Origin of the sequence: Roseospira goensis, assembly GCF_014197795.1 — a bacterium.
Lineage (GTDB): Bacteria > Pseudomonadota > Alphaproteobacteria > Rhodospirillales > Rhodospirillaceae > Rhodospira > Rhodospira goensis.
Map to the genome: position 1 here is coordinate 1 of NZ_JACIGI010000009.1, position 55,244 is coordinate 55,244.

Consider the following 55,244-nt stretch of genomic DNA (forward strand, 5'->3'; position numbering starts at 1 on the left):
AACGGGGCCTCCCTGGCAGTCTGTGTCGTGTCGCAACTACCAGTGTGTCAGACCGTCCCGTTGTCCGCCCCTCCCCGATTTTCCGTCATGAACCTGTTTTTCGTTGTGGGCCCCACCGTAGTGGGCTTGCTCCTGGGGTACATCTATCAGCGGCAGATCCTGACCCGGCTTGTTCAGCGCATCGGCCTCAATCTCGTCACCCCGCTTCCCAGCGCCTGGGATGCCGCGTTCGGGCGGATCCAGGACCGTCCCTGGACATGGATCGTCGTCACCACCCACGACGACCGGAAGATCTACGGCCTGTTCGGCGGCGGATCATTGGCCTCGGGCGATCCAGACAACCGCGACATTTACATCGAACACATTGCGGACGAAGCTTTCCGACTGGAGGAACGCGAGCACGGCATCTGGATCGCAGCCAGCGAGATCAAGTTCGTCGAACTCATTCCGGATTGAGGAGGCCCCATGCTGAACGATCGACCGCGCGGCCCATTTCTCCGGCGCACCGGTGTCAAGGCTCTTGGCCTGTTGGAAACCGAGGTGATCGAACGCGGCGGCTACCGTCCCCCCCCGTCGTCCGAGGGGCCGAAGAACCCGCCGATACAATACACCAACCCGATCAAGCCGCCGCCGAAGCCGGACACGCCTGAGAAGCCGTGACGGCGGCGCACCGCCGCCGCACCGGCCCTACACCACCACCTTGCCGGGGTTGAACAGGCCGTCGGGATCGAGGGCGCGCTTGACCGTGCGCATCATCTCCAGCTCGACCGGCGCCTTCAGGCGCTCCAGTTCGGCCACCTTGATACGGCCGACGCCGTGCTCGGCGGCGATGGAGCCGTCCATCTCGGTGACGATGTCGTGGACGATGCGGTTCATCTCGTCCCAGCGGGCCAGATAGGCCGCCTTGTCCATGCCCGCCGGCTGGGTCAGGTTGTAGTGCACGTTGCCGTCACCGACGTGGCCGAAGGGGCACGGCCGCAGGCCCGGCAGGGCGGCGGTCACGGCCGCGTTGGCGCGGGCGATGAAGGCCGGGATGCGCGAGACCGGCAGCGAGACGTCGTGCTTGATCGAGCCGCCCTCGAAGCCCTGGGCCTCGCTCATCGACTCGCGCAGGCGCCACAACGCGGCCTGCTGGTCGAGGCTCTCGGCCAGCACCGCGTCCTGGATCAGGTCGGCCTCCAGGGCGGCGCCCAGCAGCGCCTCCAGGTCGTCGCGCACGCCGCCCTCGGCGCCGGCGCCGGGCCGGGCGCTCGACAGTTCGATCAGCACGTACCAGGGCCACGCCGCCTCCAGCGGATCGGCGCAGCCCGGCATGTGGCGGCAGGTGATCTCGATCCCGAAGCGGGGCATGAACTCGAACGCGGTGACGGCGTCGCCGGACCAGGCGCGGGCATGGCGCAGGAGCGCGGTGACCTTGTCCAGGTCGTCCAGCCCGCACAGCGCCGTCGCGGTGGCCACCGGCTTCGGGTACAGCCGCAGGGTGGCCGCGGTCACCAGCCCCAGCGTGCCTTCCGAGCCCACAAACAGGTGACGCAGGGCATAGCCCGCGTTGTCCTTGCCCAGGCGGCGCAGGCCGTGCCAGACGCGGCCGTCGGGCAGCACCACCTCCAGCCCCAGCACCTGGTCGCGGGTGTTGCCGTAGCGCAGTACGCCGGTCCCGCCGGCGTTGGCGGCGATGATGCCGCCCACCTGGCACGAGCCCTCGGCCGCCAGACTGACCGGGAACAGGCAGTCGGCGTCGGCGGCGGCCCGTTGCAGGTCGGCCAGCACCACCCCGGCCTCGACGGTGGCGGTCAGATTGACCGGATCGAGATCCCGGACCCGGTTCAGGCGGGCGGTGGAGAGCACCACCTCGCGGCCGTGCTCGAACGGCACGTTGCCGCCCACCAAGCCCGTGTTGCCGCCCTGCGGCACCATCGGCACGCCGGCGGCGTGACAGGCGGCGACGACGGCGGCGGCCTCCTCGGTAGAGGCCGGTTTCACCACCGCCCGCGCCCGGCCCTGGAACAGGCCGCGCGGCTCGGTCAGGTGCGGCGCCATGGCCTCTGGCGTGGTCAGCACCGCCGCCGGCCCGACGAGGGCGACGAGGCGGTCAAGGAAGGCGTCGGCGGTCGGGGCGGGGGTATCCGGGCTCATGGGGCGGGGTCCTCGGGCTCGACGAAGGCGTCGCGCGCATAGCCCTGCGCGTACAGCAGCGCGGTCAGGTCGCCGTGGCGCACCGCGGCGCGGACCTCGGCGGCGACGGCGGGGCGCGGGTGAAAGGCCACCCCCAGGCCGGCGGCCTGAAGCATGGGCACATCGTTGGCGCCGTCGCCCACCGCCAGAGTCCGCGCCAGGGGCAGGCGCAGGCGCCCGGCCTCGGCCACCAGAGTCTCCAGCTTGGCGCGGCGGTCGCGCACCGGCTCGACCACGGCGCCGGTCAGGCGGCCGTCGGCGATGACCACGTCGTTGGAGACATGGGCGTCGAAACCGCACCGGTCCACCACCCGGCCAGTGAAATAGCGGAACCCGCCGGAGACCAGCAGGCAGCGCGCGCCATGCGCCTTCATGGTGGCGACCAGGGCGCGGGCGCCGGGGGTCAGGCGGGTGTCGGCCCAGGTCTCGGCCAGGGCGGCCTCCGGCAGGCCGGCCAGCCTGCGCACGCGCTCCCGCAGCGCCTCGGCGAAGTCCAGTTCGCCGTTCATGGCCCGCGTGGTGATGGCGGCGATGGCGTCGCGCAGGCCAGCGTGGGCGGCCAGATCGTCCAGCGTCTCCGACGTGACGATGGTGGAATCCATGTCGGCCACCAACAGCGCCTTGCGCCGGTCCGGCCCGGCGATTTGGGCCAGCACGTCGACCGGGGCATCCCCCAGGGCGGCGCGGGCGGCGCCCTCCGCCTGCTCCGGCGCCAGCCCAGCGAAGGCCAGGTCGCAGGCCTCGCCCGGCGCCAGCCAGCGCGGGCGGTCGCCTTCCGCGCCCAGGTGATCGAGGGCGCGACGCACGGCGTCGACCCGCTCTGCCGTCAGGGCCGCGGATCCGGGGGCGGCGACCAGGGTCAGCACCCGGTCCAGGCCGCGCGCGCCGGGCGAGGGATCATCGTCGCCGGGGGCGCTCAGCGGGCGGCGGGCGGGGGACGGGGTCTCCAGGGACACGGACACGGGGCGGGGCTCCGTCGGTGGCGGGGCGGCCCGCGGCGCGCCACCCGGGGCGCGGCCGGCTCGGGCGAGGGACCTTTAGCGCGGATCGGGGCCGCATGGCAACGCGGTGGGTCGCTGGGGCGGACCAGGCGAGACTTCCAGGTGGACTTGATTGCGCGATCAAATGTGTATAGCTTGGTTATATGGCGCAATGAGGAAGGATGATCCAATGGCGTAGACGCTATTGATGTCAGGTTATGGGTGAAAAGCCCGCTTCGAACGTGAATCGGCTTTACATTATTGATTTTACAGCCGATTGCGACAAACCGAAATCGTGCCGCGATGCCGGTTCGTCGCAATCGGCTGTATGAAATCAGAATGCATCATTACAGATAAAGCATGAGTGAGATCAAGTCATGATAAACCACGCCAACTTGTATTCGTTAAGGAGTTCTCGGAATGCGCATTCTCGCGGTCCCAGCCTTTGCCCGTTGCCTCAAGTCTTTGGATTTCTCCGCCGCCGACGTCCGCGCAGCCATTGAAGACATGAACAACGGCCTTGTTCACGCCAATCTGGGAAGCGGCCTCTTCAAGCAACGCGTCGCCCGCCCCGGCACTGGCAAACGCGGCGGGCACAGGATCGTTCTGGCGTTCCGCGCCCACGACCGGGCGATTCTCCTGTACGGGTTTCCAAAGGCGAAACGGGCCACACTGTCCAAGGATGAGACGGCCGCCCTGAAGAAACTGGCGGCGAAGCTTCTCGCGTATGACGCATCCCAGATCGCGCGGGCGCTCCAATCCGGGGCCCTGGTCAAATTGGTTGAACACGATGAGTTTGCAGACAATGACCCAGACCAAACCGAAGGCCCAATCAAGCCCGATCCTGGAGATGGTCCATGAAACGGCCACGGGCTTGCACGAGGCCGGCCTTCTCGACACCGTCACGATGCGGGAGTTTGACGCCCTCTGCCTGCCGCCGCCCCCTGTGTTTACACCAGAGCGGATCCGGGCCTTGCGGGCCCGCTGCAACGTCAGTCAACCCGTGTTCGCGGCTTTCCTGAACGTGTCCAAGACGGCGATCGCGAGTTGGGAGTCGGGCGAAAAGAAGCCCGGCCCCACGGCTCGCAAACTGCTTGATCTCGTCGACCGCAAGGGACTCGACGTGCTGGCGTGAGGATGCGCCCTACACGTTGAACAGGAAGTGCAGGACATCGCCGTCCTGCACCACGTAGTCCTTGCCCTCGGACCGCATCTTGCCGGCGTCCTTGGCTCCCTGTTCGCCGCCGCAGGCGATGAAATCGGCGTAGGCGATGGTTTCGGCGCGGATGAAGCCGCGTTCGAAGTCGGTGTGGATGACCCCGGCGGCCTCGGGCGCCTTGGCACCGCGCCGCACGGTCCAGGCGCGGGCCTCCTTCGGCCCCACGGTGAAGAAGGTGAGCAGGTCCAGCAGGTCGTAGCCGGCGCGGATCACCCGCGTGAGGCCGGTCTCCTCCAGGCCCAGCTCGGCCAGGAAGGCCGCCTTCTCCTCGGCCTCGTCGAGCTGCGCCACCTCGGCCTCGATGGCGGCGGAGATGACGACACAGGCCGCCCCCTCGGCCGCCGCCTTCTCCTGCACCCGGGCCGACAGCGCGTTGCCGCCGGCGGCGCGGCCCTCCTCGACATTGCAGACATAGAGCACCGGCTTGGACGACAGCAGATTGAGCTGATGGAATTGCTTCAGCGCATCGGGGTCGTCGGGCCGCGCCATGCGCGCCGGCTTGCCCTCACGCAGCAGCGCCAGCACCGGCTCCATGACCGCGATCTGGGCCTTGGCGAGCGCGTCGCCGCCCTTGGCCTTCTTGCCCAGGGGGACGATGCGCTTCTCCAGGCTCTCCAGGTCGGCCAGCAGAAGCTCGGTCTCGATGGTCTCGGCGTCGCGGATCGGGTCCACCGTGCCGTCGACGTGGGTGACGTTCTCGTCCTCGAAGCAGCGCAGCACCGAGACGATGGCGTCGGTCTCGCGGATGTTGGCGAGGAACTGGTTGCCCAGGCCCTCGCCCTGCGAGGCGCCCCGCACCAGCCCGGCGATGTCGACGAACTCAAGCTGGGTCGGAATCACCTTGGCCGACTTCGCCAGGGCGGCGAGGTTGTCCAGACGGTCGTCCGGCACCGCGACCCGGCCCACGTTCGGCTCGATGGTGCAGAACGGGAAGTTGGCCGCCTGCGCCGCCGCGGTCGAGGTCAGGGCGTTGAACAGGGTGGACTTGCCCACGTTGGGCAGGCCGACGATGCCGCAGTTGAATCCCATCGCACGGTCTTCCGGTTGCCGGGGCGCGGCCCGGGCGGGTGGGTCGGAAAAGCGCCGGCCCGGAACCACCGGTCCCGGGCCGTGTCGCGTCGAAAGGGGGCGGGCGCGGGGCGCGGCCCGGTCCCGGTCAGTGCAGGCGCTGGAGCTGCGTCGGCAGGTCCCGGATGGCGGCGTCGACCAGATCCGCCTGGCGGCGCTCGTCCATACGCTCGGCGATCAGGCGCTCGGCGGCGGCCACGGCCACGTCGACCATCTGGGCGCGCACCTCGCGCACGGCCTGGGCCTCGGCCTGGGCGATGCGCTCCTCGGCCTGGGTCTCGCGTCGCGCGATGGTGGCCTCCAGGTCGGCGGCCGCCTGGGTGCGCAGGCGCTCGGCTTCGACCCGGGCGTGCTCGACGATCTCGTCGGCCGTCTTCAGCGCGTCCTTGTGCTTCTGCTCGTACTCGGCCAGCAGCGCCTGGGCCTCTTCGCGCAGCGTACGGGCCTCGTCCAGCTTGCTGCGGATGCGGTCGGCCCGGCCGTCCAGCGCCCCGGTGACCTTGCCCTGGGTCTTCCACCAGACGAAGCCCACCACGATCAGGAAGGCCGCCAGAACCCAGGTCTCGGCGTGGCTGAAGAAGCCGCCGGCCACGGCGGCGTGCTCGGCGTTTTCGGCGGCGAATGCCTCGAACATCAGCGGGCCTCCCGCATCACGGCGTCCACGGACGCCCGGGCGGCCGGCAGCGCGGCCGCCTCGCCCATCAGTTTGCCGGTCAGCGCCACGGTCACGTCGGCGGCGACGTCCTTGACCCCGTCCAGCGCCTCGGCGCGGGCGGCAGCGATCCGGGCCTCGCCCTCGTCAATGCGGCGGGCCAGCACCTCGCCGACCTCGCGGTTGCGCGCCTCGCTCTCGCGGCTGATCTCCTCGGCGGTCTCGCGCAGGATGGCCTGGGCCTTGCCACGGGCCTCGGCCAGGGCCGCCTCGTAGCTCTCGATGGCGGCGTCGGTGCGCGCCTTGAGGTCGGCCGCTTTGGCCAGGTCCTCGTCGATGGTGCGCTGACGGCTTTCCATGACGCCGCCCAGGCCGGGCATCACCAGTTTGACCACCAGCCGGTACAGCAGGAAAAAGAAGATGGCCAGCCAAAACAGCTGGGAGGGAAAGCTTGCGGGGTCGAACTGCGGCATCCTGGAGGACTCCCGGTCTTGCTCACGGCGCCTCCCGCCCCGATGCGATCCGGGGCGCGGCGGCGGCGGCCCGCGTGGCGGCCGCGGCGGGCGGCGGCCGGGCCGGGCCGGCATGGCGCGGGGCACCGCCACGGGCCGCCGGCCCCCGCGCGGCGGGCACCGGCGGGGCCGGACGGCGGCGGCACTGTGGGCGGGGCGGGCCCGCCCGCACCGCGCCTTAGCTGAACAGGACGATCAGCGCGACAACCAGGGCGAAGAGCGCGATGGCCTCGGTCACGGCGAAGCCGATCCAGCCGTACAGCTCGACATTCGATTTGGCGGCCGGGTTGCGACCGACGGTGGCGATCAGGTTGGCCCAGATGTTGCCCACACCGATACCGGACCCGATCATGCCGATGGCGGCCAGACCGGCACCAATCATCTTCGCGGCTTCAGCTTCCATGTTCCCAGGTTCCCTTGGTTGAGTCGGAGGACGGAGATTCTCTCGGGGTTCTCTCGGGGTCCGGCGTCCCGCCTGTGGGGACCGTGCGCGCCGGACCGGACGGGCCGATGCCCCGCGCGGGGCGGGCGCGCCGGCCGCCGATGGCGCCTAGTGCATGTGGATGGCGTCGTTCAGGTAGATGCAGGTCAGGATGACGAACACATAGGCCTGCAAGGCGGCGATGAAGAATTCCAGCACGGTGACGCCGATGACGGCGACGAACGGCACCACGCCGCCGACCACGCCCAGCGCGACCACGAACCCGGCCAGCACCTTCAGCATGATGTGACCGACCGTCATGTTGGCGAACAGTCGGACGGACAGGCTGAAGGGCCGCGACAGGTAGGAGATGATCTCGATGGGGATCAGGATCGGCGCGGTGGCGATGGGGGCGCCGTGCGGGAAGAACATGCGCAGATAGCCGACGCCGTGACGCATGAAGCCAATGACGGTCACCGCGATGAAGATGACCAAGGCGAGCGCGCCGGTGACGACGATGTGCGAGGTGAAGGTGAAGTTGCCCGGCACCATGCCCAGCAGGTTACCGAAGAACACGAACAGGAACAGGGCGAAGATGAAGGGGAAATAGCGCATCCCCTCCTTGCCGACATTGTCCCGCACCATGTTGGCGACGAATTCGTAGAACAGCTCGGCCAGCGACTGCATGCGCCCGGGCACCAGCGACAGCCGCCGCGTGCCGGCATAGAACAGCGCCGCCGACAGGCCGACGGCAAAGGCCATCGCCAGCGACGAGTTGGTGAAGGACAGATCGATAGGGCCCACGGCGATGGGCACGATCGGCTCGATCTGGAACTGCTCGACCGGATTCGCCACGCTCTTGGTTCCTTCACGCTCTGGTTGGCCCGTTGGTCGGCCCAGTGGTCGGCCCGTTGGTCGGTCCAGTGCCGGTTCGGCGTCGGTCCGGCTTGGGGCCGGGCCGACCGGGGTCTCAGTCCCGCCGCCGGGCCTTGCCGGCTTCGGGGTCGGCGGTGTCGCCGGCTGCGCGACGCGCCGCCTCCTCGCGTTCCTTGGCCTCGATGGCCCGGCCCAGCCCGACCGCCTCGTCCAGGCCCCGCACGACCCGGTAGACGGTGCTGACACCGGCGGCCGCGCCCAGGAACAGGAACACGACCATCAGGATCGGGGCGGTGCCCAGCCAGAGGTCCAGCAGGTAGCCGATGCCGGCACCGACCAGGACGGTGACCACCATCTCCAGGCCGATCCGCAGACCCAGCCCCATGCCGGTGCCGCGGGCCGGCCCATCGTCGGCCGCGTCCTCGTCCGCCGGCGTCGCCGCACTGCGCCCGCGACCGCGGGCGGCGCGGATGCGAGCCTCCAGGGCGTCGAGCGTCGAACGCGTGTCGCGGTCGTCGGTCACCGAAACCGCCTCATGCAAAAAAAACCAACCCTCTCCGCGCCGGCCCAGGCCACGAGCGGCCGGTCCAGCGGGCGGTGGGGGCCGGAAGCGCGGGCACCATAGTGAGCGGGCATTTTCCTGTCAAGCGCGCCCTCCCCGGCCGCATCAGCCGGCGCGGGACACCGGCCCGGGGAGCGCCAGGGCCGCGTGCGCGGTTGCGAAACGCGCGCCGGAAGCGCAGGATGAGCGCGCTTGGGCGCGGATGTCACGGGGTCCGCCGCCGGTCGGGGGCGTCCGTCCGGGGCCCACAACTTTCTCGCTATCGCCGCGCGGTCTGCTCGTGGCGAGTCCGTGAACCGGGGGCGAGAGCCCGAACAGAAGCCCGAACAGAAGGAGGCTACGGCCATGACCCATGGCAAGGTGCTGGTGGCGCAGGGGGGCGGGCCGACCGCCGTCATCAACCAGTCGCTGGTCGGCGCGGTGCTGGAATCGCGCAAGTTCCGGAACGTCGAGCGGGTGTACGGCGCCTTCCACGGGGTGCGTGGCATCGTCAACGAGGACTTCCTGGACCTGACGCAGGAGACCACCCACAACCTGGAAATGGTGGCGGATACGCCGTCCTCGGCGCTCGGCTCCACGCGCGACAAGCCCGACCTGGAGTACTGCAAGGAGATCTTCCGGGTCCTCCAGGCCCATGGGGTCGGCTTCTTCTTCTATGTCGGCGGCAACGACTCCTCCGATACGGTGCGCATCGTCTCGGAAGAGGCCCGCAAGGCCGACTACGATCTGAGCTGCATCCACATCCCGAAGACCATCGACAACGATCTGGTCATCAACGACCACACGCCGGGCTTTCCGTCGGCGGCGCGTTTCGTGGCGCAGGCCTTCATGGGGGTCAACCTGGACAACTGGGCGCTGCCCGGGGTGTACATCGGCGTCGTCATGGGGCGGCACGCGGGCTTCCTGACCGCGGCCTCGGCGCTGGGCAAGAAGTTCAACGAGGACGGCCCGCACCTGATCTACCTGCCGGAGCGGGAATTCAACGTCGACCGCTTCGTGTCCGAGGTCAAGGCGGTGCACGATCGCTACGGCCGCTGCGTGGTCGCGATCAGCGAGGGCATCCACGACGGCTCGGGCAACCCGATCATCACCCAGCTCGCCAAGCAGGTGGAGCGCGACGCCCACGGCAACGTGCAGCTCTCCGGCACCGGCGCGCTGGCCGATCTGCTGGTGCAGGTCGTCAAGGACAAGGCCGGCATCAAGCGGGTGCGTGGCGACACCCTGGGCTACCTGCAACGCTCGTTCGTCGGCTGCGTCTCGGACGTCGACCAGCGCGAGGCCCGCGAGGTGGGCGAGAAGGCGGTGCAGTACGCCATGTGGGGCGCCAAGAGCGGCTCGGTGACCATCCACCGCACCGGCTTCTACTCGGTGGACTACCAGCTCTCCGACCTGACCGCGGTCGCCGGCCGCACCCGGGTGATGCCGGACGAATTCATCGCCGACAGCAACAACGACGTCACCGACGCCTTCCGGCTGTACCTGCGCCCGCTGCTGGGCCGCGGCATGCCGGACGCCTACCGGCTGCGCTCCAGCAACTTCGTCGAACGGGTGCTGCACAAGGACAAACCCTGGACCAACGCGCCCTGGTCGACCGCGCTGTAGAGGCCACGGCGCGGGCCGTCGACCCGAAGCCGGTCCGCCACCGCAACCGCAAAAGCCCCCGCCGGGTCGAACCCGGCGGGGGCTTTGTCTTCGGGGCCGATCCGCGGACGGCGCGAGCGGCGCGAGCGGCGCGGGGCCGTGCTACTGCCCGCCGCCCAGGGAGTGGACGTAGACCGCGAGCTGCTTGATCTCCTCGTCGGAGAGGCGGTTCTCCCACGGCGGCATGACGCCGTGCGTCGGGTTCCGGACCTGGGCGGCGATATCCTCCTTGTCGCCGCCATACAGGAAGATCCGGTTGTTCAGCGGCGGACCGCCCAGCATGGCGTTGCCGCCGCCGTCGGGCCCGTGGCAACTGACGCACTGCTGCATGAACAGCGCCTGGCCCGGCCCTTCCGCCGGCGCCTCGCCGTGCGACAGGGCGTAGACGTAGCCGGCGACGGCCTCGATCTGCTCGTCGGTGAACCAGTCGTCGCCGAACGCCGGCATGTAGTTGATGCGCGTGTCCGGGTTGTCCTGGTCGCGGATGCCGTAGCGGATGGTGGCGAGAATGTCCTCGGGTGCGCCGCCCCAGATCCACTCGTCGTCGGCCAGGGTGGGGTAGCCGAAGGCGCCGGCGCCGCCGGTCTGGTGGCACGGCGCGCAGTTCTCCTTGAACAGCACCTCGCCGCCGCGCATGGCATAGCTGCGCAGGGTGTTGTCCTCCAGGATCGCCGGAACGTCCTTGGCGGCGATCTGGGTCAGCCACTCGGAGCGGGCGTCGCGCGCCTCGGCCAGGTCCTCGGTCAGCGCGGAGCGGGCGTTCCAGCCGGTCAGGCCCCCGAAGTAGCCCGCCATGGCCGGCCACGACGGATAGGCGACCGAATAGACGACCGACCAGGCAATGGTGGCATAGAACACCCACACCCACCACTTGGGCAGCGGCGTGTTCAGCTCCTTGATGCCGTCCCACTCGTGACCCGTGGTGTAGCGGCCGGTGATTTCGTCGCGCTCAGGATGATCGGCCATCGTCCTTGGTCTCCTCGCCCGTCTCGTCGTCCCGGAACGGGATCATGGCGTCGTCCTGGAAGCGGCCCTTGTTGCGCGGCCGGTAGGCCCACCAGACGATGCCGAGAAACAGCAGCATCAGCCACAGGCCCCAGAACTGCCGGAGGAAGTCCGAGATCTGGTCCAGCGACTCCATCATGGTCCTCCCCATGCCCGCGGCGGCCCCGGAGGGCGCGGCCGGCCCGGATCCTCAGCGGATCCACTCGGCCTTGCGGGTCTCGTCATAGTCGGTGAAGTCGACCATCGTGCCGAGCACCTGAAGGTAGGCGACCAGGGCGTCCATCTCGGTGATGACGTCCGGATTGCCGTCCAGGTCGCCCAGCGCCATGGTCGTGGTCTCGTCCTCGGCCCGGTCGGGACCGTAGGCGAAGTCGGAATAGCGGGCCACCAGGGCGTCGGTGTCGGCGCCCGGCGTGGCCTGCGCCTCCAGGTCGGCGATTGCGTTCTCGTAAGCCCCCTCGACCGGCCCGTACATCTCGCCGCGGCCCACCACGTCCAGCGTCTTCATGTGCGCGGCGATGGACCCGTACTCCAGCGGCGTCGTGGCGAGGTGCGGGTAGCCGGGCATGATCGACTCCGGCACCACCGAACGCGGGTCGATGAGGTGGCGGGTGTGCCACTCGTTCGAGTACTTGCCGCCCACCCGCGCCAGGTCCGGCCCGGTCCGCTTGGAGCCCCACTGGAACGGATGGTCGAACTTGCTTTCGGCGGCCAGGGAGTAGTGGCCGTAGCGCTCGATCTCGTCGCGGAACGGCCGCACCATCTGGCTGTGGCAGTTGTAGCAGCCCTCGCTGATGTAGATGTCGCGCCCGGCCAGCTCCAGCGGGGTGTAGGGGCGGATGCCGCGCACGTTCTCGATCGTCGACTTGATCGAGAACAGCGGCACGATCTCCACCAGCCCGCCGACGGCGACCGTGACGAAAATGCCCAGAACCAGCAGGAAGACGTTGGTCTCGAGCAGCTTGTGGTGCTTGATCAGGCTCACCGTCCCGCTCCCTTACTGCCGCACGCCGACGGCGGCCCCGGCCGGGACGCTGTCCTGCGCGCCTTCGGCCACGTCGCCCTTGATGGTGCGATAAAGGTTGTAGGCCATGATCAGCGCGCCGGCGACGAACAGGACGCCACCGGTGGCGCGGATGATGTAGTACGGATGCATGGCCTCGACCGACTCGATGAACGAGTACTGCAGAAAGCCCAGCTCGTCATAGGCGCGCCACATCAGGCCCTGCATGATGCCCGACACCCACATCGAGGTGATGTAAAGCACGATGCCCAGGGTGGCGATCCAGAAGTGCAGCGAGACCAGCCGCAGCGAATACAGGGAACGGCGCTTCCACAGGGCGGGAACCATGAAGTACAGGGCGCCGAAGGAGATGAAGGCGACCCAGCCGAGCGCGCCGGAGTGCACGTGACCCACCGTCCAGTCCGTGTAGTGCGACAGCGAGTTCACGGCCTTCACCGACATCATCGGCCCCTCGAAGGTCGACATGCCATAGAAGCCCACCGAGACCACCAGGAAGCGCAGCACCGGATCCGTGCGCAGCTTGTCCCAGGCCCCCGACAGCGTCATCAGGCCGTTGATCATGCCGCCCCAGGACGGCATCCACAGCATCACCGAGAACACCATGCCCAGCGTCTGCGCCCAGTCCGGCAGCGCGGTGTAGTGCAGGTGGTGCGGCCCGGCCCAGATGTAGAGGAAGATCAGCGCCCAGAAGTGCACGATCGACAGCCGGTAGGAATAGATCGGACGGTTGGCCTGCTTCGGCACGAAGTAGTACATGATGGCGAGGAAGCCGGCCGTCAGGAAGAAGCCGACCGCGTTGTGCCCATACCACCACTGTGTCATCGCGTCCTGCACGCCCGAGAACAGGCTGTAGGACTTCCACCACGTGTCGCCGCCCAGCAGCGCCACCGGCACCGCCATGTTGTTGCCCAGGTGCAGCAGCGCGATGGTGATGATGAACGCCAGGTAGAACCAGTTGGCGACGTAGATGTGGGGCTCGCGGCGCTTGAGGATGGTGCCGACGAAGGCCGCCAGGTACAGCACCCAGACCACCGTCAGGAACAGGTCGACGTACCATTCCGGCTCGGCGTACTCGCGGCTCTGGGTCACGCCGAACAGGTAGCCCACCGCCGCCAGGACGATGAAGATCTGATAGCCCCAGAACAGGATGTGCCCCATCACGTCGCCGCCGTACAGCCGCGCCCGACAGGTGCGCTGCACCACGTAGAGCGAGGTCGCCAGCAGCACGTTGCCGCCGAAGGCGAAGATCACCGCGGACGTGTGCAGCGGCCGCAGGCGGCCGAAGGTGGTCCACGGCAGATCGAAGTTGAGCGCCGGGAAGGCGAGCTGCCAGGCGATGAAGTCGCCCACCAGGAAGCCCACGATGCCCCAGAACACCGAGGCCAGCACGAACAGCCGCACCGGCCCCTCGACGTAGGATGTGCCGTCCGCACGGGCGCCGGAGACTGCGCCTTGTGCCGTGGTCGCCTGCGTCACTGCCACCTCCCGTCTCGCCCCGCCCGGCGGCGCCGGGCCATGGTCGGTGCCCGGCAGCGCCGGGCCATGCTCAACGCCCGGCCAAGCGCCGGGCCATGCTCAACGCCCGGCAGCGCCGGGCCATGCTCAACGCCCGGCAGCGCCGGGGTATCCGCCAGGCCCGGCGCGCTTGGCCGGGTCTGCTTGGCGTCCGGTCCCGGTCAGGGACCGCGCCGCGCCCGCGGTGGACCACCGTCGACCACCGCCGGGGCGCATGCGGTTCCGGATCCTTGCCGACCAAGGCCCCGGCGCCGCGAACCGATGCGCGGGCAACCGACCCACCCGTTTGACCAGGGCGACTATCCCGCCGCGACCGGACCCGGCCATTGATCTGAATCAAAACTCCGACGAATTGGAGGACTCTCTGCCCTTTGATTGAACCCTCGCCCTCTGCGGTCGCCTATCGCGAGTGGCGCCGCGGCGCCCTTGCGCCCGCCGCCACCCCGTCTATGGTGACGCCCCGCTGCGAAAGGATGCCCCGATGACCGCACCCGAGACTCCGTCCGACCCGGCCGCGCCCACGCCGCCCCATCCGCGCGTGCGCCTTCTGCCCGGGCGCTCGACCCGGCTGCGCCGGGGCCACCCCTGGGTCTACTCCAACGAGGTCGCCATGACCGCGGAGGCCAAGGCGCTGCCGCCCGGCACGGTGGTCACGGTGCAGGACGCCGGGGACGAGGCGCTGGCGACCGCGCTGTTCAACCCGCATTCCCTCATCGCGCTCCGGGTCATCGTAGACCGCCCGGACGCCGCGGTCGATACGGACCTGATCGCGGCGCGCCTGCATCGGGCGCTGACCCTGCGCGCGACCCTGGTGGACGGCCCCTGCTACCGGCTGGTGCATGCCGAGGCCGACGGCCTGCCGGGCCTGATCGTCGACCGCTTCGGCGACTGGCTGGCGGTGCAGGCCAACAGCGCCGGCATGGAGCGGCTGCTGCCACAGGTGCTGGCGGCGCTCGACCGGGTGTTGGCGCCGCGCGGCATCGTCGTGCGCGACGACACCACCGGCCGCACCCTGGAGGGACTGCCGGCCGAGGGCTACCGCCTGCACGGCGCCACGCCCGACGGGCCGGTGCCGGTGATCGAGCGCGGCGTGCGCTACCGCGCCGACCTGCTGGGCGGGCAGAAGACCGGCTGGTACCACGACCAGCGCGACAACCACGCCCTGGTGGCGGGGTTGGCCCAGGGGCGCACGGTGCTGGACGTGTACAGCCACAGCGGCGGCTTCGGGCTCGCCTGCGCGGTGGCCGGGGCCAGCCGGGTGCTGTGCGTGGACTCGGCGGCGCCGGCGCTGGCGCTGGCGGCCGCGGCGGCGGCCGACAACGGCGTCGCGGATCGGGTCGAGACCCGCGAGGCCGAGGCCTTCGGCGCCATGGCCGCGCTGGCCCGGGACGGCGCCCGCTTCGGCGTGGTGGTCTGCGACCCGCCCAGCTTCGTCAAGTCCCGCAAGGACCTGGCGACGGGCGCCAAGGGCTACCGCAAGATGGCGCGCCGCGCCGCCGCGCTGGTGGAGCCGGGCGGGTTCCTGTTCGCCGCCTCGTGCTCGCACAACATGCCGGCCGACCGCTTCCTGCAGGAGATCACCAAGGGCCTGGCCCAGGGCGGGCGCGGCGGGCGCATCCTGGCGCAGACCGGGGCGGCGCTCGACCATCCGCTGCACCCCGCCTTGCCCGAATCGGCCTACCTCAAGGGTGTGCTGCTGGCGGTGGACTGATCCCCGGGGCTACGCGGCGTCGTCCGCCACCACGGTGGTCTCCTGCACCCCCAGGCCGTCGATGCCCAGGCGCAAATGGTTGCCGGGCTTGAGGTAGACGCGCGGCCGCCGGCCCATGCCGACGCCCGGCGGCGTGCCCGTGGCGATGACGTCGCCCGGGTGCAGGGTCATGAGCTGACTCAGGTACGACACCAGAAAGGCCACGCCATAGACCATGGTCGTGGTCCGGCCGTCCTGCATGCGCTGGCCGTCCAGGTCCAGCCACAGCCGCAGCGCCTGCGGATTGCGCACCGCCTCGCGGGTGACCAGCCAGGGGCCCAGCGGGCAGAAGGTGTCGCAGCTCTTGCCCTTGGTCCACTGCCCGGCGCGGCGGATCTGGTAGTCGCGTTCGGAGACGTCGTTGACCACGCAGTAGCCGGCGACGTGGTCCAGCGCCGCCGCCTCGTCGACGTATTTCGCCGGGGCGCCGATGACCACGCCCAGTTCGACCTCCCAGTCGGTGGCCTCCGAGCCGCGCGGCAGCCGGATGGGATCGTTCGGGCCGCAAATGGCGCTGGTCGCCTTCATGAACAGGACCGGCTCCGGGGGCACCTCGCCGCCGGTCTCGGCGGCATGGTCGGCGTAGTTCAGGCCGATGGCCATCACCTTGCCGACGCCGCCCACCGGCGGCCCCAGGCGCACGTCGGCCGGCACCTGCGGCAGCCGGCTCCAGTCCAGCGCGCGCAGGCGCGCCAGCCCGTCCGGCGTCAGCGTGGCCCCGGCGATGTCGTCGACATGGGCCGACAGGTCGCGCGGGCGGCCGTCGGGGTCGATCAGGCCGGGCCGTTCCTGGCCCGGCGGGCCGAAGCGGATCAGTTTCATGGGCTCTCCTCGGGTCCCGCGGGTCCATCCGGTCGGGGCGCCACCACCGCCTCGACCGCCCGGGCGACGGTGAGCAGGCGGCGGTCCGCCCCCGGGCCGGCGGCCAGCATCAGGCCGACCGGCGCCGCGCCGGCGTCGTGGCAGGGCACGGACACCGCGCAGCCGTCGACGAAATTCACCAAAGACGGGTTGCGCAGCATCAGCATGTTGAGGCGGGCATAGTCGGCGTCCCGGCGCAGGTCGTCCAGCGCCGGCGCCACCATCGGCGTGGTGGGCCACACCAGGGCATCGAACGGGGCCTGGGCGACCTGCACCCGGGCGGCGATGTCGCGCCGGGCGCGCTGCACGTCGACCAGGTCGGCGGCGCCCAGGGCCGCGCCGCGCTCGATGCGCACCCGCACCCGCGGATCGTAGGCGTCGCCGGCCTCGGCCAGGCGGGCGCGGTGGATGGCGAAGGACTCCGCCGCCGCCAGCCCGCCGCCGGCGTTGACCGCCAGCACCTCGGCGAAGGCGGGCAGCGGCAGGTCGACGAGGCGCGCGCCGGCCGCCGACAGCCGCGCCAGCGCCCGCTCGAAGGCCGCCGCCACGGGCGCATCGAGGTCGTCCAGAACCACCGTCTGCGGCACCGCGAGGCGCAGGCCCGCGGCGTCCACGCGCGGCAGCGGTGGCGCCATGGGATGACCCGCCAGCACCGCGTCCAGCCACGCGCAACAGTCCACGGACCGGCCCAGCGGCCCCACCGAATCCAGGCTGTAGGACAGCGGGAACACGCCCTCGGTGGGCACCCGGCGCGCCGTCGGCTTGAACCCCACCAGCCCGCACAGCGCCGCCGGGATGCGGCACGAGCCGCCGGTGTCGGTGCCGAGCGCGGCATGGGCCAGGCCATCGCTGAGCGACACCGCCGCCCCCGACGACGACCCGCCGGGGATGCGTCCGGTGGCGCGGTCCCAGGGGTTCAGCGGGGTGCCATGGTGCGGGTTGAGGCCGACGCCGGAGAAGGCGAACTCGGTCATGTTGGTGCGCCCGAGCACCACCAGCCCGGCGGCGCGCAGCCGGGCCACCGCCGGCGCATCGCGGGCCGCCGGCGGCGCCGCCGCCAGCACCCGGGCGCCGGCCCGGGTGACATGGCCGGCCTCGTCGAACAGGTCCTTGACCGACACCGGCACGCCGGCCAGCGGGTGCGGCACCTGCCCGGCGCGGCGCAACGTATCATGGGCATCGGCCGCCTGGCGGGCCACGGCGGCGTGCAGCTTCAGGTAAACCCTCTGCCCCTGCCCGCCCGGATCGGCGATCCGCTCCAGGCAGGCCTCCACCAGCGCCCGGCTGGTCGTCTCTCCCCGCTCCAGCGCCCGGGCCAGGGCCGGCAACGTCGGCATCCGCTCCATCACGACCGCATCCATCCCCCCGTCCGCGTCCGGCCGCCAAGCCTAACCGGTCGGCCGGACGCTGGGAAGTGGGCCGCGCCTATTGGAAGTAGCGGGCCGGGATGGTGTCCTCCTCGCCCCAGTCGAAGCCGGAGAACTCGCCGGCCTTCTGGCGCTCGGCCTGGGACAGGCCGCACGCCTTCAGCAGGCTGTTGACCCAGGCCGCGCAGTTCTCGTCGAGCAGGCTGTAGGGGATCGGCGTCTTGGCCTCATTCTTCTTGTAGTGCTCGGCGCGGGTCAGGATCTCCTTGACGAAGGCGTCGAGCGTCCGCCCGCCGGGCGGCTTGAGCGCGTGCCGCTCCAGGTCGAAGTCGGCCCACTTGGCGGCGGCGCGTTTCGGGTTGAGCACCTCCTTGACGGCCTCCACGTCGGAGGTCTCGTTGTACTGGACCAGCAGCCGGCTGGTGCCGCCCTTGGTCTTTTTGAAGGCGCCGATGGTGAAGAACTGGCTGCCGCTGAACGACTGCCACGTCACGTTCATGGTGGAGGTGATCCTGGGCGTGCCCTGCACCACAAGGATGAAATGGTGATTGCCCCAGGGCGACCCGGCAAGATCGCGCGCGCACCAGTAGACCTTGGCCGTCATGACCGTTCCCTCCCGCAGCCCGATGTCCTGGATTGAAAAAATTGACCCTCATGTCGCGCCGGGATTGGATATCCAGACTGGATTTCCTGCGATATCCGCACGGGGGCGACACAAGGACTGGGCGGAGCGGACCGATCTCCACGCCAACCCCCGCTCATTACAGTACGGCAACACTTCGGCTGGCGGAAGTCGGTTGCCGGCCCTGATCGCCCTCGGGGGCCTGGATCGGGGGGCTGGATCGGGAGCCTGGATCGGGGGCCTGGATCGGGGGGCTGGATCGGGGGGCTGGTGGCGGTCCCGCCGGGGCTGTTCGGCGCCTGCGCCGACGCGCTCGGCCCGGCCCCCTGGAGAGCCGCCGGCGGTCCCCTTGGCTTGCAGGCAGCGGCGCCCCCGCGCTGGGGTACTTAACTCATAATAAAGAAAGGGCTGCGACCAATATACGGCGCTCTGCTGATACCGACTCGACCGTCCAGACCATGGCCCGGCTGGTCCGCGCGGCCGTCGGTATCATCCCGGGGATACGGGCGCCTCACCGAAGAGTCCGACACCCCCCTGCCACGGAGGTTATACTCTGTCACACACAGCGCAGGGGAACACCAAACACAGGCCAGCACATCCATGCCCACGTCCGTAAAGACGTCCGTGAAGATCGGACTGATGCCGCCCCTGAGCGGTCTTGTCGAAATGTACGGCCAGGAGATCACGTGGGCAGCCGAGATCGCCGTTCAACAGATCAACGCGGCGGGCGGGCTGCTCGGGGTCCCCCTGGACCTGGTGATCGAGGACGACGGCAGCCTGCCGCAGACGGCCGTTCCTGCGGCGCTGCGCCTGGTTCAGGATCACGGCTGCCATGCCATCATCGGCAATCTGCTGTCGAACTCGCGAATCGACGTCGCCGCCAAAGTGGCCAACCCGCTGAAGGTTCCCTACCTGAATTTTTCTTTCTATGAAGGCAGTATATTTTCCCGGTATTTCTTTCATTTTGCGGCCCTCCCCAATCAGCAGATCGAAAAAATGATTCCATTCATGGCCGGGCGCTATGGAAAGAAGGTGTTTTTTGCCGGGAATAACTATGAATGGCCGCGTGGCTCCATCAGTGCCGGCATGCGGTCGCTGGCGACCCTGGGCGGCGAGGTCGTCGGGGAGGAGTATCTGTCGATTGGCGTCAGCAAGGACGAACTCATCGGCCTGCTGGAGCGCGTCGCGCGGTCCGGCGCGGATGTGTTCGTGCCGTACTTCGCCGGGCATGACCAGATCGCCCTGTTGACCGCCTTCGCGGAGATGGGCCTGAAGGATCACATGGCCGTCGTCATGGGGCACTACGACGAGGTCATTGCGCGGACATTGAGCCCACAGGTCCGTGACGGCCTGTATTCCGTCAACACCTACTTCATGTCCGTCGATACGCCGGACTCGCGGGCCTACCTGGCGGCCCTTCAGGACCGCTGGGACGTTGACGGCCTGCACCCGCGGGGGAATGGCGTCCTGACCAACTTCGGCGAAGGCACATACATTTGCGTCAAGGCGTTCGCCGAGGCCGTTCGGGCCTGTGGAAGCGTGGATGCCGAAGCCGTGGTGGAGGCGCTGCAACACGTCGAGATCGACGCCCCACAGGGCAAGGTCCTGATGGAACCCCGCCTCAACCATGCGCATGTGAACACCTATCTGACCCGATGCAGGGCAGACGGAACGTTCGAGATTATCGACAGGTTCGGCCTGCTGGCGCCGAAAATCCCCGAACGATATCGGACCCTGTTCGGTCAAGGCTGGATGGCGCCGGCCGTGCCCCCCGCCGACATCGCGACGCGATCCGTCGAGGACACCGCCCTCGAACAGCGCACTCTGGGATCCCTGCGAAAGATTCTATCCCTCACGGACCTGGCCATTATTGCCACCAACACGGATGGCGTCATCACGGACTGCAATGCGGCCGCCAACGCGATGTTTGGATACGAGGGCGACGAACTCGAGGGAACGTCCGTCCATCTTCTCGTTCCGCCGCACTTGCGTCAGCACCACGAGCACCTGTTCCGACGGTTTCTGCAAGACGACGCCGACGAACGACTCATGCGCCAGTGTCGCGGCGATATCACGGGCTATCGCAAGGACGGAACGTTCTTCCCGCTGGAGGCGTCGATCGCCAAGTTCCTCGACGGGAACCACTGGGTTCTCGTCGCGACGATGCGCGACCTCACGGCGACGAAACAGGCCGAGGAGGATCTGACACGGCGCGCGACGCACGATCCGCTCACCGGGTTGCCCAACCGGGCGCTGATCCAGTCCCGGGTGGAGAACGCGCTGCTCCGATCCCGCCGACAGTCCGAGAGTGTGGCGGTTCTGTTCGTCGATCTTGATGGCTTCAAGGAGATCAATGACACCCACGGGCACTCGGCCGGCGACCAGGTCCTGACGACCACGGCGCAGCGGCTGATCGAGACCGTGCGACCCGGCGATACGGTCAGCCGTATCGCCGGCGACGAGTTCGTGGTCCTGTGCGAGCATGTCAACACGCCGATCGCCATTTCCGCCGTTGCCGATCGCATCCTGAGCGCGCTGCGCCGGCCCTTTCCGATCGACGGCACGAGTGTCTACGTGACCGCGAGCATTGGCATTGCGGTCGGCCACGGCGCGACCCACACGATGGAGGACATCTTCCGGGCCGCCGATACGGCCATGTACGCGGTCAAGGCCAAGGGGCGTGACGGCTGGCAGTTCTTCAATGAGAGCCTGCAGGCGGAGGCCTCCCAGCGTCTCGCCATCTCCACCGGCCTGCGCACCGCCGTTGAGCGCGACGAACTCCGCGTCTTGTTCCAGCCCATCGTCCAGGCCGAAACCGGCTTCGTCATCGGCGCCGAGGTCTTGCTGCGCTGGCACCCGGCCATCGGCGACGTCAGCCCGTCGGCGTTCATCCCGGTCGCGGAGATGACCGGGTCCATCGTGCCCATCGGACGATGGGTGTTCGAACAGGCGTGCAGGGCCGAGCGCACCTGGAGGGACCGGTTCGGGGACGCGGCACCGTTCGTCTCGGTCAACGTCTCCGCCCGGCAGCTGTCGGACGCCGGGCTGGTGGCGGACTTCACAGCCATCATGGACCGCACCGGCGCCGATCCGACCCGCTTGCAGATCGAGGTCACCGAAACCTCGCTGATGGCCGACGTTCAGGCCAACCGGGACATGATCAAGCGGCTCTCGGGCCTCGGCATCGCGATCGCGGTCGACGATTTCGGAACGGGGTACTCGTCCCTGGCCCAGTTGATGCGCCTGAACGCCGATACCTTGAAGATCGACAAGGTGTTCGTTCAAAGCGTCGACCAGACCCAGGAAAGCCGGGTCATCGTCTCGGCCCTGTGCCGGATCGCGAAGTCCCTTCGGTTGAAACTGGTGGCCGAGGGTGTCGAGACAGCCTCGCAGCGCAATCAGATGCGCCTGCTGGGATGCGACCAGATCCAGGGCTACTTCTTCCACCGACCGATGCCCGAGGCCGACTTCCTCGCCGTCTTCAAGGAGTCGATCACGGCGCAGCGGCGCACCACGGACGAGCCGTTCTTCCTGATCTACGTCAGCCGCGCAACCGATCCGGTGACACAGGAGTCCCTCAAGGGTCTGGTGGAGCAGGCCAGCCGATTCAACCTTATGAACGGCCTCACCGGCTATCTGTTCTACCTGGACCAGACCTTCGTCCAGTACCTGGAAGGCGATGAGGAGGCGGTCCGGAGCCTGTTCGCGGCGATCACACGGGACCCGCGTCACGCGGACGTCGCGTGTGTCGCCGAGGGGAACCTGGCGCACCGATTGTTCACGGGCTGGAACATGGGCTATCGGTCGCTTGGGGCGCCCTTCACCATCTCGTCCGCGCAGGTCACGGCGCCCCCCGGGACCGCCTACGACTGGCTGAAGAGCAATCCGGCGATCTGCTGCAGCCTCTTCGAGGCCATCGCGGGCGCTCCGGACTGACAGCTCGGACGGCTCGGACGGCGCCCCTCTCACATGGATCAATGCCGGGCACCGGGGATACTCTATAGTGGTGGACCCGGCGCGCCCGACAGGGCGCCGGCTGCGAGCGTGCGAAGGCCGGACCAGCCGAGAGAGTCGCCATGATCGAATCACCGCAGGAATACGCCCTTCTGCTGCTGCTCCTGGGGACCGTCACCCTGGCCGGCACCCTGCTGCGCAGCGGCCTGGCGCGCTGGCGGCTGCCGGCCATGGCGGGCTTCATCCTGATCGGGGTGGGACTGTCGGGGCTCGATACCCTGGTGCCGTTCCTCACCCCGGCCCTTCATCACAACCTGGAGGTCCTGGCCAAGCTGGGCGTGGTGGTGCTGCTGTTCCGGGTCGGGCTGGAAAGCGACCTCGGCCTGCTGGTGCAGCAGTTGCGCAACGCGGCGGTCATCTGGCTGCCCAACATGGCCGTGGCGGCGGCGCTGGCCTTCCTGGTTGTGTCCCTGTGGCCCGGCTACGGCCTGATCCCGGCGCTGTTCGTCGCCGTCGCCGCCAGCGCCACCAGCATCGGCGTCTCAACCGCGGTGTGGGAGGAGAGCGGCCACCTCAACACCCCGCGCGGGGCGCTGCTGCTGGACGTGGCGGAGCTGGACGACGTCTCGGCGGTGATCCTGCTGAGCATGCTGTTCGCGATGGTGCCGATCCTCCAGGCCGCGGACAACGGCCCGCTGTGGAGCGCCGCCGCCCAGGCGGCGGGCTGGCAGATCGCCAAGCTGGCGCTGTTCTGCCTTGGCTGCTACCTGTTCTCACGCCGCCTGGAGAAGCCTCTGACGGCCTGGTTCCACCGCCTTGACCCCGGACTCGGGCCGCTGGTGTTCGCCGCCGGGGCGACCTTCCTGATCGCCGCGGTCGCCGACCTGCTCGGGTTCTCCATGGCCATCGGCGCCCTGTTCGCCGGCCTGGCCTTCAGCCGCGACCCGGCCGAGCGCGAGATCGACCGCTCGTTCGCGGTGCTGTACACCCTGTTCGCGCCCTTCTTCTTCGTCGTCATCGGCGTGGCGGTGAACGTCACCGCGCTGCATCAGGCGCTCGGGATCGGCCTGGTGCTGCTGGGCGCGGCCGTCCTGGGCAAGCTGCTGGGCGCCGGCCTGCCGGCCGCCCTGGTGGCCAGCCGGCGCGACGGCCTGCTGATCGGCGTCAGCATGGTGCCGCGCGCCGAGATCTTCCTCATCGTCATGCTGCACGGCGTCACCCTGGGAGATTGGGCGGTGCCGGAACGGCTTTACACCGCCGCCGTGCTGGTCAGCCTGGTGACCTGCATCGCCGCGCCGGTCGTGGTGCAGCGCCTGCTCGCCACCACGCCCCGGCCGCCCACGCCCGCGGACCCGACCCCATGAGCCGATTGTTCGAAATCGGAACCGCAGATGCAGTCCGATTTCGAACGTGAATCGGCTCTACATTATTGATTTTACAGCCGATTATCGCCATAAACCGAAATCGCGCCCCGAGTCCGGTTTGTCGCAATCGGCTGATGACGGCCGCCACCCGGCGTTCGCCCTTGCCCTGCCGGCCGGCGTTGGCGCCCTGCCGGCCGGCGGTGGCGGTGGCGGTGGCGGTGGCGGCGGGGCGGGTCAGGCCAGGGCCGGGCGCGCCATCGTCAGGCCGGGTGGCAGGATCTGGGTCCGGAACTGGTCGAGCGACAGGCGGCTGATGCGGCACAGTTCCGCCACGTCGCGGATCACGATGGCGTGATCGGGATGACGGATCACGCCGTTGCGGGCCAGCCGGCGCAGGGTGCGGCAGACGTGCACACTGGTCAGGCCGGTCAGGTCGCCCAGCTCGGTCTGGGTGATGGGCAGCGGAAAGGCCGTCTCGGCGGTCTGGTGCGCCGCCTCCAGCCGCACGAACAGTTCCAGCAGCACGTGGGCGACGCGTTCATAGGCCGTGCCCTGGCCCAGGCGCAGCATGCGTTCGGTCTGGCGCGCGGCGGCGGCGGCGGCGAGCCGATCGACCAGCTCGCGCAGCGCCGCCGTCGCGGCCAGCCGGCGGGCGAAGGCGGGCCACGCACAGGCGGCGATCACGGTCTCGGTCAACGCGGTGATGCGGCACGACGAGGTGGCCCCGTCGGCGGCGACGGCCTGGATGAGATCGACGGGCAGCACGAGGTCGAGGATCTGGCGGCGGCCGTCGTCCAGGCTTTTGGACAGCGCCACCCACCCGGTCAGCACCCACAGCACGCTGTCGGCGGGATCGCCCTCGAACCGGAGTTCGGTCCCGGCCGGCACGCGCCGCGGTCGGCCGCCCCAGCGCGCGGCGCCGTCGCCGGGCGACAGCGCCCCGGACCGGGACGGACACCGCTCACCGGCGTCCGCGGCCGCCGCCGGCGCGCACAGTGCGTCCGGCGCGGCGCATGACTCGAGCATCGGCGCCTCCACCCGCGTCGACCGGCACGGCACCGCACCGGGCGCGGACCCGCCCCCTTCCCGTCTGAAGCAAGGGACGAACAGGATACGCCGATATCGCGCAGGACGCCATGCCGGCGGCGCTGCCCGACGCCGCCGGCAGTCCTCTCAGCGCTGCATGACGTAGCTGCCCGGCGCATCCGCTTTGGGTCGATAGGCGCGCACCCCGCCGCCCATCTGCGGCGGATCCGCCGCGCCCGACGACCGTTCGGTCAGCCACGCGGACCAGGCGGGCCACCAGGATCCCTCGTGCGCCTCGGCCTCGTCCTGCCAGGCCTCGGGCGACAGATAGTTGTCGTCCACCCGCGTCGTCAGGATCCGGAAGCGGCGCCCGGCGTGGCCGGGCTCGCTGATGATGCCGGCGTTGTGCCCGCCATTGGTCAGCGTGAAGGTGATGTCGGTGTGGGCCAGCAGGTGCAGCTTGTAGACCGAGCGCCAGGGCGCGACGTGGTCGCTGGTGGTCGAGACGCAGAACACCGGCACGTCGATATCGCTCAGGGCCACGGGATGACTGCCCACCTTGTACTGGCCCTGGGCCAATTCGTTGTTCAGGAACAGGTGGCGCAGGTACTGGGCATGCATCCGGTACGGCATGCGGGTGGCATCGGCGTTCCAGGCCATCAGGTCGAACATGCCCTGGCGGCGGCCCATCAGGTACTCGTGCACGTACCGCGACCACAGCAGGTCGTTGGAGCGCAGGAGCTGGAACGCGCCGGCCATCTGCTTGGTGTCCAGGTAGCCCTGGTCCCACATCACGTCCTCCAGGAACGCGACCTGGCTTTCGCTGATGAACAGCATCAGTTCGCCGGCCTCGCTGAAGTCGGTCTGGGTGGCGAACAGGGTCAGCGTCTTCAGACGGTCGTCGCCGCTGCGCGCCATCGCCGCCGCCGCGATGGCCATCAGGGTGCCGCCGATGCAGTAGCCGACACTGTGCACCTTCTGGCCCGGCACGATGGCGGTGACCGCGTCCAGGGCGTCGCTCACCCCCATCTGGAGGTAGTCGGCCATGTCGAAATCGCGGTGCTCGGCGGTGGGGTTGCGCCACGAGATCATGAACACGGTAAACCCCTGGCCGACCAGATAGCGGACCAGCGAGTTCTCCGGCGACAGGTCGAGGATGTAGTACTTCATGATCCAGGCCGGCACGATCAGCACCGGCTCGGCCTGCACCCGCTCGGTGGTCGGCGCATACTGGATCAACTCGATCAGGTCATTGCGGTACACCACCTTGCCCGGCGTGATCGCGACCGTGCGGCCGGGCACGAAATCCTCGGCCCCCACCGGCGGCTTGCCGGAGATGGCGCGCTCCCAGTCCTCGACGAAGTTCTGGAAGCCCTGGAGCAGGTTCATGCCGCCCTGTTCGAGGGTGGTCTTGGTCACCTGGGGGTTGGTCCAGACGAAGTTGGCGGGCGAGACGGTGTCCAGGAGCTGGCGGGTGACGAAGGACACCACCTGCTCCTGGTGATGGGACAGGCCGTCGATGTCGTTGGTCGCGTTGTGCCACCACTGCTGGGTCAGCAGGAAGCTCTGGTAGATCACCGCGTAGGGCCAGTGCCGCCAGCCCGGGTCGTCGAAGCGGTGATCGTGCGCCAGCGGCTCGATGCACGGCGGGGCGTGGCGGTCGCGGGCCAGGGCGCCCAGATAGACGCCCAGCCGCATCATCTTGCGGACCGCCTTCTCGGTCAGGAAGGCGTGCTTGCCCGGCGAGCCCATCAGGTGCACCCACCACGACAGCATGGTGGCGGTCAGACCGAAGGGGGTCACGCCGACCGTGAACCGCGCCAGATGCGCCTTGAACGCGCGGTCGAGGCTCTCGGTGCTGAAGCGGTCGTCGAGTTCGAAGGCCTCCGGCTCGGCGATCTCCGGCGGGCTCGCCGTCAGGCCCTGGCGCTCTTCGCGGGTCTCCGCGGCCGGCGGGCGCGCCTCGACGCTCGCCGGATGGGCGACGACGTTGCTCGGCTTGGCGGCGCTCATGGCCTGTCCCTCCGCATGCGGTTTGGCCTGGCGCTGGCGTCAGGTCATGTAGAATCCACCGTTGACCGCCAGGGTGGCGCCGGTGATGAAGCCGGCGTCCTCGGAGGCCAGGAAGGCGACGCAGCGGGCGATCTCCCAGGGTTCGCCCAGGCGCCCCAGGGGCACCTGGGCGAGGATGCGCTGCAGGATGTCGTCGGGGACGGCCGCCACCATGCGGGTGTCCGAGAACCCGGGGGCGACGGCGTTGACGGTGATGCCCTTGCCCGCGCCCTCGCGCGCCAGCGCCCGGGTGAAGCCCAGCACCCCGGCCTTGGCGGCGCAGTAGTTGGTCTGCCCGGCCTGGCCGCGCTGGCCATTGACCGAGGAAATGTTCACGATGCGGCCGTAGCCGCGCTGGCGCATGCCGCCGATGACGTGGCGGCACATGTTGAACATCGAGCCCAGGTCGACGTCGACGACGGCGTCCCAGTCCGCCCGGCTCATCTTGTGCAGCATGACGTCGCGGGTGACCCCGGCATTGTTGACCAGCACGTCGACCGGTCCCAGATCGCGCTCGACCGCGGCGATGCCCTCGCCGCAGGCGTCGAAGTCGGCCACGTCCCAGCCGTAGACCCGGGCGCCGCTCTCGTCGGCGAACGCCTGGGCCTCGTCGCGCACCGTGCGGCAGCCGGCGGCGACGGCGAACCCGCGCGCCGCCAGCGCCCGCACCGTGGCCGCCCCCAGACCCTGGACGCCCCCGGTGACGAGGGCCACGCGCCCCTGATCGCTCATGGTTCCGCTCCGTGCCGGGCCGCCCGCCCGTCGCCGGCCGCAGGGCCGGGGGCACGGACGGCGCTTCGCGTTTGTGCGCAGCCTAGCGTGGTACGGTTCCGCCGCCGGCGCCTTAACCCACGTTAAGGCGCTTGCCGGGGCCGGCGTGCGCTACTGGGCGGTATGGGCCATCCGCGGCGCGGCGGGCGCCGCCTTGGGAGCACGCCAGCCATGTTCGGACGCACGCTCCGGCTATTCCGCGTCTTCGGCTTCGAGGTGCGGGTCAACGTCAGTTGGGCCTTCCTCGCCATCCTGATCGCCATCTCGCTGGCCCGCGGCTTCTTTCCCGCGACCTATGCCGGCTGGCCCGCCGCGACCTACTGGTGGATGGCGGCGGCGGGCGTGATCGGGGTGTTCGCCTCCATCGTCATCCACGAGCTGTCGCATTCCCTGGCCGCGCGCGCCATGGGCATGGAGATGAAGGGCATCACCCTGTTCCTGTTCGGCGGCATGGCGGAGATGGACCAGGAGCCGGCCAGCGCCAAGGGCGAACTGGTCATGGCGCTGGCCGGCCCCGCCATCAGCCTGGTGCTGGCGGCCCTGCTGCTGGGCCTGGCGGCGTTGGGGCGCGGACCGGAGGGTGCCGGCCCCGCCGTCGCGGTGATCGACTACCTGGGCTGGCTCAACCTGATCCTGGCGGTCTTCAACCTGATCCCGGCGTTCCCCATGGACGGCGGGCGCGCCCTGCGGGCCACGCTGTGGGCGATCAGCAAGGACCTGCGCTGGGCGACGCGCTGGGCCTCGCGCATGGGCGCGCTGTTCGGGCTGGCCCTGATCGTCCTGGGGGTGGTCTCGGCGCTACAGGGCGCCTTCGTCGCCGGGCTGTGGTGGATCCTGATCGGCATGTTCATCCGTGCCGCCGCCTCCGGCAGCTACCAGCAGATGGAGATCCGCCGGCTCATGACGGGCGTGCGCGCCGAGGACGTCATGCACCCCCTGACCGAGGCGGTTCCCGCCGACATGACCCTGGCCGCGCTGGTCGACCGCTACGTCTACGCCACCCAGCAGCCGGCCTTCCCGGTGGTCGAGGACGGCGGCCTGGTGGGTGTGATCGGGCTGGCGGAGATCCGCACCGTGCCGCGCGCCGACTGGGAGACGACGCCGGTGCGCGCCGTCATGATCCCGGCCGACCGGGCCGAGATCGTCGCGCCCACCACGGACGCCATGGACGCCGTCGCCAAGCTCCAGACCCACGCAGTCGACGCCCTGATCGTGGCGGATGGGCACCGGCCGGTGGGGGTGCTGGCGCAAAGCGACGTGCTCAAGCTGCTCAGCCTCAAGATGGACCTTGAGGCGCGCTGACGCCCCCCGGTCCGCCCCCTGCCGCGCCGTCCTCCCCCGTCCCCGGGACGCCGGCGCGCGGAACCCTGACGTCCTCTAGGCGGCGCCCCAACGCCTGCAGCACCTCCAGGGCGTGTTCGAGGTGATCCGGGTCGAGGTCCTGCACCAGCGCGCTGGCCCAGCGCGCGTGCAGCGCCATCGCCTTGTTGAACGCCGCCGATCCGTACTCGGTCAGGACGTACAGCGGCGACCGCTCGTGGCGGGGGTTGGCCTGCTGGCGGAAATAGCCCTGCTCGACCATCCGGTTCAGCCGCTTCTGGGCGCCCTGGCGGGTCAGGCCCATGGCTTCCGCGATCATCGGTGTCGTCATCGGCTGTCCGGCCAGGGCCACGGCGCCCAGAAGCTGCCAGTCGGCGCTGGTCATGCGCAGCGGCCTGACGAGATCATCGCCCTTGTCGAGCAGCTTCCGGCGCAGCCGAAAGATCTCAAGCATGATATCGGTGAGGAGCAGGTCATTGCTCGTATGGGTATCCGGCACTTTTCTATGCACTCCATGAGTTTGGCAAGACGCACGGACCTCCCCTTACATCTCCGTTTCCCTCTCCCCTTACATGGCACGTCACGAACCGTTACCTGACCGGTCTGTCGTAAGCCTCAAACGACCAGAGCGTCAATCACGACATAGCTACGCACGGGCTGCGGACTCTCCAGGGCGAGGGCGACCGCCCGCTCCCGCCACGGCGCCAGATGGGTGATCCAGCACGGCCCGCCGTCCAGCGGGACCGGCCGGAAGGGGCTCGACCCGGCGGGCGGCCCCGGCGCGGTGGACGGGGGGTCGGGCGGCAGCGACAGCGTATCCAGCCCGTGGTTGAGCCCGGTCCCGAGCAGCTTGACCACGGCTTCCCGGGCGGTCCAGCCGCGCAGGAACGTATCCGGGTCCGGATCCGGCAGCCGCTCCGCCGGCGGCGTGATCCAGGCGTATACAGACCGCCAGCGGGTGGGATGGCGCAGGCCCTCGACGTCAAGACCAAGCGGGACCGGCCCCACGGCCAGGGCGAAGACGTGCCGGCTGTGGCTGACGCTGAGATGCACCGGCCGCCCCCCTGGCCGTCTCGGAACGAAGGGCTTGCCGCGCGGATCCTTGTGGATGCCCAGGCTGGAGTCGCCGGTCACAGCGTGCAGCAGCGTGCGCGCCGTCCGCGCACTGCGCGGGCGCCAGTCGACGCCCGGGCCGCCGTCGATTACGACCACATGGACGGCGTCGGCGGCCCCGGGCGCGGTGGCCGCGCACGCCAGGGCGGACAGCGAGACCGGCTGCCAGGGTGGTGCCGTCCCCGGCGCGGCCGGCCTAGGCCCCCGCCCGGGCACCCTGGGTCGGAGGCCGGCAGCCGATGGCGAGGGTCTCGACCACCGCTCCCGGCGACAGCCCCATCACGAAGTCCACCGCCCGGCTCAGATCGGCCGGCGCGATCATGTCCTCGGGCGGCATGCCGGAGCCCGCCCCCATGTCGGTGTCGACCACGTCGGGACACAGCGTGGTCACCCGGATGCCGCGGGGCAGCAACTCGCGCGCCAGCGAGCGCCCGTAGCCGACCAGGGCGTGCTTGCTGGCGGCATAGCCGCCCACCGGCGCGAACGGCTCCAGGCCGGCGACGGAGGCGATGTTGAAGATGCGGCCGGGCGCGGCCTGCGCCAGCGGCTCCAGGCAGGCCTGGCACAGGGCATGGATCGCCAGCACGTTGGTGCGCAGGAGGGCCTCCAGGTCGGCGACGGCCAGGGTGCTGGTGCCGAAGTGAAAGATGCCGGCGGCATTGACCAGCACGTCGAGTCGGCCGCGCCGCGCCACCGCCGCCCGCACCGCGCCGGGGGCGGTGTCGAGGTCGCAGACGTCGACGGGCAGCGGGTCGGCCGCCCCGCCACCACGCTCGCGCAGATCCGCGGCGGCGGCGGCGAGGCGGGCCTGATCGCGCGCCACCAGGATCAGGTCGAACTGCCGGTCGGCCAGATGGCGGGCGATTTCCCGCCCGATGCCCCGGCTGGCGCCGGTGACGAGGGCCACGGGTCGCGACATGGCGCGCTCCTTTCGGGTTTGAGACCAGGTCAATCAGTCCGCGGCGACGAGGCCGGCGGCGGCCGGGCCTGCCACCCCCGGCGGACCGTCGACGGGGGCCACCACGCGCCGGCACAGCGACGGATGCAGCCGGTAGGCCAGCGACCGTGCGCGGTGGCGGTCATAGGCGCGGTCGCCCAGGGCGGCCTTGAAGTCGGCGGCGCTGCGCCACTGCGAGACGTTGAGCAGACCGTAGCGGGCGTGCGGCGAGCGGGCCCGGAACAGGCGCGCGTTCACGAACCCGGCGTGGGCCTCCATGTGGTCCTTGGCCCGGTCCCACATCGCCAGCGCTCCCGCGATCTCGGCGCCGGCGATCTCGAACGGGTTGACGAGCCAGACGGTGCCGGGGGCCGTCGGCGCCGGCGCGCCAAGCTGGGTGCGCAGCCGCAGCACCACCCGCTCCACCGGGCGGCCGGCCACGCTGCCGTCGAGGGCGCCGCCGGCGAGCGCGTCCTCCAGGTCCGGATCCGCCGCCCAGGCGCGCAGCCCCACATAGGCGTAGTGCGCGTCCCGGATGTCCTCGCTGATCTCGAACAGCTCGGCGGCGCAGGGACCGAGCCGGCCGCTCAGGGCTTGGGTCTCCGCCACCCAGGCGTCGCGCACGGCGGGGTCTGGCGCGCCCAGCACGATGTCGGTCAGGTAGATCATGCCGCGTCCCCCATCAGCAGCGACGCCGCGTTGCGGCTCCGGTAGGCCGTCCGCGTGGTCAGGAACAGGGAGAAATCCTCCTTGAAGGGCGCGACGATCTCGTTGAACCGGTCCGTGTGCACGGCGTCGAAGAACGGGCGCGGCGAGTCCCACTCGGCGATGTTGACGAACGCGATGGCGTCGTCGGTGTTCCTGTTGCGGAACAGGCTGGCGTTGACGAAACCGGGCTGCGTGCCCATGAAATCGGCGGCCTCGTGCCACATGGCGGCGTAGGCGTCGGCCTGGCCGGGTTGGAGGTAGATGACGTCGAGCAACACCAGGTGCGGCGATGCGGTCTGGTAGACGTAGGGCCGGCCGTCCACCAGTTCGGTCTTCAGGCTGGTGAAGCGGGTCCCGGACCCGCCGAGCACCGTCGTCACCGCCGGGGTGGCCTTGGCCGCGGCGCGGGCGGCGTCCCAATCGGCCTCGCTGTCCCACTGGCAGATGCTGGCGAGGGCGTAGTCCGCGCGGGCCTGCACGGTCTGGAAGGTCTCGACGAGCTGGCCGTCGCGGAAACCGGGCCGCTGCGACAGGAAGCCGCTGACGGCGCACCAGGTCTCCTTGGCCCGCGTGCGGTCCTCGGTCTCCAGGAAATCAATGACCATCATCATGACGACACCCCTTCGGTGGCGAGGGAGAGGGAGAGGGACGGCGCGGGCGCGGGTGCGTCGGCGCCCCCGGGGATGGCCGGGGCGGCCGGGTCGGGAACGTCGTCCGCGACGCGCGAGAAGCAGATCTGGAAGGTGCCCTCGTAGGGGGCGACCAGGGCCTTGTAGTCCTGGCCGGCGAACTGGCGCAGGAAGTCGGCCTCGGTGCGCCAGCGCGCCCGGCTGACGAAGTAGTAGGCGTCGGCGTCCGGGTGGAAGCTCTGGAACAGCTCGGCGTCCAGGAAGCCCTCGCGCGTCTGCATCAGCGTCTTGGTGGCGGCCCACATGCGGGCGTTCTCGGCCGCCGCGCCGCGGTCGATGCGGTAGGGGTTGGTGACCACGATCTGCTCGGCCTCGACCGGCTGCGCACACGGCGGACTGGCGTCCACGCGGCCGTAAAGATTGACTCCGGGCGGCGTCTCGGGGCCGAAGGGGCGCCGGTGCAGGGCGTCCTCGGCGCCGTGATAGGCGGCCAGGCTGTCCCACCGGCTGAGGCCGACCAGGGCGTAGCCCGTCCGGTTGAGACGGCGGTAGACCCGCAGCAGGCGGGCGCCGCGGAAGCCGGGCATGCCGGCCGCCGCCCGCAGGGCGCGCCCCCACAGGCGCGCCGCCGGCCCCGCGTCGGGTGTCTCCAGGATGTCGATACGGGCGATCATCACGCAGCCTCCCGATCCTCGACGGCGGGGACACGGGCGACCATGATGCGGCTGCGGGCCTCGAACCCGCCCACCAGGATGCGTTTGAACGCCTCGCTGGAGAACGCCCGCACGAACGGCCGCAGGCCGGTCCAGGCGGCGACGTTGACAAAGGTCGCCCCCGCCTCCTCCTCGGCGGACTCCGCCCGGTACAGGCGGGTGAGGCAGAACCCGGGTTGCTCGGCCATGAAGGCGCTGGCGGTGGTGAACTGTGCCAGGAAGGCGTCGGCATCCGGGGCCGCCAGTTCGCTCAGGATCAGCATGACCACGCCGGCGGCGGGGGCCTGGGGCGCGGTCCAGGTCCGCCCCTGGGTGCGCATCGCGCGCCGGGTCCGCAGCACCAGGGTGGGGCGGACGCCCTTGGGGCCGGGCAGCGGGGCGCTGCCGTCGATGCCGGCATCGAGGGTGACGTAGCCGAACCGGCCGCCGCCGTAGCCGCGACGATCGAAGGCGTCGGCGTCGGCGGGCGACAGTGGCAGCGCGAGGCGTCCGCCGCGCCCGCTGATGCGGCGCAGGATGGGCCAGCCCGGCAGGTCGTCGGGGGCGCGGTCGTAGAACATGAAGGTGTGCAGCATGAGGACCTCCCTGGTGGTCGCCGCGCGCGCGGGCGCGGCGGGGACCGGACCCGCGTCTCCGGGTCGAGCGCGGGCGGACTGTCCGGACCCGGCGCCGCTTCTGCGTCGGCGATCCGGGACCGTCCGTGGGCCGGCGAAGCGGCGCGTGGGGCTCAGGCGGGCTCCGCCACCCGCAGCCGGGCGAGGGTCGCCGCGACCAGATCCGCCGGGGTCTTCAGCCCGGCGTAGTCGACGCCCTTGAGGCTGACCTGCAAGGCGGTCTCGATGTCGACGATGATCCCGATCAGCTCGGTCGAATCGATGCCCAGGTCGTCCTCGAACGCGGTGTCGGGCTGGATGGTGGCGGGGTCCACGCTGATGGACTCGGCGATGGCCTCAATGACGACGGCATGAACACGGTCGGTGGTGCTGGTCATCTCAGGTCTCCCTTCAGGTCTCTTTGGTGAGCACGAGGCTGCCCGCGCCGCCGCCCATGGCGCAGGCGTTGATCAGGACCCGCTCGATCGTGGCGGGGGTTGCGTCGGGGGCGGCGAACGGGGGGGCGGAATCGTCGGGCGCGGTCCCGGGCAGCGACCGCTGGCGGTGCAGCATCAGGCTGGCGAAGGCCACGTCGAGCGCCCCTTCGGCCCCGAAGGCGTGGCCGTAGCGGTCCTTGGGGCGCAGCGTCGGCACGCCGGGGCAGACCGCCGCCAGCGCCGCCTGCTCGCAGGCGTCGACCCGCGCCAGCCCGCTGGCGTCGGGCAGCACGATGTCCGCCTTCATGTTGCCGAGCACCCGGCGCATGGTGCCTTGCAGGGTGTCGGGGTCGGTGCCGTACTGGTCCGGCCCGCAGGGCGCGTTGCGCATGGCGAACGCCTGCACCCGCGCGTAGACCCTGGCGCCGCGCGCCCGGGCGTGGGCGGCATCCTCCAGGATTAGGAACACCGCGCCCTCCGACACCGCGAACCCGCTGTCGTGCGGGGCCGGCTCGCCGTTGGCGGCGGCGACGTGCTCCAGCGCGGCGCGCACGAAGTCGGTGTTGGTGCTCTCGGCGCCACCGGCGATGGCGACGTCGAGTTGGCCCTGGCGGATCTGGCGCGCGGCCGCGGCCACGCTAACCAGGCTGCTCATGCGGTCGGCCATGTAGGTCTTGCTGAACCCCTTGAGGCCGTGGACGATCGTGATCTGCCCCTGCGGTGCGGCCGGGAACCAGCTCGTGGCCTGGAACGGGCTGACGCTGCGCGGCCCCTGGGTGTGCAGGTGGCGCAGTTCGCGCTCGGTGAAGCGCCAGCCGCCGAAGCAGTTGCCGACGAAGGCGCCGCAGCGGGTGCGGTCGATGGCGGCCAGGTCCAGGCCGGCGTCCGCGATGGCCGACTGCGTGGCCACCAGGGCGTAGACGGTGAACACGTCCAGCTTGCGGGCCAGCCGCGGCGGCAGGGCGTTGTCCAGAACGGTCTCGTCGATGCGGCTGCCGTGCAGGCGCGGCGACAGGCGTTCGACGGTCGGGGCGCGGCCATGGCCCGGGGCGGTGCCGTGAGCCCACAGGTCCTCGACGGTCCGGGTCTTCGGCAGCACAACGCCGATGCCGGTGATGACGACGTCACGGGTCATGCGACGCGAGCCTCCTCGGAATGGGGATGGGAACCGGACGCGGCCGGGTCGTAGCGGGCGACGATCAGGGCGCTGTGGATGCCGGAGAACCCGCTGGCGTCCTTCAGGGCGACGTCGATGCGGGCCTGGCGCGGCCCGTCCGGCACATAGTCCAGGTCGCAGCGCGGATCGGGGTCGACCAGGTTGCTGGTGGGCGGCGTTTCCTGGTGCACGATGGATTGCACCAGCGCGACCACCTCGACCGTGTTGGCCGCCGCCAGGGCGTGCCCGACGATGGACTTCAGCGAGCAGATCGGGATCTCGTGCGCCCGCGGACCCAGGGTGCGCTTGACCGCGTTGGTCTCGTTGACATCGTTCTGCGGCGTCGAGCTGCCGTGCGCGTTGACATGGTCGATGCGCTCGGGGGCGATCCCGGCGTCCGTCAGCGCCAGCCGCATGGCCCGGTGCAGGTCCAGGCCCTCGGGCAGCAGGTCGGTCATGTGATAGGCGTTGCAGGTGGAGCCGAAGCCGGTCAGTTCCACCAGGATGGGGGCACCGCGCCGGCGGGCGTGCTCCAGGTCCTCCAGCACCAGGATGCCGCAGCCCTCGGCCAGCACGAACCCGGACCGGGAGGCGTCGTAGGGCCGCGAGGCGGTCTCCGGCGTGTCGTTGCGGTCGCTGGTGATGGCGCCGATGATGTCGAAGGCGCCCATGGCGATGGGGGTCAGTGGGGCCTCGGCGGCGCCGGCGATGACCACGTCGGCCTCGCCGGCGCGGATCATCTCCATGGCCTCGCCGAGCGCGTCCAGGCCGGCGGTGCAGCCTGTCGCCAGGGTGCTGACCGGGCCGCGCGCGCCGTAGGTCCGGGCAATCTCCGACGAGGCGACGTGGAAGCAGGTCCCGGGCAGCAGCGCCGGGTCCGAGCGGGTGGCGTCGAGCGGCGCCGTGGCCCCGTCGGTCAGGCGCAGGAATGCCTCTTCCATGTACTTGGTGCCGGCGATGGCGGTGGCCACGCTGACACCGAGACGGTCCGGGTCGCAGCCCCCGTCGGCCAGGCCGGCACGGCCCATGGCCTCGGCGGCGGCGGCCAGGGCGAACTGGGCGAAGCGGTCCAGGCCGCGCGCCTCGGCGTCCTCCAGGCCATGGTCCTCGGGGCGGAAGTCGCGGACCACGCCGGCGACCTGCGACTGGAAGCCGGCGACGTCGAAGGTGTCGATCCGGAACACGCCGCTCCGGCCCAGGCGGGTGTTCTCCCAGAAGGTGTCCACATCGGTGCCGGTGGGGGCGATGACCCCCAGGCCGGTCACCACGATTCTCCGCGTGCTCATGATGCTGTGCTCCCGAGTGGGTCGCGGGTGTCCTGGCGACGGGGGGATCAGTAGTTGCCCAGGCCGCCGCAGACGTTCATGGCCTGAGCGGTGACGCCGCGGGCGTGGTCGGAGGCCAGGTAGGACACCATGGCGGCGACCTCGTCCGGCTCGATGTAGCGGCCGATGGGCACCCGGGCCTCGATGCGGCTCTTCGCCACCTCCGGGGTCACGTCCCAGATCTTGGCGTAGTTGCGCCTTACCTGCTGGGCCATCTCGGTCTCGACGAAGCCGGGGCAGACGGCGTTGACCGTGATGTCCGAGCCGTCGCGGGCCAGTTCCAGGCCGAGCGCCTTGGTGAACCCGACCACGCCGTGCTTGGAGGCACTGTAGGGTGCGCCGTGCACGACCCCCTGTTTGCCACCGGTGCTGGCGATGTTGATGACCGCGCCGCCGCTGCCCATGGCCTCGGACTGCAACACCGCCTTGGTGACGTAGAAGACCGCGTTCAGGTTGGTCTCGATCACGTCGCGCCACAGGTCGTCGGCGATGGTCTTGGTGACGCCGCCGCCGCTGCGGCCGGCGCAATTGACCAGCACGTCGATGGAGCCGAGAGCCTCGCGCGCCTGCTGCACCAGGGCGGCGACCGCCTCGGGCTGGGTGACGTCGCAGGTCAGGCCGACGACGGTGACGTCCGGGCGCGACAGCGCCGCGACGGTCTCCTGGAGCCGGTCCGGGTCGCGCGCCACCAGCACGCAGTTGAAGCCGTCGGCGACGAGGCGGGCGGCGATGGACTTGCCGATGCCGCGGCTGGCGCCGGTGATGAGGGCGTTACGCATGATCGGGTCCCCCCAGTTTGGCGGCGATGGCCTGCATGGTGCCCAGGCTGTTGCGGTTGATGGCGGTCTCGACGGTGTGCTTGGCCTCCTCCGGGTCCTTGCCGGCCCAGAACGCGGGGCTCAACACCACCTCGTGCCAGGAGACGACCTCGGTGCCGGCCTCGGTCTCGGTCACGGTCCAGCGACCGCGGTGCTCGGTGAGCGCGGGCGGCGGGGCGGGCTGGAAGTAGTCGATGCGGTCGGCGGAGACGATGCGCACGCTGCGGATACGCTCCTCGGTCTCGCCGACCTGCACCACCATCACGAACTCCTGGTAGGTGCCGTCGTCGTACAGCACCTCCATGCCGGTGCAGTGCGGCAGCAGCCAGGGCCAGCACGCGGCGTCGCGCAACAGGCGAAACACCAGCGCGGCCGGCTGCGTGAGGACCAGGGACTCTGCGAAGGCGTGGCGCCAGCGCTCGCGCTCCAGGCGGGCGGCGACGGCGGCCAGCTCCTTGCGGCTGTTGGTTTCCACCGACCGCATCATGAAGTCGGCGGCTTCTTCGCGGGTGGTCACCCCCTCCACGATCCCGGCGACGCTGTCGGCGATCTCGAAGTCGTGGGTCAGGGTGATGGTGCAGCCGGCGTCCGAGGGCTCGAAGCGCCAGGTGCCCTTCATGAACTGCACCAGAGGCGACGGCTTGCTCTGCGCGAAGCTGATGCGGCGGTTGTCGCGGTCGATGGCGCGTTCGGACTCCCAGCTCAGCACGGCGTCGTTGGCGCGCGCGGTCAGCGCGATCTTCTGCCGGGTGTCGGTTTCCTCCAGGACCCGGGCGGCCAGGCAGGGCGGGAAAATCTCCGGCCAGCGGCTGACGTCCAGCCCGACCCGGAAGGCCGGGTCCGCGGGGCAGGCGACGTCGATGGAGTGGTCAGTCTTCATGGCAATGGGGCCTCTGTGACGGGGGATGCGGTCGATGAAACGGGCGCGGCACCGGGCGGGGGAGCGGGACGCGCTCTGGCGCGGACGAGCCGGGCGGTCGGGGTGGTGTGGGGGTCATGGTTGCCTCCGAGGGGTCGGCCGCGCGCCAGGGGTCGGGGCCGCGACGCGGCCACCGGTCTCGGTCGCTGTAATTCTCCAGCAGGAAGTAGGGGCTTTGGGTCGCACGCCGACGGTCGGCAGACGACACCTCCCCGTGCGGACCGGCCGTTCTGGCGCAGGTCCCCGCCGCGATGTCACGCGGGTCCGTGAGGGATGACCGGTGCTTGGCGACGGGCCTCACACCGGATCCGCGGTCTTGTTTCCGTGACAACCGGTTGCTATTCTGACAACCAGTTGCCATCCAGGAAACGAGTTACCAGATTGGCGCCGTGCGTTCAACCCGAAAAATAAGCGCGCATGAGTTGTCGCAAACGCGACACACCGGGACCCTGGCCCGCCGCCGCGCCCTTCCGTCGCCGCCGGCGCCGCCGTGCGCCACGAACCCGAGGAGCGTCCGATGCGACCGTCCCCCGCCGCCCTGCTGCTTGTCCTCTCGCTCGCGACCGCACCGCCGCTGGCCGGATGCCAGACCGAGGCCGCCTCCCAGGCCGCCCGCCCGTCCGCCCACACGGCGGCGCCGACGGACCGCGACCGGGCCGCGCGGCCCGTGCTGGTGACGCAGGTGCGCTACGAGGCACCGGTCACCGAACGCCGCTTCGTCGGCACGGTAAGCCCGCGACTCGAAAGCGATCACGGCTTCCGGGTCGCCGGGCGCGTGGCGCGCCGCCCGGTCGACGTCGGCGACAGGGTCACGGCCGGGGCGCCGCTGGCCACCCTGGACGACACCGACCTGCGTCTGCGACTCGAGCAGGCCGAGGCCGAGGCGCGCGCCGCCCGCAGCGCCCTGAGCCTGGCCGAATCGGAACGCCGCCGGGCCGAGTCGCTGCACCGGCGCGGCGTCAACGCCGAGTCGGTCCTGGACGCCCGCCGCGCCGCCGCCGACGAGGCCGCGGGCCGGCTCGCCCGGGCCGAACGCGCCGTCGCCCTGGCCCGCAATGCCCTGGACTACGCCGTGCTGCGCGCCGACGTCGCCGGCGTGGTCACCGCCGTGCTGGTCGAACCGGGCCAGGTGGTGGCGGTGGGACAACCCGCCATCCGCGTCGCCGGCACGGCGGAGACCGAGGCCCTGGTCGCCCTGCCCGAACGGTTCGTGGCCCAGGCCCGGGCCGGCGCGGCGCGGGTGTCGCTGTGGGCCGATCCCGACCGCACCTACCAGGCCCGGTTGCGGGAGCTGGCCCCCGCCGCCGACCCCCTGACCCGCACCTATGACGCGCGCTTCAGCATTCTGGACCCCGACCCGAACGTGCGACTCGGCATGACGGTGACCGTGACCGTGCGCGCCAACGACGGCGGCCCAGTCGCCCGTCTGCCGCTGGCCGCGCTGCGCGACGACGGCGACGGGCCGGCGGTGTTCGTGGTCGACCGCGCCGCCGGCACCCTGAGCCGGCAGCCGGTCGCGGTGGTGGCCTACGAGGGCGAGGCCGCCGTGCTGGGCGGCGGCGTGGCGACGGGCGACTGGGTGGTCGCCCTCGGCACCCAGAAGCTCGACGCCGCACAGACCGTGCGCGTCGTCGACACCCTCTCGTTCTAGGGGACGCGCGATGGACGGGGGCAGCCCTCACCAGCAGGCCACGGGACCCGGCAACCTCTCGGCGTGGGCGGTGCGCCACCCGGCGCTGATCCTGTTCCTGGTCCTGGTGATCGCGATCGGCGGGACCATCGCCTTCCTGGGCCTGGGCCGGGCCGAGGACCCGGGCTTCACCATCAAGGTCGCCAACGTCACCGCCCGCTGGCCCGGCGCCACCGCCGCCGAGATGCAGGCCCAGGTGGCGGACCGGATGGAAACCCGCCTGCAACAACTCGCCTGGTTCGAGTCGGTGACCACCTACAGTCAGCCCGGGTTCACCGCCCTGCAGGTCGAGTTCCGCGACAGCATGCCGCCGCGCGCCTTGCCGGAGCTGTTCCACCAGCTCCGCAAGACGCTGCGCGACCTCAAGCCCGACCTGCCGGACGGGGTGATCGGCCCCGCGGTCAACGACGAGTTCGGCGACGTCGATTCGATCCTGTACGCCATCACCGGCGCGGGCACCGACTACGCCGCCCTGAAGGACGTCGCCAAGAGCCTGCGCCAGGCCCTCCTCGGGCTGCCCGACGTGCGCAAGGTCACCCTGTACGGCAATCAGGACGAGCGCATCTTTGTCGAGTTCAGCCACGCCCGGCTCGCCACGCTGGGCCTGTCGGCCGCCGACCTGTTCGGGTCGCTGGCGGATCAGAACGCCGTCGCCCCCGCCGGTATCGTCGAGACCACGGCCCAGCGCGTGCCGCTGCGCGTCTCCGGCGCCTTCGACGGCGCCCGCGCCGTGGCCGAGACGCCGGTCGCCGCCGGCGGCCGCGTCTTCCGCATCGGCGACGTCGCCACCGTCACGCGCGGCTTCGAGGACCCGCCGCGCCACCTGGTGCGGGTCGGCGGGGCGCCGGCCCTGCTGCTCGGCGTCGTGATGGAGTCGGGCGGCAACATCCTAGCCCTGGGGGAGGCGGCGGACGCCCTGATGGCCGAGATGGCGGCCGCGATTCCCGTCGGCATCGACGTGACCAAGATCGCCGACCAGCCCCGGGTGGTCGACCACGCGCTGGGCGAGTTCTTCAAGGTCTTCGCGGAGGCGCTGGCGATCGTGCTGGCGGTCAGTTTCCTGACCCTGGGGGTGCGCACCGGCGTCGTGGTGGCGCTGTCGGTGCCGGTGGTGCTGGCGCTCACCTTCATCGGCATGGCGATGCTGGGTCTGGACCTGCACCGCATCACCCTGGGGGCGCTCATCATCGCCCTCGGCCTGCTGGTCGACGACGCCATCATCGCGGTCGAGATGATGGTGGTGAAGATGGAGGAGGGCTGGAGCCGCGTCGCCGCCGCCGGCTACGCCTGGACCTCGACCGCGTTTCCCATGCTGACCGGGACCCTGGTCACCGCCATCGGCTTCCTGCCGATCGGGTTCGCGAACTCGGCGGTGGGCGAGTACGCCGGCGGCATCTTCTGGGTGGTCGGCCTCGCCCTGATGGCGAGCTGGCTGGTGGCCGTCGTGGTCACCCCGTACCTGGGGGTCAGGCTGCTGCCCAGCTTCGCCGGCCGCCAGCAGCGGCACGGCGGCGATCCCTACGCCACCCGGCCCTATCGCCTGCTGGCCGCCGTGGTGGCCTGGTGTGTGCGCCGCCGCCTGGTGGTGGTGATCGTCACGGTCGCCCTGTTCGCCGCGGCGCTGGTCGGCTTCGGGCAGGTCTCGCGCCAGTTCTTCCCGCTGTCGGAACGCCCGGAGCTGTTCGTGGACCTGCGCCTCCCGGAGGGCACGGCCATCGACGTCACCGCCGCCGTCGCGCGCGAGGCCGAGTCGCTGCTGGCCGGCGACCCGGACATCGCCACCGCCACCACCACGATCGGCGCCGGGCCGCCCCGCTTCTGGCTCGGGCTCAACCCGGAGCTGCCGAACCCCGCCTTTGCGCAGATCATTATCGTGGCCAAGGGCGTGGCCGCGCGCGAACGCGTCAAGGCCCGCCTGGAGGCGGCCCTGGCGGACGGCGCCCTGACCCGCGCCCGGGTGCGGGTGCACCGCTTCAAGTACGGGCCGCCGGTGGGCTTCCCGGTCGAGTTCCGCGTCATGGGGCCGGATGCCATGGCGGCCCGCCGCATCGCCCGTGCGGTGCAGGACGTGATGCGCGCCGACCCACGGCTGGTGGACCCGCACCTGGACTGGAGCGAACGCCTGCCCGTGGTGGTGCTGGACGTGGACCAGGCGCGCGCCCGCGCGCTCGGGCTGAACACCGCCGACGTCGCCCGCACCCTCAACACCCTGGTCTCGGGGGTCGCGGTCACCACGGTGCGCGACGGCACCGAGCCGGTGGCGGTGGTCGCACGCGCGGTGCCGAACGAACGCGTCGACCTGGCGCACCTGGGCGACCTGACCATCCCGACCCGGGCAGGGCCGGTGCCCCTGACCCAGGTGGCCCGCCTGGACTACGAGGCCGAAGAGGCGATCCTGCGCCGGCGCAACCAGGACATCACCATCACCGTCCGCGCTGACGTGGTCGACGGCGTCCAGCCCCCCGACGTGACGATGGACCTGTGGCCGCGTCTGGCGGGCATCCGCGCCGCCCTGCCGCCCGGCTTCCACATCGAGAAAGGCGGCGCGATCGAGGAATCGGCCAAGGGCAACGCCTCCATCGTGGCCCTGTTCCCGGCGATGATCCTCGGCATGCTCACCGTTCTGATGGTCCAGGTGCAGAGCTTTGCACGCCTGCTGCTGGTGGTGCTGACGGCCCCGCTGGGGATCATAGGGGCGGTGCTGGCGCTGCTGCTGGCGGACCGGCCGTTCGGATTCGTGGCCCTGCTGGGGCTGATCGCGCTGGCCGGCATGATCATGCGCAACGCCGTCATCCTGGTGGACTGGATCGAGGCCGACGTGCGCCAGACCGGCCAACCGCTGGCCCACGCCATCGTGCACGCGACGGTGCGGCGCGCCCGACCGGTGGTCCTGACCGCGCTGGCCGCCATCCTGGCCATGATCCCGCTCAGCACCTCCGCGTTCTGGGGACCGATGGCGACCACCATCATGGGCGGGCTGTTTGGCGCGACCTTCCTGACGCTTCTGTTCGTGCCCGCCCTGTATGCGCTGGTCTTCAGCCGCCGCATCCGGCGCGAGCGGACCGCGACCAGCCGGGCCCGGCGCGGCGGCGCGCACGGGGTCGCGGCGCCGCAGCCGGCCGGAGGGCCGCCATGATGACCCCGTCGCCATCTTGAATAGCGTGCTATGTTTATGGTATATAGCCGGCTATGTTCAACCCGTTGAGAGGAGAGCCGTCCATGCCCAAGGCCCTTCATCCCGTCGCCGGCGCCGTCGCCCTGGCGACCATCCTCACCTTCTGGATCGCGACCGTCGTCTCGGAGGCGTTCGGTCCCGTCTCCGCCATCATCGCCGTCAAGACCTGGATCCCCTGGGGGTTCATCGTGCTGATCCCGGCCCTGATGGCGGCCGGCGGCAGCGGCTTCCGGCTGTCGAAGGGGCAGCGCGGCGGCCTGGTCGACCCCAAGCGCAAGCGCATGCCGTTCATCGCCGCCAACGGCCTGCTGGTCCTGATCCCGGCCGCGCTGTTTCTCGCCGCCAAGGCCCACGCCGGCGAGCTGGATGCCGCGTTCTATGCCGTGCAGGTCGTCGAACTGGTGGCCGGCGCGGTCAACATCACCCTGCTGGGGCTGAACATGCGCGACGGCCTGCGCATGACCGGCCGCCTGCCGCAAGGCGCCGCCTGACGGCGGCGGCCCCCGCGCCAACCACGGAGAGCCCCATGACGGTTACGCCCCCACGCCTCGCCCTCCTCGGCCTCGCCGCCGCCGCACCGCTGTTGCTCGGCGCCTGCGGGGCGCCCCACCTGAAGACCGTCCGCGCGGCCCAGGAGGCCCTGGTCGGCCAGGACGTCGCCCTACTGGCCCGCTGCATCGGCGAACCCCTGGCCGTACAGCAGAGCGCGGACGGCACCCCGACCGCCTACGTGTACTCCTCGGCCCAGCCGCGCGGGCCGGACGGCCGGCTGCGGGCCGACCCCGCCCCGGACCTGAACGCGGACCCGGACCGCCACGCCCGCGCCTGCGTGTTCGACGTCGCGGTGCAGGACGGCCGCATTCTGGCCGTGCGCAGCGACAACCGCGCCGGCTGGGGCTTCGGCAGCATCACGAAGTGCTCGGCGGTGGTAAAACGCTGCACGACCGCGCAGGCCCTTCGCCCCGGGGAATGACCCCCGGAGAGTCCCACCCCCGCAACAGCGAACGGGCGCCCCGCTGGGGGCGCCCGTTTTGCAGTCGTCCACCGCTGGACCGGGCGGCGTCGCTCAGCCGCTCGCCGCCGCCACCAGCGCCTCGGCCACGGACACCGCCTTGGTGGCGCGGGCGCGCGACGGATTATCCTCGGCCTCGGCCAGATCGTCGCGCGCGGACTGGAGCCGCTCGCGCGCCGTCTCGGCGGTCACCTCGTCGAGCCGCAGGGCTTCCTCGGCCAGGATGGTGCAGCGGTCCTCGGTGACCTCGGCAAAACCGCCGGCCACGAACAGGCGGGTCTTCACCTGGCCGCCCTCGTGGATGTCGATGACCCCCGGGCGCACCGTCGACAGCATGGGGGCATGGCGGGGGAGCACGCCGAAGTCGCCCTCGACCCCGGGAACGACCACCATCTCCACCGGCTCCGAGATCAGCAGCCGGTCGGGGGAGACCAGTTCGAATTCCGTCGTGTCCGCCATGCTCTGTCCGTTCCTTGCCGTCGACCCGCGGGCGGGCCGACCGATGGGAAAGCGCCGTGATTCGGGGCGTGATCGGGGGCGTGATCGGGGGGCCGCGGGCGCGGCCCCGCGCCGGCGACCGTTACGCCGCCTCGGCCGCCATCTTCTTGGCCTTCTCGATGGCCTCGTCCATGGTGCCGCACATGTAGAACGCCTGCTCCGGCATGTGGTCGTACTCGCCCTCGACCAGGCCCTTGAAGCCCTTGATGGTCTCTTCGAGCTTGACGTACTTGCCCGGCGAGCCGGTGAACACCTCGGCGACGAAGAACGGCTGCGACAGGAAACGCTGGATCTTGCGGGCGCGCGCCACGATCAGCTTGTCCTCTTCGGACAGCTCGTCCATGCCCAGGATGGCGATGATGTCCTGCAGCGACTTGTAGGTCTGCAACACGCGCTGCACCTCACGGGCCACGTCGTAGTGCTCCTTGCCGACCACGTTCGGGTCGAGGGCGCGCGACGTGGAGTCCAGCGGGTCCACGGCCGGGTAGATGCCCAGCTCCGAAATCGCGCGGTTGAGCACCGTGGTGGCGTCCAGGTGGGCGAAGGAGGTCGCCGGGGCCGGGTCGGTCAGGTCGTCGGCGGGCACGTAGATGGCCTGCACCGAAGTGATCGAGCCCTTCTTGGTCGACGTGATGCGCTCCTGCAGGTTGCCCATGTCGGTGGCCAGGGTCGGCTGGTAGCCCACCGCGGACGGCATGCGGCCGAGCAGCGCGGACACCTCCGAGCCGGCCTGCGTGAAGCGGAAGATGTTGTCGACGAAGAACAGCACGTCCTGGCCTTCCTCGTCGCGGAAGTACTCGGCCAGGGTCAGGCCGGACAGGGCGACGCGGGCGCGGGCACCGGGCGGCTCGTTCATCTGGCCGTAGACCAGCGCGGCCTTGGAGTTGGTGCCCTCCAGGTCGATCACCCCGGAGTCGATCATCTCGTGATAGAGGTCGTTGCCCTCGCGGGTGCGCTCGCCGACACCGGCGAACACGGAGTAGCCGCCGTGCCCCTTCGCGATGTTGTTGATCAGCTCCATGATGAGCACGGTCTTGCCCACACCGGCGCCGCCGAACAGGCCGACCTTGCCGCCCTTGGTGTAGGGCGCCAGCAGGTCGATGACCTTGATGCCCGTCTCCAGGATCTCGGTGTCGGTGGACTGGTCGACGAACTCGGGCGCGCCCTTGTGGATCGGGCTGGTCATCTTGGTGGTGACCGGGCCGCGCTCGTCCACCGGCTCGCCGATCACGTTCAGGATGCGGCCCAGGGTCTCGGGGCCGACCGGCATGCGGATGGGCTCGCCGGTGGCGCGCACCTCCTGACCGCGCACCAGGCCGTCGGTGCTGTCCATGCCGATGGTGCGGACCGTGGACTGGCCGAGGTGCTGGGCGACCTCCAGGACCAGGCGGGTGCCGTGGTTGTCCACCTCCAGCGCGGACAGGATGGGGGGCAGTTCGCCCTCGAAGCGGACGTCCACGACCGCGCCCATCACCTGGGTGATCGTGCCGACGGTGTTCGTGTTCGCGGTCACCATGTGGCGTGTGCTCCTGGTTGCCTGGTCCGTCGCGGCGCGCGGCGCAAGGGGTGGCGCGCGCCTGTCAGCAAGTGGTCCGTGTCCGTTGCGGGCGACACGGAAACCCGGGATGCGGTGACGCGTCCGGCGGACGCCGCCTCAGAGCGCGTCGGCGCCGGAGATGATCTCGATCAGTTCCTTGGTGATCATGGCCTGGCGGGTGCGGTTGTACTGCAGTGTCAGGTCGTCGATCATCTCGCCGGCGTTGCGCGAGGCGTTGTCCATAGCCGTCATGCGCGCGCCCTGTTCGGAGGCGTAGTTTTCCGTCATGGCGCGGAAGATCTGCGTCTTCACGTTGAGCGGCAGCAGGTCGGCCAGGATGTCCTCCTCGGACGGCTCGAACTCGTAGATCGCCCGCGGTCCGTCGTCGGCCGCCGCCTCGTTGTCGTTGGCGCTTTCCGGGACCGGGAACGGAATCAACTGCTGCCGCGTCACCACCTGACTGATGGCCGAGCGGAAGCGGTTGTAGATCAGCGTGCAGACGTCGAACGCGTCGGCGTCGAACATGTCCAGCACGCGCTCGGCCACCGCCTCGGCCTCGGCGTAGGTGACGGTGCGCCGGCCGAAGTCCTCGATGGTGTCGATGATCAAATTCTGATGGTCACGCTTGAGCTGGTCGCGCCCCTTGCGGCCGACGCAGAGGACCTTGACCTCCTTGCCGTCGGCCTGCAACTCGCGGATCAGCGCCCGCGCATTGCGCGCCGTGTTCGAGTTCAGCGCCCCGCACAGGCCCCGATTGGACGTCACCACGACGATGAGGTGACGCCGGTCCGATCCGGTACCGGCCAGCAGCGGGGGCGCGCCGGGCAGGCCGACGACACTGCCGGCCAAGGTGCCCAGCATGCGGTTCATCCGCTCGGCGAACGGACGGCTCGATTCGGCCGCCTCCTGCGCCTTTCGCAGACGCGAGGCGGCCACCATCTTCATGGCCGAGGTGATCTTCTTGGTCGATTTGACCGACGAGATCCGGTTACGCAGGTCCTTCAGGCTCGGCATGGGGCGCGGCGCCTTTGCTCCTGGGGGCGAGGTCGGTCGATCAGGCGAAGGTACGGGCGAAGCCGTCCAGGAACGCCACCAGCTTCTCTTCGGTCTCCTGGGACAGGACCTTCTCGGTCCGGATGGCCTCCAGGATCTCCGGCGACTTGGCCCGCATCTCGCTCAGCATGTCGCGCTCGAACCGGCCCACCTCGTCGACCTTGATGCCGTCCAGGTAGCCCTTGGTGCCGGCGTAGATGGAGACCACCTGCGCCTCGACCGGGAACGGCGAGTACTGGCCCTGCTTGAGCAGCTCGGTCAGGCGCGCGCCGCGGTTCAGCAGCTTCTGGGTCGCCGGATCCAGGTCGGAGGCGAACTGCGCGAAGGCCGCCATCTCGCGGTATTGCGCCAGCTCCAGCTTGATGGTGCCGGCCACCTTCTTCATCGCCTTGACCTGCGCCGACGAGCCGACGCGCGACACCGACAGGCCGACGTTCACCGCCGGGCGGATGCCCTTGAAGAACAGGTCGGTCTCCAGGAAGATCTGGCCGTCGGTGATGGAGATGACGTTGGTCGGGATGTAGGCCGAGACGTCGTTCGCCTGGGTCTCGATCACCGGGAGCGCGGTCAGCGAACCGGACCCGTGATCCTCGTTCAGCTTCGCCGCGCGCTCCAGCAGGCGCGAGTGCAGATAGAACACGTCGCCCGGAAACGCCTCGCGGCCCGGCGGGCGGCGCAGCAGCAGCGACATCTGGCGGTAGGCCACGGCCTGCTTGGACAGATCGTCATAGAAGATGACGCAGTGCTTGCCGTTGTCGCGGAACCACTCGCCCATGGCACAGCCGGTGTAGGGCGCCAGATACTGGAGCGGGGCCGGCTCGGAGGCGGTGGCGGCGACCACGATGGTGTAGTCGAGCGCGCCACGGTCGGCCAGGGTCTTCACCACCTGAGCCACGGTCGAACGCTTCTGGCCGACGGCAACGTAGATGCAGTACAGCTTCTCGCTGTCGTCCTTGGCCTTGGCGTTCACATCCTTCTGATTGAGGATGGTGTCCAGGATGATGGCGGTCTTGCCGGTCTGGCGGTCCCCGATGACCAGCTCGCGCTGGCCGCGGCCGATCGGGATCAGGGCGTCGATGGCCTTGATGCCGGTCTGCACCGGCTCGTGCACCGAGCGGCGCGGCACGATGCCCGGCGCCTTGACGTCGGCGCGCTTGCGCTGGACGTCGCCCACCGGACCGAGGCCGTCGATGGGGTTGCCGAGCGCATCCACGACCCGGCCCAGCAGGCCGGCGCCCACCGGCACGTCGACGATGGCTTCGGTGCGCTTGACGGTGTCGCCCTCGCGGATGCCGGTATCCTCGCCGAAGATCACCGCGCCGACGTTGTCTTCTTCCAGGTTCAGCGCCATGCCCCGGACGCCGCCCGGGAACTCGACCATCTCGCCGGCCTGGATGTTGTCGAGGCCATGGATGCGGGCGATCCCGTCACCGACCGACAGCACCGTGCCGACCTCGGCCGCCTCGGCCTCGGCCCCGAAGCTGGCGATCTGGTCCTTCAGGATCGCGGAGATTTCCGCCGCGCGGATTTCCATCATCCAACCCCTTTCATGGAGAGACTCAAGCGTTGCAGTTGGGCGCGCAGGGAGCTGTCGACCATGCGCGATCCCAGCCGGACCACCATGCCGCCCAGAAGGGCCGGGTCCACGCGCGCGTCAATGGCGACCTCGTTGCCGACCACCTGCTTCAGGCGGGCGGCGAGGCTGGCGCTCTGCGCGTCGTCCAGGGGCCGCGCGGTGACCACCTGGGCCGTCAGTTCGCCGCGCCGTTTGGCGAGTTCGCGCTGGAACGCCAGGATCATCCCGGGCAGCGCGGCCAAGCGGCCCTTGCGCGCCACCAGACCCAGGAAGTTGCGGGTCGTGGCGCACACGCCGACGCGATCGGCCAGCGCGAGAATCCCCGTCTCGTGGTCGGCCCGCGCGATCACCGGACTGGCGATGAACCGGCGCAGGTCGTCGCTTTCGCCGAGCATGTCCTGAAGCACCTTCAGGTCGCGGGCCACCTCGTCGGTGACCCTGGTCTCCTCGGCCAGTTCGTGGAGCGCCGCCGCATAGCGGACGGCCAGCCCGGATACCCGTGTCGATTCCGATGCCACTTTCGCGCTGTCCCGATATCGTGCTGATCAACACCGCCGGCAGGGCGCCGACAGGGCATTGAAATTCAACAATAAAACTCGGCCTCGGAGGGGGCGCCGCCGAAGACGGGGGTTCCTTACCACACTCCTTTCGCGGTTTGCAAGTGGCCGCCCGCGCCGTCCCGCGGCTTTGCCGCCGCCGCGCCCGGCGCCGTGCGCATCTGCCCGCACCAGGCCGCGATACCACCGCGAGGCCGCCGCCCGGGGGTCACAAACCGGCCACAAAGGCGGGGCAGCATCCAGGGTATGGGCCGGTTGGCGCCGGCTCAGCGCCGTCCATGGCTCCGTCAATGGCTCCGTCAACGGCTCCGTTCGGGGCCGGCACGTTTGCCCCAGGGTCAACTTGAGCCGGGGATGCGGATCCAGTATAAGTCTGCGTCCAGTTCGGCCCCACGCCTGGGTCCGCCGCGGGTTGACCCTCGGTGCCTCGGTTCAGGGCCGGGTTCGACTGAGGGAAACCTTGCCATCGGTTGAGCCCTTTCAGTCGGTTTCGCGGAAGAACACGAGAGGAGACACCAATGCTGAGGACCTTGATCGCGGCGACCGGGATCGCCCTGACCATGGGCGTGACCACCAACGTGGCGCTGGCCCAGGACGCCGATCCGGCGGTGGGCGAGAAGTGGGCCAACCGCGTCTGCAAGGCCTGCCATACCTTCGAGGAAGGCGGCAAGCACATGGTCGGCCCCAACCTGTGGGGCATCTACGGTCAGGCGCCGGCGCAGGTCGAGGGCTTCGACCGCTACCAGGCCGCTCCGCTGTTCGCCGAGAACGGCATCGAGGAGTGGAACATGGAGAACCTGACGGAATACGTCGCCGATCCGGATGGCTTCCGCAACAAGTATGCCGGCGGGGCCGACAGCGCCATGGTGGTCAGCCTGCCGCCGCAGTTCGCGGACGACGTGGCGGCCTACCTGAAGACCCTGCAGTAGGGCGACCCCACCTGATCCGGTCGGCCGCCCGCGGCCGTCCGGCTCCCCAAGACCGCCGCCCCGCGCCCGGGGCGGCGGTTTTGCGTTCGGGGTTGGCCGCGCCGGCCCGCGGGACCGGGTCCCGCATCACCGTGACGCCAAGGCGTCGACGGACTCGCCGGGCGCCGCCGACCAGTGCCCATCCTGGCGGTCGAAGACCTGCACGCCGCGGGTCTCGAATCCCGCGCCGTCCCAGCCGCGGGTCTCGACCCACAGGCGCGGCGGCCGTGCCTGCAACCGCACCACGGTGTAGCCGTTGGCCTCGTCGCGCAGCCGGGTCGAGGTCGCGCTGCCGGCCCCGGCCAGGATCATCGGCCAGGCCGGCGCGCCCGTGCCCCCGATCGCCGGCGCCGTCACCAGGGTGGCGTGGCTGCGGTGCAGATGGCCGCTCAGCATCAGGTCGACCCGGCTGTCCGCGAACGCCGCCAGCGCGCGCTCGGCATGGAACAGCAGCGGGCCGTGACGGTGCTCCGTCGGGGGCACCGCCGGATGGTGGGTGACGATGACCCGGATGCGGCCCGCCCCGTGCGTGGCCAGCTCACGGGCGGCGCGGTCGAGCTGGCGGACGTTCAGGCTGCCCAGCGCCCAGTTCCAGTGCCCCAGGGCCCGGCGCGCGGTGTTGAGCCCCAGCACCGCCATCTCCGCGTCCGCCACCAGCGGGAACAGGTCAGCGGCGATGTGGCGGGTGAAGCGGCGGTAGGGCCACAGGAACCGGCTCACCAGGTTGTAGGCCGGCACGTCGTGGTTCCCCGGCACCACCAGCAGCGGGCGCTCCAGCCGGTCCAGGAAGGCGCGCGCCTCCAGGAACTCGTGATGGCGGCCGCGCTGGGTCAGGTCGCCGCTGACCACCACCAGGTCGGGGGCCTGCGCCGCCAGGTCGGCCTCCAGCGCCGCCACCACCGCGGGGTCGAGGCGGCCGAAGTGCAGGTCTGAGACATGGGCCAGGGTGCGCACGCGACCTCACGACACCGAACCGCCCTCGGCGGTCACCCGAGATCATGTGGTCCCGTCGCCCGCCGCCGCCAAGAGCGCGCGCGCCGGCCCGTCCACCCGGGCCAGCACGGGCGCGGCCTCGGCCGGCACCCACACCGGCAGCGCCGCCGGGTCGAGGCGGAAGCTGACCCGGCGCGGCAGCAGCACCACCTCGCCGTCGACGGCGGCGCGCAGGACCCGACGGCGGACCGCCACCGTCAGGCGGCGGGCGTCCTCGGTCAGCAGGTCGGCGTCGCGGCGCCACTGCCCCAGCATCATCAGCCCCATGCCCAGCCGCAGCAGCCGCCACGGCGTGCGGTGGCGCATGACGTAGATGGCGAGGGCGCCGTGCCCCAGGCTGTCGCGCCGCACCAGCAGGCCCGGCCGCTCGGCGTAGGCGTTGTCGGCCACCACCATGGCATGGGTCTTGACGCGGTGGACCCCGTTCTCGGTCGCCAGCACGGCACGCAGGCGCGGATAGCGCCGCATCGCCAGCACCAGCCGCCACAGCAGCCGGACCCACAGGAGCGGCGTCATGGCACCGCGGAAGCGTTCGCGCTGGCGCGCCACGTTGGCGAACAGGCCCAGGATCACGCTGTTCAGGAACACCCGGCCGTTGACCCGGCCGACGTCGATGCGGCCCACCACCCCGTCGGCCAGCGCCGCCGCCGCCGCCTCGGGGTCGTCCGGCATGCGCAGGTCGCGGGCCAGCAGGTTGGCGGTGCCCAGCGGCACCGCCGCCATCGGCACTTGGGCCGGCGCCTTCGGGTCGCACAGCGCGGTGGCGACCGCCGCCAGCGTGCCGTCGCCCCCGGCCACGACCAGGGCGGCGGCGCCGTCGGCCACCACCTGGCGCGCCACCCCGGCCATCGCCTCGCCGTCGGCCAGCCGTGCCGTGGCCCGCAGCCCCTGCGCGATCAGGCCCACCACCAGGCGGTCGGCCAGCGCGCGCGGCGCCTGGGCGTCGCCGACAAAGGCCCCGGCGGCGCTGTTCACCAGCACCACCACGCGGCCGCGTGCCGCGGCGTCATCGCGCATCGGGCGTGTCCTCCGTCGCGGCCGCCGCCGGCACCCCGCACAATGCCGGGTCCTGGCGCGCCTCGAACGCCGTGGTCTCCTCGTGCAGCCAGTCCACGAAGGCCGTCACCATCGGGTTGGCGAGATGGGCCTCCGGCATGACCGCGAAGTAGCTGAAGTCGGCCGGCCGGGACAGCGGGAACGGCCGCACCAGCCGACCCGCCGCGAGGTCATCGAACACCAGTGCCGAGCGCCCCAGCATCACCCCCAGGCCGGCCGCCGCCGCCGCGATCTCCACGTGGGCGTCGCTGAAGCGGGGGCCGCGCGCCGGGTCCACATCGGTCACCCCCATCCACTGCAACCACGGCCGCCAGGTGATCCACGGTTCGGTCTCCAGCACACGATTGTTGTGCATCAGCACATGGTGGCGCAGATCACGGGGCTCCCGCAAGGGGCGCGGGCCGGTAATCAAGGCGGGCGCGCACACCGGGAACACGCTCTCCCCCATCAGCCGCCGCACGTGCAGGCCGGGATAGTGCCCGGTGCCGTAGCGCACGCCGATGTCCACGCCGTCGCGGCCATCGAAGCGCACCGATTCGCTCGACAGGTCCAGATCCACGTCGACCTCGGGATACTGGCGCTGGAACGCCGGCAGTCGCCGCGCCAGCCACATGGTCGCCAGCGACGGCAGCACCGAGATCCGCAGCACACCGGCCAGCCGCTGACCCGACAGCCGCCCCACGGCCCGCGCCATGTGGTCCAGGCCGCGCGTCAGATCCGGCACCAGCCGCTGGCCGGCATCGGTCAGGCGCAGGCCGCGCGGCCGCCGCTCGAACAGCGCCACGCCCAGCAGGTCCTCCAGTTGCCGCACCTGGTGGCTGACCGCCGTCGGCGTCACCGCCAGTTCCTCCGCCGCCTGGGCGAACGAGCCGTGGCGGGCGGCGGCCTCGAAGGTGCGCAGCGCGGTGAGCGGGGGCAGGCGACGGACCATGGCGGGGCGCCTCCAGGCGGAGCGGGGTTGCGATCGCCGCCCGGGCCGCGCCCGCGCCCCCCGACCGACCCGATGCCGCGACCATGCCGCCCCCCGCGCGCGCCGGCAAGGGCCGGGATGGCGCCGACGGCCGGCGGCCCCATCGCCGTCCGGCCCGGCAGAGGATTTTCCCCGAAACAACGGTGGAAAGCGGAAGAAATTCTACCCGCGTGCCTTGATCTTCCCGCGCCCGGCGCCTACGCTTTGCGTCAATAAAATTCTAAAACAAAGCGGAGCCGGACGAGGCCAAACCGCCACCAACAAAGACGCGCACCGGGCAAGGGGCGCGATCGCCGGATCCACTCGGGCAGAGAAGCGAGACACCGCTCTCGTTTCGCACTGCTTTTTCTGCCCATGCACTGCATAATTCTCTCACCGGAACAGGGGGTTCTCATGCTCAAGCACCTTTCGGCCGCAGGCGTCGTTTCCGTTGTTTCCATGGCCGTCGCAACGCCGGCGCTGGCGCAGGACGGCGACCCGCTGGTGGCCGGCGTCGAGGCCGCCTTTCCGCCCTGGGCCTACGTGGAAGACGGCGCCTACAAGGGCATCGCCATCGACGCCATGCGCGCCATCGCCGAGGACCAGGGCCTGACGGTGGAGTTCAAGGACCTGCCGTGGCCGTCGCTGATCCCGGCGCTCGCCAAGGGCCGCATCGACCTGTTGGTGACCGGCCTGAACGTGACCGAGGCGCGGGCCAAGGTCCTCGACTTCAGCATTCCGTGGTGGGAGAACGACGACGAGGTGCTGGTCGCGGCCGACTCCGACCACAACGTGGTCACCGCGCTGTGCTGCGGCGCCACCGTCGGCGCCCAGGGCGGCGCCACCCAGTACGAATGGCTCCAGGCCAACCTGGTCGACCGCGACGTCGACGTGACGCTGCGGGCCTACGAGGACTACATCACCGCGGTCGAGGACCTGGGCACCGGCCGCCTCGACGCCGTGGTCACCAGCACCGACACCGCCGAGGAGCTGATCGACAAGGGCCGCCCGATCCGGATCGTCGGCACCATCCAGCAGAACCAGCCGCAGGCGCTGGCGGTGCAGGAGGGCGATCCCAAGGGGCTGCTGGCGCAGCTCAACGCCGGCATCGTCAACATCTCCGAGTCCGGGCAGTGGGCGGAGATCGTCAAGACCTACAGCCCGCAGGCCAGCATCCGGCCGATTCCCACCACCATGCCGGACTACGTCGACTCCTATCAGACCCCCATCCCGGGCTACACCCCTTAGCGCGGATCGTGCCTCTTCGTGATCTCGTCCATGATCACGAACGGGTGCGCGACTCCGGGCTATCTGGTGAATCACCAGCCGAATCACGTCCGACGTCGGATCACGGCGTGAGTCCGACTGCGGGCGATCGGCTGTCGTCCCGGCGGCACCCGGCCCCGCCGTACCCGGGGCCGGGCCGCGCGCGGCGCGCCCCGGCGCCCTCCTCCGCCGATCGAGGTGCCGATGATCTGGCAAACCCTCTACGACAATCTGCCGTTCCTGATGCACGGCACCTGGGTGGCCCTGCAACTCCTGGCCGCGCTGCTGGCCCTGGGGCTGGTGCTGGGCCTGACCCTGGCCCTCGGCCAGGTGTACGGCCCGTGGCCGGCACGGCTGGGCGGCTGGGCCTTCGAGCGGGTGTTCCGCGGCGTGCCGGCGGTCGTCCTACTGCTGCTGTTCTACTACGGTGTGACGGACTTCGTGGCGCTGTCGTCGTTCCTGGCCGCCGTGCTGGCGCTCGGCCTGCGCTCCGCCGCCTATCAATCGCAGATCTTCCGCGGCGCCATCCAGTCCGTGCCCGCCGGGCAGATGCAGGCGGCGCGCGCCATCGGCATGGGACGCTGGCAGGCCATCCGCACCATCGTGCTGCCGCAGGCGGCGCGCCATGCCATCGGGCCATGGACCAACGAGTTCTCCTCCGAACTGAAGGCGACGTCGCTGGCCTATGTCATCGGCGTGGTCGAGCTGACGCGCCAGGCCAAGTACATCGTCTCCAACACGCAAGGGAACATCCTGATCGTGTTCGGCGTGGTCGCGCTCATTTACTTCATCGTCAACCGGCTGGGCAACGCCGTGCTGTACCGGGTCG

54 protein-coding genes (1 of these 54 running past the window's edge) are annotated in these 55,244 nt (G+C 70.7%); 16 read left to right on the forward strand and 38 right to left on the reverse strand.

All coding sequences use genetic code 11. From position 1 onward, the window contains the following. Positions 1–87: 87 nt before the first annotated feature. Positions 88–456: a DUF6338 family protein gene (locus tag GGD88_RS06850; protein ID WP_184433279.1), complete on the forward strand. Its 369-nt coding sequence runs from the start codon at positions 88–90 to the stop codon at positions 454–456. Positions 457–465: 9 nt separating this feature from the next. Beyond that, a complete protein-coding gene (locus GGD88_RS06855) occupies positions 466–660 on the forward strand; it encodes a hypothetical protein (protein WP_184433282.1) in 195 nt (64 codons plus the stop codon). A gap of 27 nt (positions 661–687) precedes the next feature. Here GGD88_RS06855 and GGD88_RS06860 read toward each other — a convergent pair whose 3' ends face one another. Continuing rightward, positions 688–2,136 carry an FAD-binding oxidoreductase gene (locus tag GGD88_RS06860; RefSeq protein ID WP_184433285.1) on the reverse strand — a complete coding sequence of 483 codons (1,449 nt, stop codon included), beginning with the start codon at positions 2,134–2,136 and terminating at the stop codon, positions 688–690. Further along, a complete protein-coding gene (gene serB, locus GGD88_RS06865; RefSeq protein WP_184433595.1) occupies positions 2,133–3,050 on the reverse strand; it encodes a phosphoserine phosphatase SerB in 918 nt (305 codons plus the stop codon). Before serB ends, GGD88_RS06860 begins: the two co-directional genes overlap by 4 nt. Positions 3,051–3,575: 525 nt before the next feature. Between serB and GGD88_RS06870 the strand changes: the two genes are divergently transcribed. Together GGD88_RS06870 and GGD88_RS06875 are read left to right on the forward strand one after the other, a co-directional pair. After that, positions 3,576–4,016, forward strand: coding sequence for a type II toxin-antitoxin system RelE/ParE family toxin (locus tag GGD88_RS06870; RefSeq protein WP_184433288.1), 441 nt, complete (start codon positions 3,576–3,578; stop codon positions 4,014–4,016). After that, positions 3,961–4,290, forward strand: a complete 330-nt coding sequence (locus GGD88_RS06875; RefSeq protein WP_184433291.1) for a helix-turn-helix domain-containing protein — start codon at positions 3,961–3,963, stop codon at positions 4,288–4,290. Before GGD88_RS06870 ends, GGD88_RS06875 begins: the two co-directional genes overlap by 56 nt. Positions 4,291–4,299: 9 nt before the next feature. On the opposite strand, the gene ychF is transcribed toward GGD88_RS06875, so the two are convergent. From ychF to GGD88_RS06905, 6 genes are all read right to left on the reverse strand, one after another. Continuing rightward, positions 4,300–5,403 (reverse strand): redox-regulated ATPase YchF, encoded by a 1,104-nt coding sequence (ychF, locus tag GGD88_RS06880; RefSeq protein WP_184433296.1) that lies wholly within the window; start codon positions 5,401–5,403, stop codon positions 4,300–4,302. 127 nt (positions 5,404–5,530) lie between these two features. After that, positions 5,531–6,076: a F0F1 ATP synthase subunit B family protein gene (locus GGD88_RS06885; protein WP_425502577.1), complete on the reverse strand. Its 546-nt coding sequence runs from the start codon at positions 6,074–6,076 to the stop codon at positions 5,531–5,533. After that, a complete protein-coding gene (locus GGD88_RS06890; RefSeq protein WP_184433299.1) occupies positions 6,076–6,567 on the reverse strand; it encodes a F0F1 ATP synthase subunit B family protein in 492 nt (163 codons plus the stop codon). The genes GGD88_RS06885 and GGD88_RS06890 overlap by 1 nt, the downstream gene beginning before the upstream one ends. 217 nt (positions 6,568–6,784) lie before the next feature. After that, a complete protein-coding gene (locus GGD88_RS06895) occupies positions 6,785–7,009 on the reverse strand; it encodes an ATP synthase subunit C family protein (protein WP_092784379.1) in 225 nt (74 codons plus the stop codon). 147 nt (positions 7,010–7,156) lie between these two features. After that, a complete protein-coding gene (locus GGD88_RS06900; protein ID WP_184433301.1) occupies positions 7,157–7,882 on the reverse strand; it encodes a F0F1 ATP synthase subunit A in 726 nt (241 codons plus the stop codon). A gap of 115 nt (positions 7,883–7,997) precedes the next feature. Further along, positions 7,998–8,426 carry an AtpZ/AtpI family protein gene (locus GGD88_RS06905; protein WP_184433304.1) on the reverse strand — a complete coding sequence of 143 codons (429 nt, stop codon included), beginning with the start codon at positions 8,424–8,426 and terminating at the stop codon, positions 7,998–8,000. 384 nt (positions 8,427–8,810) lie between these two features. On the opposite strand from GGD88_RS06905, the gene GGD88_RS06910 reads away from it, so the two are divergent. Then, positions 8,811–10,067, forward strand: coding sequence for a 6-phosphofructokinase (locus GGD88_RS06910; protein ID WP_184433307.1), 1,257 nt, complete (start codon positions 8,811–8,813; stop codon positions 10,065–10,067). A gap of 141 nt (positions 10,068–10,208) precedes the next feature. Here GGD88_RS06910 and ccoP read toward each other — a convergent pair whose 3' ends face one another. Genes ccoP through ccoN form a run of 4 tightly spaced genes read right to left on the reverse strand, consistent with a single transcriptional unit; the run spans position 10,209 to position 13,611 of the window. Continuing rightward, a complete protein-coding gene (ccoP, locus tag GGD88_RS06915) occupies positions 10,209–11,072 on the reverse strand; it encodes a cytochrome-c oxidase, cbb3-type subunit III (protein WP_184433310.1) in 864 nt (287 codons plus the stop codon). Continuing rightward, positions 11,056–11,250, reverse strand: coding sequence for a cbb3-type cytochrome oxidase subunit 3 (locus tag GGD88_RS06920; RefSeq protein WP_246423628.1), 195 nt, complete (start codon positions 11,248–11,250; stop codon positions 11,056–11,058). The genes ccoP and GGD88_RS06920 overlap by 17 nt, the downstream gene beginning before the upstream one ends. A gap of 51 nt (positions 11,251–11,301) precedes the next feature. Further along, positions 11,302–12,096 carry a cytochrome-c oxidase, cbb3-type subunit II gene (gene ccoO, locus GGD88_RS06925; protein ID WP_184433313.1) on the reverse strand — a complete coding sequence of 265 codons (795 nt, stop codon included), beginning with the start codon at positions 12,094–12,096 and terminating at the stop codon, positions 11,302–11,304. A gap of 12 nt (positions 12,097–12,108) precedes the next feature. After that, positions 12,109–13,611 carry a cytochrome-c oxidase, cbb3-type subunit I gene (ccoN, locus tag GGD88_RS06930; RefSeq protein ID WP_184433316.1) on the reverse strand — a complete coding sequence of 501 codons (1,503 nt, stop codon included), beginning with the start codon at positions 13,609–13,611 and terminating at the stop codon, positions 12,109–12,111. A gap of 520 nt (positions 13,612–14,131) precedes the next feature. On the opposite strand from ccoN, the gene GGD88_RS06935 reads away from it, so the two are divergent. Next, positions 14,132–15,361: a class I SAM-dependent rRNA methyltransferase gene (locus tag GGD88_RS06935; protein ID WP_184433319.1), complete on the forward strand. Its 1,230-nt coding sequence runs from the start codon at positions 14,132–14,134 to the stop codon at positions 15,359–15,361. A gap of 9 nt (positions 15,362–15,370) precedes the next feature. On the opposite strand, the gene GGD88_RS06940 is transcribed toward GGD88_RS06935, so the two are convergent. From GGD88_RS06940 to GGD88_RS06950, 3 genes are all read right to left on the reverse strand, one after another. Then, a complete protein-coding gene (locus GGD88_RS06940; RefSeq protein WP_184433322.1) occupies positions 15,371–16,222 on the reverse strand; it encodes a fumarylacetoacetate hydrolase family protein in 852 nt (283 codons plus the stop codon). Beyond that, positions 16,219–17,622 carry an amidase gene (locus GGD88_RS06945; RefSeq protein ID WP_246423629.1) on the reverse strand — a complete coding sequence of 468 codons (1,404 nt, stop codon included), beginning with the start codon at positions 17,620–17,622 and terminating at the stop codon, positions 16,219–16,221. The genes GGD88_RS06940 and GGD88_RS06945 overlap by 4 nt, the downstream gene beginning before the upstream one ends. A 64-nt stretch (positions 17,623–17,686) precedes the next feature. Beyond that, complete coding sequence (locus GGD88_RS06950) at positions 17,687–18,232, reverse strand: hypothetical protein (RefSeq protein ID WP_184433325.1); 546 nt, start codon at positions 18,230–18,232, stop codon at positions 17,687–17,689. Positions 18,233–18,874: 642 nt separating this feature from the next. Here GGD88_RS06950 and GGD88_RS06955 point away from each other — a divergent pair. Both GGD88_RS06955 and GGD88_RS06960 read left to right on the forward strand, forming a co-directional pair. Beyond that, on the forward strand, positions 18,875–22,186 hold the full coding sequence (locus GGD88_RS06955; RefSeq protein WP_221237042.1) for an EAL domain-containing protein: 3,312 nt from the start codon (positions 18,875–18,877) through the stop codon (positions 22,184–22,186). A 140-nt stretch (positions 22,187–22,326) separates the two neighbouring features. Next, positions 22,327–23,568, forward strand: a complete 1,242-nt coding sequence (locus tag GGD88_RS06960) for a cation:proton antiporter (protein ID WP_184433331.1) — start codon at positions 22,327–22,329, stop codon at positions 23,566–23,568. Positions 23,569–23,802: 234 nt separating this feature from the next. Here GGD88_RS06960 and GGD88_RS06965 read toward each other — a convergent pair whose 3' ends face one another. From GGD88_RS06965 to phbB, 3 genes are all read right to left on the reverse strand, one after another. Further along, positions 23,803–24,594 carry a Crp/Fnr family transcriptional regulator gene (locus GGD88_RS06965; RefSeq protein WP_184433334.1) on the reverse strand — a complete coding sequence of 264 codons (792 nt, stop codon included), beginning with the start codon at positions 24,592–24,594 and terminating at the stop codon, positions 23,803–23,805. 147 nt (positions 24,595–24,741) lie between these two features. After that, on the reverse strand, positions 24,742–26,607 hold the full coding sequence (locus tag GGD88_RS06970; RefSeq protein WP_184433337.1) for a PHA/PHB synthase family protein: 1,866 nt from the start codon (positions 26,605–26,607) through the stop codon (positions 24,742–24,744). Between the two features lie 39 nt (positions 26,608–26,646). Beyond that, positions 26,647–27,378: an acetoacetyl-CoA reductase gene (gene phbB, locus GGD88_RS06975; protein ID WP_184433340.1), complete on the reverse strand. Its 732-nt coding sequence runs from the start codon at positions 27,376–27,378 to the stop codon at positions 26,647–26,649. A 210-nt stretch (positions 27,379–27,588) separates the two neighbouring features. Between phbB and GGD88_RS06980 the strand changes: the two genes are divergently transcribed. Continuing rightward, positions 27,589–28,719, forward strand: coding sequence for a site-2 protease family protein (locus GGD88_RS06980; protein ID WP_184433343.1), 1,131 nt, complete (start codon positions 27,589–27,591; stop codon positions 28,717–28,719). Here GGD88_RS06980 and GGD88_RS06985 read toward each other — a convergent pair. From GGD88_RS06985 to GGD88_RS07040, 12 genes are all read right to left on the reverse strand, one after another. Then, positions 28,694–29,191, reverse strand: coding sequence for a MarR family winged helix-turn-helix transcriptional regulator (locus GGD88_RS06985; protein ID WP_184433345.1), 498 nt, complete (start codon positions 29,189–29,191; stop codon positions 28,694–28,696). The genes GGD88_RS06980 and GGD88_RS06985 overlap by 26 nt on opposite strands. A 161-nt stretch (positions 29,192–29,352) precedes the next feature. Continuing rightward, on the reverse strand, positions 29,353–29,949 hold the full coding sequence (locus tag GGD88_RS06990) for a 4'-phosphopantetheinyl transferase family protein (protein WP_184433346.1): 597 nt from the start codon (positions 29,947–29,949) through the stop codon (positions 29,353–29,355). 97 nt (positions 29,950–30,046) lie between these two features. Then, a complete protein-coding gene (locus GGD88_RS06995) occupies positions 30,047–30,769 on the reverse strand; it encodes an SDR family NAD(P)-dependent oxidoreductase (RefSeq protein ID WP_184433349.1) in 723 nt (240 codons plus the stop codon). A 33-nt stretch (positions 30,770–30,802) separates the two neighbouring features. Next, the gene (locus GGD88_RS07000; RefSeq protein ID WP_184433351.1) at positions 30,803–31,456 is read right to left on the reverse strand and encodes an antibiotic biosynthesis monooxygenase family protein; all 654 of its coding nucleotides are present in this window, start codon (positions 31,454–31,456) and stop codon (positions 30,803–30,805) included. After that, positions 31,453–32,106, reverse strand: coding sequence for an antibiotic biosynthesis monooxygenase family protein (locus tag GGD88_RS07005; protein ID WP_184433355.1), 654 nt, complete (start codon positions 32,104–32,106; stop codon positions 31,453–31,455). The genes GGD88_RS07000 and GGD88_RS07005 overlap by 4 nt, the downstream gene beginning before the upstream one ends. Then, the gene (locus GGD88_RS07010) at positions 32,103–32,798 is read right to left on the reverse strand and encodes an antibiotic biosynthesis monooxygenase family protein (protein WP_184433357.1); all 696 of its coding nucleotides are present in this window, start codon (positions 32,796–32,798) and stop codon (positions 32,103–32,105) included. The genes GGD88_RS07005 and GGD88_RS07010 overlap by 4 nt, the downstream gene beginning before the upstream one ends. Further along, positions 32,798–33,412, reverse strand: a complete 615-nt coding sequence (locus GGD88_RS07015; protein ID WP_184433360.1) for an antibiotic biosynthesis monooxygenase family protein — start codon at positions 33,410–33,412, stop codon at positions 32,798–32,800. Before GGD88_RS07015 ends, GGD88_RS07010 begins: the two co-directional genes overlap by 1 nt. Before the next feature lie 152 nt (positions 33,413–33,564). Then, positions 33,565–33,828, reverse strand: a complete 264-nt coding sequence (locus GGD88_RS07020; RefSeq protein WP_184433363.1) for an acyl carrier protein — start codon at positions 33,826–33,828, stop codon at positions 33,565–33,567. Positions 33,829–33,841: 13 nt separating this feature from the next. Then, a complete protein-coding gene (locus tag GGD88_RS07025) occupies positions 33,842–35,002 on the reverse strand; it encodes a beta-ketoacyl synthase N-terminal-like domain-containing protein (protein WP_184433366.1) in 1,161 nt (386 codons plus the stop codon). Further along, positions 34,999–36,309 carry a beta-ketoacyl-[acyl-carrier-protein] synthase family protein gene (locus GGD88_RS07030; protein ID WP_184433368.1) on the reverse strand — a complete coding sequence of 437 codons (1,311 nt, stop codon included), beginning with the start codon at positions 36,307–36,309 and terminating at the stop codon, positions 34,999–35,001. The genes GGD88_RS07025 and GGD88_RS07030 overlap by 4 nt, the downstream gene beginning before the upstream one ends. A gap of 47 nt (positions 36,310–36,356) precedes the next feature. Next, entirely contained in the window at positions 36,357–37,127 is a 771-nt protein-coding gene (locus tag GGD88_RS07035; RefSeq protein WP_184433372.1) for an SDR family NAD(P)-dependent oxidoreductase, read from the reverse strand. After that, positions 37,120–38,046 carry an aromatase/cyclase gene (locus GGD88_RS07040; RefSeq protein WP_184433374.1) on the reverse strand — a complete coding sequence of 309 codons (927 nt, stop codon included), beginning with the start codon at positions 38,044–38,046 and terminating at the stop codon, positions 37,120–37,122. The genes GGD88_RS07035 and GGD88_RS07040 overlap by 8 nt, the downstream gene beginning before the upstream one ends. A gap of 556 nt (positions 38,047–38,602) precedes the next feature. Here GGD88_RS07040 and GGD88_RS07045 point away from each other — a divergent pair. The 4 genes from GGD88_RS07045 (at position 38,603) to GGD88_RS07060 (ending at position 43,923) form a co-directional block, all read left to right on the forward strand. Next, positions 38,603–39,736: an efflux RND transporter periplasmic adaptor subunit gene (locus GGD88_RS07045; RefSeq protein WP_184433376.1), complete on the forward strand. Its 1,134-nt coding sequence runs from the start codon at positions 38,603–38,605 to the stop codon at positions 39,734–39,736. Between the two features lie 10 nt (positions 39,737–39,746). Further along, entirely contained in the window at positions 39,747–42,911 is a 3,165-nt protein-coding gene (locus tag GGD88_RS07050) for an efflux RND transporter permease subunit (protein WP_184433378.1), read from the forward strand. 83 nt (positions 42,912–42,994) lie between these two features. Beyond that, positions 42,995–43,441, forward strand: a complete 447-nt coding sequence (locus tag GGD88_RS07055; protein WP_184433380.1) for a hypothetical protein — start codon at positions 42,995–42,997, stop codon at positions 43,439–43,441. A gap of 35 nt (positions 43,442–43,476) precedes the next feature. Continuing rightward, positions 43,477–43,923, forward strand: a complete 447-nt coding sequence (locus tag GGD88_RS07060) for a hypothetical protein (protein WP_184433382.1) — start codon at positions 43,477–43,479, stop codon at positions 43,921–43,923. Positions 43,924–44,016: 93 nt separating this feature from the next. On the opposite strand, the gene GGD88_RS07065 is transcribed toward GGD88_RS07060, so the two are convergent. The 5 genes from GGD88_RS07065 to GGD88_RS07085 form a co-directional block, all read right to left on the reverse strand. After that, complete coding sequence (locus GGD88_RS07065) at positions 44,017–44,421, reverse strand: F0F1 ATP synthase subunit epsilon (RefSeq protein WP_184433384.1); 405 nt, start codon at positions 44,419–44,421, stop codon at positions 44,017–44,019. 121 nt (positions 44,422–44,542) lie between these two features. After that, complete coding sequence (gene atpD / locus GGD88_RS07070; RefSeq protein WP_184433387.1) at positions 44,543–45,976, reverse strand: F0F1 ATP synthase subunit beta; 1,434 nt, start codon at positions 45,974–45,976, stop codon at positions 44,543–44,545. Between the two features lie 138 nt (positions 45,977–46,114). Then, the gene (locus GGD88_RS07075) at positions 46,115–47,011 is read right to left on the reverse strand and encodes a F0F1 ATP synthase subunit gamma (RefSeq protein ID WP_184433390.1); all 897 of its coding nucleotides are present in this window, start codon (positions 47,009–47,011) and stop codon (positions 46,115–46,117) included. Positions 47,012–47,051: 40 nt separating this feature from the next. Next, the gene (gene atpA, locus GGD88_RS07080) at positions 47,052–48,584 is read right to left on the reverse strand and encodes a F0F1 ATP synthase subunit alpha (protein ID WP_184433608.1); all 1,533 of its coding nucleotides are present in this window, start codon (positions 48,582–48,584) and stop codon (positions 47,052–47,054) included. Then, a complete protein-coding gene (locus GGD88_RS07085) occupies positions 48,584–49,144 on the reverse strand; it encodes a F0F1 ATP synthase subunit delta (protein ID WP_184433393.1) in 561 nt (186 codons plus the stop codon). Before GGD88_RS07085 ends, atpA begins: the two co-directional genes overlap by 1 nt. Before the next feature lie 557 nt (positions 49,145–49,701). Here GGD88_RS07085 and GGD88_RS07090 point away from each other — a divergent pair. Next, positions 49,702–50,112 carry a c-type cytochrome gene (locus tag GGD88_RS07090; protein WP_184433396.1) on the forward strand — a complete coding sequence of 137 codons (411 nt, stop codon included), beginning with the start codon at positions 49,702–49,704 and terminating at the stop codon, positions 50,110–50,112. Positions 50,113–50,238: 126 nt separating this feature from the next. Here GGD88_RS07090 and GGD88_RS07095 read toward each other — a convergent pair whose 3' ends face one another. The 3 genes from GGD88_RS07095 to gcvA are packed head-to-tail and all read right to left on the reverse strand — an operon-like array spanning position 50,239 to position 53,131. Further along, positions 50,239–51,105, reverse strand: a complete 867-nt coding sequence (locus GGD88_RS07095) for a metallophosphoesterase (protein ID WP_184433399.1) — start codon at positions 51,103–51,105, stop codon at positions 50,239–50,241. A gap of 42 nt (positions 51,106–51,147) precedes the next feature. Next, on the reverse strand, positions 51,148–52,161 hold the full coding sequence (locus GGD88_RS07100; RefSeq protein WP_184433402.1) for a diacylglycerol/lipid kinase family protein: 1,014 nt from the start codon (positions 52,159–52,161) through the stop codon (positions 51,148–51,150). Then, positions 52,151–53,131: a transcriptional regulator GcvA gene (gcvA, locus tag GGD88_RS07105; protein ID WP_184433405.1), complete on the reverse strand. Its 981-nt coding sequence runs from the start codon at positions 53,129–53,131 to the stop codon at positions 52,151–52,153. Before gcvA ends, GGD88_RS07100 begins: the two co-directional genes overlap by 11 nt. Positions 53,132–53,563: 432 nt before the next feature. On the opposite strand from gcvA, the gene GGD88_RS07110 reads away from it, so the two are divergent. Next, complete coding sequence (locus GGD88_RS07110; RefSeq protein WP_184433408.1) at positions 53,564–54,397, forward strand: ABC transporter substrate-binding protein; 834 nt, start codon at positions 53,564–53,566, stop codon at positions 54,395–54,397. Positions 54,398–54,619: 222 nt separating this feature from the next. Continuing rightward, positions 54,620–55,244 carry the 5' portion of an amino acid ABC transporter permease gene (locus tag GGD88_RS07115; protein ID WP_184433411.1) on the forward strand. It continues 44 nt past the right edge of the window, so the window shows 625 of its 669 coding nt (coding positions 1–625); its start codon is at positions 54,620–54,622; the stop codon falls past the right edge of the window.

Bases quoted from the DNA above. Each gene is read 5' to 3' on its own strand.
- GGD88_RS06850 (WP_184433279.1), top strand. From the start codon at position 88: ATGAACCTGTTTTTCGTTGTGGGCCCCACCGTAGTGGGCTTGCTCCTG.
- GGD88_RS06855 (WP_184433282.1), top strand. From the start codon at position 466: ATGCTGAACGATCGACCGCGCGGCCCATTTCTCCGGCGCACCGGTGTC.
- GGD88_RS06860 (WP_184433285.1), bottom strand. From the start codon at position 2,136: ATGAGCCCGGATACCCCCGCCCCGACCGCCGACGCCTTCCTTGACCGC.
- GGD88_RS06870 (WP_184433288.1), top strand. From the start codon at position 3,576: ATGCGCATTCTCGCGGTCCCAGCCTTTGCCCGTTGCCTCAAGTCTTTG.
- GGD88_RS06875 (WP_184433291.1), top strand. From the start codon at position 3,961: ATGACCCAGACCAAACCGAAGGCCCAATCAAGCCCGATCCTGGAGATG.
- ychF (WP_184433296.1), bottom strand. From the start codon at position 5,403: ATGGGATTCAACTGCGGCATCGTCGGCCTGCCCAACGTGGGCAAGTCC.
- GGD88_RS06885 (WP_425502577.1), bottom strand. From the start codon at position 6,076: ATGTTCGAGGCATTCGCCGCCGAAAACGCCGAGCACGCCGCCGTGGCC.
- GGD88_RS06890 (WP_184433299.1), bottom strand. From the start codon at position 6,567: ATGCCGCAGTTCGACCCCGCAAGCTTTCCCTCCCAGCTGTTTTGGCTG.
- GGD88_RS06895 (WP_092784379.1), bottom strand. From the start codon at position 7,009: ATGGAAGCTGAAGCCGCGAAGATGATTGGTGCCGGTCTGGCCGCCATC.
- GGD88_RS06910 (WP_184433307.1), top strand. From the start codon at position 8,811: ATGACCCATGGCAAGGTGCTGGTGGCGCAGGGGGGCGGGCCGACCGCC.
- ccoP (WP_184433310.1), bottom strand. From the start codon at position 11,072: ATGGCCGATCATCCTGAGCGCGACGAAATCACCGGCCGCTACACCACG.
- GGD88_RS06920 (WP_246423628.1), bottom strand. From the start codon at position 11,250: ATGATGGAGTCGCTGGACCAGATCTCGGACTTCCTCCGGCAGTTCTGG.
- GGD88_RS06935 (WP_184433319.1), top strand. From the start codon at position 14,132: ATGACCGCACCCGAGACTCCGTCCGACCCGGCCGCGCCCACGCCGCCC.
- GGD88_RS06940 (WP_184433322.1), bottom strand. From the start codon at position 16,222: ATGAAACTGATCCGCTTCGGCCCGCCGGGCCAGGAACGGCCCGGCCTG.
- GGD88_RS06945 (WP_246423629.1), bottom strand. From the start codon at position 17,622: ATGGATGCGGTCGTGATGGAGCGGATGCCGACGTTGCCGGCCCTGGCC.
- GGD88_RS06950 (WP_184433325.1), bottom strand. From the start codon at position 18,232: ATGACGGCCAAGGTCTACTGGTGCGCGCGCGATCTTGCCGGGTCGCCC.
- GGD88_RS06960 (WP_184433331.1), top strand. From the start codon at position 22,327: ATGATCGAATCACCGCAGGAATACGCCCTTCTGCTGCTGCTCCTGGGG.
- GGD88_RS06965 (WP_184433334.1), bottom strand. From the start codon at position 24,594: ATGCTCGAGTCATGCGCCGCGCCGGACGCACTGTGCGCGCCGGCGGCG.
- GGD88_RS06970 (WP_184433337.1), bottom strand. From the start codon at position 26,607: ATGAGCGCCGCCAAGCCGAGCAACGTCGTCGCCCATCCGGCGAGCGTC.
- phbB (WP_184433340.1), bottom strand. From the start codon at position 27,378: ATGAGCGATCAGGGGCGCGTGGCCCTCGTCACCGGGGGCGTCCAGGGT.
- GGD88_RS06980 (WP_184433343.1), top strand. From the start codon at position 27,589: ATGTTCGGACGCACGCTCCGGCTATTCCGCGTCTTCGGCTTCGAGGTG.
- GGD88_RS06985 (WP_184433345.1), bottom strand. From the start codon at position 29,191: ATGCTTGAGATCTTTCGGCTGCGCCGGAAGCTGCTCGACAAGGGCGAT.
- GGD88_RS06995 (WP_184433349.1), bottom strand. From the start codon at position 30,769: ATGTCGCGACCCGTGGCCCTCGTCACCGGCGCCAGCCGGGGCATCGGG.
- GGD88_RS07000 (WP_184433351.1), bottom strand. From the start codon at position 31,456: ATGATCTACCTGACCGACATCGTGCTGGGCGCGCCAGACCCCGCCGTG.
- GGD88_RS07005 (WP_184433355.1), bottom strand. From the start codon at position 32,106: ATGATGATGGTCATTGATTTCCTGGAGACCGAGGACCGCACGCGGGCC.
- GGD88_RS07010 (WP_184433357.1), bottom strand. From the start codon at position 32,798: ATGATCGCCCGTATCGACATCCTGGAGACACCCGACGCGGGGCCGGCG.
- GGD88_RS07015 (WP_184433360.1), bottom strand. From the start codon at position 33,412: ATGCTGCACACCTTCATGTTCTACGACCGCGCCCCCGACGACCTGCCG.
- GGD88_RS07020 (WP_184433363.1), bottom strand. From the start codon at position 33,828: ATGACCAGCACCACCGACCGTGTTCATGCCGTCGTCATTGAGGCCATC.
- GGD88_RS07025 (WP_184433366.1), bottom strand. From the start codon at position 35,002: ATGACCCGTGACGTCGTCATCACCGGCATCGGCGTTGTGCTGCCGAAG.
- GGD88_RS07030 (WP_184433368.1), bottom strand. From the start codon at position 36,309: ATGAGCACGCGGAGAATCGTGGTGACCGGCCTGGGGGTCATCGCCCCC.
- GGD88_RS07035 (WP_184433372.1), bottom strand. From the start codon at position 37,127: ATGCGTAACGCCCTCATCACCGGCGCCAGCCGCGGCATCGGCAAGTCC.
- GGD88_RS07040 (WP_184433374.1), bottom strand. From the start codon at position 38,046: ATGAAGACTGACCACTCCATCGACGTCGCCTGCCCCGCGGACCCGGCC.
- GGD88_RS07045 (WP_184433376.1), top strand. From the start codon at position 38,603: ATGCGACCGTCCCCCGCCGCCCTGCTGCTTGTCCTCTCGCTCGCGACC.
- GGD88_RS07050 (WP_184433378.1), top strand. From the start codon at position 39,747: ATGGACGGGGGCAGCCCTCACCAGCAGGCCACGGGACCCGGCAACCTC.
- GGD88_RS07055 (WP_184433380.1), top strand. From the start codon at position 42,995: ATGCCCAAGGCCCTTCATCCCGTCGCCGGCGCCGTCGCCCTGGCGACC.
- GGD88_RS07060 (WP_184433382.1), top strand. From the start codon at position 43,477: ATGACGGTTACGCCCCCACGCCTCGCCCTCCTCGGCCTCGCCGCCGCC.
- GGD88_RS07065 (WP_184433384.1), bottom strand. From the start codon at position 44,421: ATGGCGGACACGACGGAATTCGAACTGGTCTCCCCCGACCGGCTGCTG.
- atpD (WP_184433387.1), bottom strand. From the start codon at position 45,976: ATGGTGACCGCGAACACGAACACCGTCGGCACGATCACCCAGGTGATG.
- GGD88_RS07075 (WP_184433390.1), bottom strand. From the start codon at position 47,011: ATGCCGAGCCTGAAGGACCTGCGTAACCGGATCTCGTCGGTCAAATCG.
- atpA (WP_184433608.1), bottom strand. From the start codon at position 48,584: ATGGAAATCCGCGCGGCGGAAATCTCCGCGATCCTGAAGGACCAGATC.
- GGD88_RS07090 (WP_184433396.1), top strand. From the start codon at position 49,702: ATGCTGAGGACCTTGATCGCGGCGACCGGGATCGCCCTGACCATGGGC.
- GGD88_RS07100 (WP_184433402.1), bottom strand. From the start codon at position 52,161: ATGCGCGATGACGCCGCGGCACGCGGCCGCGTGGTGGTGCTGGTGAAC.
- gcvA (WP_184433405.1), bottom strand. From the start codon at position 53,131: ATGGTCCGTCGCCTGCCCCCGCTCACCGCGCTGCGCACCTTCGAGGCC.
- GGD88_RS07110 (WP_184433408.1), top strand. From the start codon at position 53,564: ATGCTCAAGCACCTTTCGGCCGCAGGCGTCGTTTCCGTTGTTTCCATG.